This is a genomic window from Streptomyces lavendofoliae (assembly GCF_014649735.1).
Lineage (GTDB): Bacteria > Actinomycetota > Actinomycetes > Streptomycetales > Streptomycetaceae > Streptomyces > Streptomyces lavendofoliae.
This window is the reverse complement of record NZ_BMTP01000001.1, coordinates 340,952-397,626: the sequence shown is the minus strand read 5'-3', so window position 1 is coordinate 397,626 and position 56,675 is coordinate 340,952. Positions and strand designations below refer to the sequence as shown.

51 protein-coding genes and 1 pseudogene (2 of these 52 running past the window's edge) are annotated in these 56,675 nt (G+C 74.3%); 16 read left to right on the top strand and 36 right to left on the bottom strand.

The annotated features are described in order from the left end of the window. Positions 1-952, top strand: the 3' portion of a protein-coding gene (locus IE109_RS01815; RefSeq protein WP_189548610.1) for a beta-galactosidase. It extends 800 nt beyond the left edge of the window; the window shows 952 of its 1,752 coding nt (coding positions 801-1,752); the start codon falls outside the window, past its left edge; its stop codon occupies positions 950-952. Positions 953-1,046: 94 nt separating this feature from the next. On the opposite strand, the gene IE109_RS01810 is transcribed toward IE109_RS01815, so the two are convergent. After that, complete coding sequence (locus tag IE109_RS01810) at positions 1,047-1,820, bottom strand: S1 family peptidase (protein WP_189548609.1); 774 nt, start codon at positions 1,818-1,820, stop codon at positions 1,047-1,049. Between the two features lie 229 nt (positions 1,821-2,049). Here IE109_RS01810 and IE109_RS01805 point away from each other — a divergent pair, with 229 nt between their 5' ends. Then, on the top strand, positions 2,050-2,940 hold the full coding sequence (locus IE109_RS01805; RefSeq protein WP_189548608.1) for a hypothetical protein: 891 nt from the start codon (positions 2,050-2,052) through the stop codon (positions 2,938-2,940). A gap of 57 nt (positions 2,941-2,997) precedes the next feature. Further along, entirely contained in the window at positions 2,998-4,482 is a 1,485-nt protein-coding gene (locus IE109_RS01800) for an ankyrin repeat domain-containing protein (protein ID WP_189548607.1), read from the top strand. 148 nt (positions 4,483-4,630) lie between these two features. Here IE109_RS01800 and IE109_RS01795 read toward each other — a convergent pair whose 3' ends face one another. The 9 genes from IE109_RS01795 to IE109_RS33655 all read right to left on the bottom strand — a co-directional run bounded on the left by IE109_RS01795 (position 4,631) and on the right by IE109_RS33655 (position 16,193). Then, positions 4,631-4,912, bottom strand: coding sequence for a barstar family protein (locus IE109_RS01795; RefSeq protein ID WP_189548606.1), 282 nt, complete (start codon positions 4,910-4,912; stop codon positions 4,631-4,633). Between the two features lie 13 nt (positions 4,913-4,925). Next, the gene (locus tag IE109_RS01790) at positions 4,926-5,312 is read right to left on the bottom strand and encodes a ribonuclease domain-containing protein (protein ID WP_189548605.1); all 387 of its coding nucleotides are present in this window, start codon (positions 5,310-5,312) and stop codon (positions 4,926-4,928) included. 80 nt (positions 5,313-5,392) lie between these two features. Further along, positions 5,393-6,154, bottom strand: coding sequence for an MBL fold metallo-hydrolase (locus tag IE109_RS01785; RefSeq protein WP_189548604.1), 762 nt, complete (start codon positions 6,152-6,154; stop codon positions 5,393-5,395). 171 nt (positions 6,155-6,325) lie between these two features. After that, positions 6,326-7,957, bottom strand: coding sequence for a DEAD/DEAH box helicase (locus IE109_RS01780; RefSeq protein ID WP_189548603.1), 1,632 nt, complete (start codon positions 7,955-7,957; stop codon positions 6,326-6,328). A 104-nt stretch (positions 7,958-8,061) separates the two neighbouring features. Continuing rightward, complete coding sequence (locus IE109_RS01775; RefSeq protein ID WP_005318814.1) at positions 8,062-8,265, bottom strand: cold-shock protein; 204 nt, start codon at positions 8,263-8,265, stop codon at positions 8,062-8,064. A gap of 284 nt (positions 8,266-8,549) precedes the next feature. Next, positions 8,550-8,984: a hypothetical protein gene (locus IE109_RS01770; RefSeq protein ID WP_189548602.1), complete on the bottom strand. Its 435-nt coding sequence runs from the start codon at positions 8,982-8,984 to the stop codon at positions 8,550-8,552. Positions 8,985-9,079: 95 nt separating this feature from the next. Further along, a complete protein-coding gene (locus tag IE109_RS01765) occupies positions 9,080-9,637 on the bottom strand; it encodes a HutD/Ves family protein (RefSeq protein WP_229890441.1) in 558 nt (185 codons plus the stop codon). After that, a complete protein-coding gene (locus tag IE109_RS01760; RefSeq protein WP_189548601.1) occupies positions 9,634-10,350 on the bottom strand; it encodes a VWA domain-containing protein in 717 nt (238 codons plus the stop codon). The genes IE109_RS01765 and IE109_RS01760 overlap by 4 nt, the downstream gene beginning before the upstream one ends. Before the next feature lie 17 nt (positions 10,351-10,367). Beyond that, complete coding sequence (locus IE109_RS33655; RefSeq protein ID WP_189548600.1) at positions 10,368-16,193, bottom strand: WD40 domain-containing protein; 5,826 nt, start codon at positions 16,191-16,193, stop codon at positions 10,368-10,370. 59 nt (positions 16,194-16,252) lie between these two features. Here IE109_RS33655 and IE109_RS01750 point away from each other — a divergent pair, with 59 nt between their 5' ends. Beyond that, positions 16,253-17,443: an SLC13 family permease gene (locus IE109_RS01750; protein ID WP_229890439.1), complete on the top strand. Its 1,191-nt coding sequence runs from the start codon at positions 16,253-16,255 to the stop codon at positions 17,441-17,443. 27 nt (positions 17,444-17,470) lie between these two features. Here the strand turns inward: IE109_RS01750 and IE109_RS01745 are convergent, their stop codons facing one another. The 6 genes from IE109_RS01745 to IE109_RS01720 form a co-directional block, all read right to left on the bottom strand. Further along, positions 17,471-18,322, bottom strand: coding sequence for an inositol monophosphatase family protein (locus tag IE109_RS01745; protein WP_189548598.1), 852 nt, complete (start codon positions 18,320-18,322; stop codon positions 17,471-17,473). Beyond that, complete coding sequence (locus IE109_RS01740) at positions 18,303-18,935, bottom strand: hypothetical protein (RefSeq protein WP_189548597.1); 633 nt, start codon at positions 18,933-18,935, stop codon at positions 18,303-18,305. The genes IE109_RS01745 and IE109_RS01740 overlap by 20 nt, the downstream gene beginning before the upstream one ends. 10 nt (positions 18,936-18,945) lie before the next feature. Further along, positions 18,946-19,902, bottom strand: a complete 957-nt coding sequence (locus IE109_RS01735) for a hypothetical protein (protein WP_189548596.1) — start codon at positions 19,900-19,902, stop codon at positions 18,946-18,948. Positions 19,903-20,430: 528 nt separating this feature from the next. After that, positions 20,431-21,891 carry a glutamate synthase subunit beta gene (locus IE109_RS01730; protein WP_189548595.1) on the bottom strand — a complete coding sequence of 487 codons (1,461 nt, stop codon included), beginning with the start codon at positions 21,889-21,891 and terminating at the stop codon, positions 20,431-20,433. Then, positions 21,884-26,446 (bottom strand): glutamate synthase large subunit, encoded by a 4,563-nt coding sequence (gene gltB / locus IE109_RS01725; protein ID WP_189548594.1) that lies wholly within the window; start codon positions 26,444-26,446, stop codon positions 21,884-21,886. Before gltB ends, IE109_RS01730 begins: the two co-directional genes overlap by 8 nt. Before the next feature lie 553 nt (positions 26,447-26,999). Beyond that, on the bottom strand, positions 27,000-27,728 hold the full coding sequence (locus IE109_RS01720; RefSeq protein ID WP_189548593.1) for a VIT1/CCC1 transporter family protein: 729 nt from the start codon (positions 27,726-27,728) through the stop codon (positions 27,000-27,002). A gap of 259 nt (positions 27,729-27,987) precedes the next feature. Between IE109_RS01720 and IE109_RS01715 the strand changes: the two genes are divergently transcribed. Genes IE109_RS01715 through IE109_RS01685 form a run of 7 tightly spaced genes read left to right on the top strand, consistent with a single transcriptional unit; the run spans position 27,988 to position 36,023 of the window. Continuing rightward, positions 27,988-29,016 carry an ADP-ribosylglycohydrolase family protein gene (locus tag IE109_RS01715; protein WP_189548833.1) on the top strand — a complete coding sequence of 343 codons (1,029 nt, stop codon included), beginning with the start codon at positions 27,988-27,990 and terminating at the stop codon, positions 29,014-29,016. After that, the gene (locus IE109_RS01710; protein WP_373297602.1) at positions 29,016-30,389 is read left to right on the top strand and encodes an ADP-ribosylglycohydrolase family protein; all 1,374 of its coding nucleotides are present in this window, start codon (positions 29,016-29,018) and stop codon (positions 30,387-30,389) included. Before IE109_RS01715 ends, IE109_RS01710 begins: the two co-directional genes overlap by 1 nt. Beyond that, positions 30,367-31,533 (top strand): ADP-ribosylglycohydrolase family protein, encoded by a 1,167-nt coding sequence (locus tag IE109_RS01705; RefSeq protein ID WP_189548591.1) that lies wholly within the window; start codon positions 30,367-30,369, stop codon positions 31,531-31,533. Before IE109_RS01710 ends, IE109_RS01705 begins: the two co-directional genes overlap by 23 nt. Beyond that, entirely contained in the window at positions 31,530-33,110 is a 1,581-nt protein-coding gene (locus IE109_RS01700; protein WP_189548590.1) for an ADP-ribosylglycohydrolase family protein, read from the top strand. Before IE109_RS01705 ends, IE109_RS01700 begins: the two co-directional genes overlap by 4 nt. Continuing rightward, a complete protein-coding gene (rbsK, locus tag IE109_RS01695) occupies positions 33,107-33,991 on the top strand; it encodes a ribokinase (protein WP_189548589.1) in 885 nt (294 codons plus the stop codon). Before IE109_RS01700 ends, rbsK begins: the two co-directional genes overlap by 4 nt. Next, positions 33,988-35,193: a CaiB/BaiF CoA transferase family protein gene (locus tag IE109_RS01690; protein WP_189548588.1), complete on the top strand. Its 1,206-nt coding sequence runs from the start codon at positions 33,988-33,990 to the stop codon at positions 35,191-35,193. Before rbsK ends, IE109_RS01690 begins: the two co-directional genes overlap by 4 nt. Then, positions 35,193-36,023, top strand: a complete 831-nt coding sequence (locus IE109_RS01685) for an HpcH/HpaI aldolase/citrate lyase family protein (RefSeq protein WP_189548832.1) — start codon at positions 35,193-35,195, stop codon at positions 36,021-36,023. The genes IE109_RS01690 and IE109_RS01685 overlap by 1 nt, the downstream gene beginning before the upstream one ends. A 63-nt stretch (positions 36,024-36,086) precedes the next feature. On the opposite strand, the gene lgt is transcribed toward IE109_RS01685, so the two are convergent. The 11 genes and pseudogenes from lgt to hisI all read right to left on the bottom strand — a co-directional run bounded on the left by lgt (position 36,087) and on the right by hisI (position 45,450). After that, entirely contained in the window at positions 36,087-37,142 is a 1,056-nt protein-coding gene (gene lgt, locus IE109_RS01680; RefSeq protein WP_229890435.1) for a prolipoprotein diacylglyceryl transferase, read from the bottom strand. An 85-nt stretch (positions 37,143-37,227) separates the two neighbouring features. Next, complete coding sequence (locus IE109_RS01675) at positions 37,228-38,088, bottom strand: DsbA family protein (protein ID WP_189548587.1); 861 nt, start codon at positions 38,086-38,088, stop codon at positions 37,228-37,230. Positions 38,089-38,151: 63 nt separating this feature from the next. Then, entirely contained in the window at positions 38,152-38,967 is an 816-nt protein-coding gene (gene trpA / locus IE109_RS01670; protein WP_189548586.1) for a tryptophan synthase subunit alpha, read from the bottom strand. Positions 38,968-39,056: 89 nt separating this feature from the next. Next, positions 39,057-40,349: pseudogene (trpB, locus tag IE109_RS01665) on the bottom strand (tryptophan synthase subunit beta); the annotation flags it as partial. Positions 40,350-40,508: 159 nt separating this feature from the next. Then, entirely contained in the window at positions 40,509-40,925 is a 417-nt protein-coding gene (gene trpM / locus IE109_RS01660) for a tryptophan biosynthesis modulator TrpM (RefSeq protein ID WP_189548855.1), read from the bottom strand. Between the two features lie 8 nt (positions 40,926-40,933). Beyond that, positions 40,934-41,743, bottom strand: a complete 810-nt coding sequence (gene trpC, locus IE109_RS01655) for an indole-3-glycerol phosphate synthase TrpC (protein ID WP_189548585.1) — start codon at positions 41,741-41,743, stop codon at positions 40,934-40,936. A gap of 115 nt (positions 41,744-41,858) precedes the next feature. Continuing rightward, positions 41,859-42,452 carry a DUF2752 domain-containing protein gene (locus IE109_RS01650; RefSeq protein WP_189548584.1) on the bottom strand — a complete coding sequence of 198 codons (594 nt, stop codon included), beginning with the start codon at positions 42,450-42,452 and terminating at the stop codon, positions 41,859-41,861. A gap of 83 nt (positions 42,453-42,535) precedes the next feature. Then, a complete protein-coding gene (locus tag IE109_RS01645) occupies positions 42,536-42,808 on the bottom strand; it encodes an HGxxPAAW family protein (RefSeq protein WP_189548583.1) in 273 nt (90 codons plus the stop codon). A 98-nt stretch (positions 42,809-42,906) separates the two neighbouring features. Further along, entirely contained in the window at positions 42,907-43,569 is a 663-nt protein-coding gene (locus IE109_RS01640) for a TIGR02234 family membrane protein (RefSeq protein ID WP_189548582.1), read from the bottom strand. Positions 43,570-43,591: 22 nt separating this feature from the next. Next, positions 43,592-45,079, bottom strand: coding sequence for an anthranilate synthase component I (locus IE109_RS01635; RefSeq protein WP_189548581.1), 1,488 nt, complete (start codon positions 45,077-45,079; stop codon positions 43,592-43,594). A gap of 11 nt (positions 45,080-45,090) precedes the next feature. After that, the gene (gene hisI, locus IE109_RS01630) at positions 45,091-45,450 is read right to left on the bottom strand and encodes a phosphoribosyl-AMP cyclohydrolase (protein WP_189548580.1); all 360 of its coding nucleotides are present in this window, start codon (positions 45,448-45,450) and stop codon (positions 45,091-45,093) included. Between the two features lie 84 nt (positions 45,451-45,534). Between hisI and IE109_RS01625 the strand changes: the two genes are divergently transcribed. Continuing rightward, a complete protein-coding gene (locus IE109_RS01625) occupies positions 45,535-46,170 on the top strand; it encodes a TIGR03085 family metal-binding protein (protein WP_189548579.1) in 636 nt (211 codons plus the stop codon). Positions 46,171-46,352: 182 nt separating this feature from the next. Here IE109_RS01625 and hisF read toward each other — a convergent pair whose 3' ends face one another. From hisF to hisD, 8 genes are all read right to left on the bottom strand, one after another. After that, on the bottom strand, positions 46,353-47,108 hold the full coding sequence (gene hisF / locus IE109_RS01620) for an imidazole glycerol phosphate synthase subunit HisF (protein WP_189548578.1): 756 nt from the start codon (positions 47,106-47,108) through the stop codon (positions 46,353-46,355). Further along, complete coding sequence (locus IE109_RS01615) at positions 47,105-47,521, bottom strand: RidA family protein (RefSeq protein WP_189548577.1); 417 nt, start codon at positions 47,519-47,521, stop codon at positions 47,105-47,107. Before IE109_RS01615 ends, hisF begins: the two co-directional genes overlap by 4 nt. Continuing rightward, positions 47,518-48,243, bottom strand: a complete 726-nt coding sequence (priA, locus tag IE109_RS01610; RefSeq protein ID WP_189548576.1) for a bifunctional 1-(5-phosphoribosyl)-5-((5-phosphoribosylamino)methylideneamino)imidazole-4-carboxamide isomerase/phosphoribosylanthranilate isomerase PriA — start codon at positions 48,241-48,243, stop codon at positions 47,518-47,520. The genes IE109_RS01615 and priA overlap by 4 nt, the downstream gene beginning before the upstream one ends. Positions 48,244-48,316: 73 nt before the next feature. Further along, entirely contained in the window at positions 48,317-48,964 is a 648-nt protein-coding gene (hisH, locus tag IE109_RS01605; RefSeq protein WP_189548575.1) for an imidazole glycerol phosphate synthase subunit HisH, read from the bottom strand. Beyond that, positions 48,961-49,128: a CG2302 family histidine operon protein gene (locus IE109_RS01600; protein ID WP_189548574.1), complete on the bottom strand. Its 168-nt coding sequence runs from the start codon at positions 49,126-49,128 to the stop codon at positions 48,961-48,963. The genes hisH and IE109_RS01600 overlap by 4 nt, the downstream gene beginning before the upstream one ends. Next, entirely contained in the window at positions 49,125-49,718 is a 594-nt protein-coding gene (gene hisB, locus IE109_RS01595) for an imidazoleglycerol-phosphate dehydratase HisB (RefSeq protein WP_189548573.1), read from the bottom strand. The genes IE109_RS01600 and hisB overlap by 4 nt, the downstream gene beginning before the upstream one ends. After that, on the bottom strand, positions 49,715-50,830 hold the full coding sequence (locus IE109_RS01590; RefSeq protein WP_189548831.1) for a histidinol-phosphate transaminase: 1,116 nt from the start codon (positions 50,828-50,830) through the stop codon (positions 49,715-49,717). The genes hisB and IE109_RS01590 overlap by 4 nt, the downstream gene beginning before the upstream one ends. A 2-nt stretch (positions 50,831-50,832) precedes the next feature. After that, entirely contained in the window at positions 50,833-52,155 is a 1,323-nt protein-coding gene (hisD, locus tag IE109_RS01585) for a histidinol dehydrogenase (protein ID WP_189548572.1), read from the bottom strand. Positions 52,156-52,315: 160 nt separating this feature from the next. Between hisD and IE109_RS01580 the strand changes: the two genes are divergently transcribed. The 4 genes from IE109_RS01580 (at position 52,316) to ybaK (ending at position 56,327) form a co-directional block, all read left to right on the top strand. After that, positions 52,316-53,926, top strand: a complete 1,611-nt coding sequence (locus IE109_RS01580; protein ID WP_189548571.1) for an oxidoreductase — start codon at positions 52,316-52,318, stop codon at positions 53,924-53,926. A 114-nt stretch (positions 53,927-54,040) separates the two neighbouring features. Further along, positions 54,041-55,069: a hypothetical protein gene (locus IE109_RS01575; RefSeq protein ID WP_189548570.1), complete on the top strand. Its 1,029-nt coding sequence runs from the start codon at positions 54,041-54,043 to the stop codon at positions 55,067-55,069. A gap of 5 nt (positions 55,070-55,074) precedes the next feature. Then, positions 55,075-55,815: an LON peptidase substrate-binding domain-containing protein gene (locus IE109_RS01570; protein WP_189548569.1), complete on the top strand. Its 741-nt coding sequence runs from the start codon at positions 55,075-55,077 to the stop codon at positions 55,813-55,815. A gap of 14 nt (positions 55,816-55,829) precedes the next feature. Further along, the gene (ybaK, locus tag IE109_RS01565) at positions 55,830-56,327 is read left to right on the top strand and encodes a Cys-tRNA(Pro) deacylase (RefSeq protein ID WP_189548568.1); all 498 of its coding nucleotides are present in this window, start codon (positions 55,830-55,832) and stop codon (positions 56,325-56,327) included. Between the two features lie 72 nt (positions 56,328-56,399). Here the strand turns inward: ybaK and IE109_RS01560 are convergent, their stop codons facing one another. Continuing rightward, positions 56,400-56,675 carry the end of a DUF2567 domain-containing protein gene (locus tag IE109_RS01560; RefSeq protein ID WP_189548567.1) on the bottom strand. Its footprint extends 387 nt past the window's final position, so only the last 276 of its 663 coding nucleotides appear in the window; its start codon lies off the right edge, out of view; it ends in the stop codon at positions 56,400-56,402.

Here is a 56,675-nt window from a genome sequence, read left to right as displayed (position 1 = left end):
CAACGTCTACATGGCGCACGGCGGGACGAACTTCGGCGGCTGGGCGGGGGCGAACCGGTCCGGCGCGCTGCACGACGGGACGCTGGAGGCGACGGTGACGTCGTACGACTACGACGCGCCGGTCGACGAGGCGGGGCTGCCGACGGCGAAGTTCTGGGCGTTCCGGGAGGTGCTGGCGAGGTACGCGCGGGGTCCGCTGCCGCCGGTCCCGGCCCCGCCGGCGCGGCTGGAGCGCCGGGTGGGGGCGGCGCTGCGCGAGTGGGTGCCGCTGGAGGGCGTGCTGGAGGAGCTGGGCGACCGGGAGTGGGAGGGGCCGGTTCCGCCGTCCTTCGAGGAGCTGGGGGTGGACCGGGGGCTGGTGCGCTACCGGCTGGAGGTACCGGGGCCGCGGCAGCCGTATCCGCTGGGGGTGGCGGGGCTGCGGGACCGGGCGGTGGTGTACGTGGACGGGGTGTGGGCGGGGGTGCTGGAGGGGGAGGACGCGGTGCTGGCGGATCCGGTGGCGGGTCCGGCGGTGGTGGACCTGTGGGTGGAGTCGCTGGGGCGGGTCAACTACGGGCCGCGGCTCGGGGAGAGCAAGGGGGTCACGGGCGGGGTGCTGCACGAGCGCCAGTACGTGCACGGGGTGCGGGCGCGGGGGCTGCGGGTGGACGCGGTCACGGCGGACGGGGTGGCGAAGGTGCCGTTCGGGCCGGTGGCGGACGGGGAGGGGCCGGGTCGTCCGGGGCTCTACCGGGGGGTCGTGGAGGTGGCGGGCGCGGGGGACGCGGCGCTGGAGCTGCCCGGCTGGACGCGGGGGTTCGTGTGGGTGAACGGCTTCTGCCTGGGGCGGTTCTGGGGGGTGGGGCCGCAGGGGTCGCTGTTCGTGCCGGGGCCGGTGCTGCGGGAGGGGGCGAACGAGGTGTGGGTGCTGGAGCTGGAGGGTGCCGGGGCGTGCGTACGCCTGGCGTAGCGGAAGCGGGAGGTGCCGGGGTGTGCGTACGCCCGGCCCAGCGGAAGCGGGGGGCAGGCCCCGCCGGGCCTGCCCCCGCGCTCGGCGGGTGGTGCTAGAGGGTGGCCGCCGCGGACTTGATGGCGGAGGCGAAGGTGGAGACCTCGGTGTACACGCCGGGGTAGTCCGGGCGTGCGCAGCCCTGGCCCCAGCTGACGATGCCGACCTGTATCCAGGCGCCGGCGTTGTCGCGGCGGAAGATGGGGCCGCCGGAGTCGCCCTGGCAGGTGTCGACGCCGCCCTGGGGGTAGCCGGCGCAGATCTCCTCGCCGGGGACCAGGCCGGAGCCGTACGACTGCTGGCAGGAGGCGTCCGAGACGAACGGCACGGTGGCCTTGCGCAGGTAGCGCTGCTGGGAGCCGCCCTCGCGGGTGGCGCCCCAGCCGGCGATGGTGAAGGTGCCGCTGTTGTACGCGGTGGTGGTGGCGATGTTCAGGGTGGGCAGGTTGATCGGCTGGGCGAGCTTGATCAGGGCCCAGTCCTTGCCCTTGCCGTTGTAGCCGGGCGCCTGGAGGACCTTGGTGGAGCGGACCTTGATGGCGCTGGAGCTCTGGAGGTCCACGACGCCGGCGGTGGCGGTGATGGAGGTGTTGTTTCCGGAGCCGCTGACGCAGTGGGCGGCGGTCAGCACGATCTGCTGGGTGAGCAGGGAGCCGCCGCAGCCCATGGAGAGCCGGACCATCCAGGGGAACTCGCCCTGTGCGGCCTGCGTACCGCCGACGACGGGCGTCGGGGCGGCGAAGGCGCTGCCGGGCTGGAGGCTGACGGCGGCGAGGACGACCGCGCCGGCCGCCGCGCATCTCTTGAGGGTGCGAAGAAGCTTGTTCAACTGTCTGCCTTTCGTGGGGGGTTGCTGCCGTGCGCACACGACGGGCCGTTGCCGGAAGGCAGCTCACTGACATGAGCCCGTCAAGGCGTGCCCCGGATTATCCGGAGGCGGCCACAAGGGCCACAAGGTGGCGTTTTCAGCCATCGCCCCGCCCCCGGCGAACCCCTCGCCCGGTGGGCGCGGGCCCGTACAGTGGAGGAGGGTCGACGTCGCACTTGGGGGCAGGGACGTGGCGAACGGCAGTGGGGTCGTGCACGGCTACCCGCACCTCGACACCGTGCGGGCGGCGATCACGGCCCTGTACCGGCGGCTGACCCCCGAGGGGCTGTACGCGTACGACGTCAGCGTCGCCCCCGCCGACGTGTCCTTCGCCGACGACGACGACCTCCACCTGGGCGCCCAGCGGGTGGCGCACGCGCTGGTCCGGCAACTGCGGCTGCCGGACGCCCGGATGATCGTCGGCTTCCGGGGCATGACGCACGCGGCCAGCGTCGAACTGGCGGCCGGACCGGAGTACTTCGTCGAGCTGAACGACCGGTTCCGTACCCATCGCCGGGACATCGGGGCGGCTCTCGCGCACGAGATCACCCATGTGCTGCTGCACCGGCTCGGGCTGGGCTTCCCCGGGACGCGGGACAACGAGATCCTGACGGACACGGTGACGACGTACCTCGGGGCCGGCTGGCTGCTGCTGGACGCCTACCGCGAGGACGGGGTGACGAGCCAGAAGCTGGGCTACCTCACTCCGGAGGAGTTCGGGTACGTCCTGGCCAAGCGGGCGCTGGCGTTCGGGGAGGACCCGTCGCCCTGGTTCACCAGCCCGCGGGCGTACACCGCCTACACCGACGGCCGCGACGTGGCGCTGCACGACGGGCGGCAGCCCCCGCTGACCGCGGCGGGGTGGGCGGGCCGGCACCGGTACGCCAAGGACCGCCGCCAGGCCCGGGAGCACCCCGGGGCCGCGACCGGACTGCCGTACGCCTTCGAGGGCGGCGGTCCGGACGGGCTGCGGGTCTCCTTCCCCTGCCCCACCTGCCACCAGCGCATCCGGGTTCCGGTACGGGGACGGGTACGGGCGCGGTGCGGGCTGTGCCGCACGGTGCTCGAATGCGACACGTGAGGCGCCGGGGGCGTAAACGGTTTGGCGGGCGCGGCGCCGGCGGGTGAAGGTCGGACCATGACCAAGGACATGGAGGACCTCCTCGAAGCCGTCCACGGCGACGACGAGGACGCGGTGGTCCGGCTGCTGCGGGCGGGGGTCCCGGCCGGGACGGCCGACGCCGAGGGGGTGACCGCCCTGTACACGGCGGCGGTGAACGGCCGGGCGGGGATCGTCCGGCTGCTGCTGGCCGCCGGGGCGGACCCCGGGCGGGCGAGCGGGGAGGGCGCCGGGGAGCTGCCGCTGTGCGGCGCCGCGTGCCACGGGCACACCGCGGTGGTGCGGGCCCTGCTCGCCGCGGGGGCGGAGGTGGACCGGCGCGAGGAGTTCGGGTTCACCGCCCTGGGGTGGGCGGTGCGCCAGGGGTTCGCCGACACCGCGGAGGCCCTGTTGGAGTACGGGGCCGACCCGGGCCTGCCGGGACCGGGGCCGGGCCCCGGCCAGGAGCCGCCGCTGGTCACCGCCGCCCGGCGCGGTTCTCCCTCGGTGGTGCGGGCGCTGCTGGAGCACGGCGCGCCGGGCCGCCGGGACGCCCTGCGCGAGGCGGCGCGGTGGATCGGCACGGACGTGGCGGGGGCGCTGCGGCGGGACCTGGCCGAGGCGTACGGGCAGGACGGGTACGAGGTCGTGACGCACCGGGTGCCGGAGGACGGCGGGACGACCGTGGTGGTGGAGCTGCTGCGGGACGGCGTGCCCGGCGCGGGCGCCGAACAGCAGACCGGCCACGCGGCGATCGCCACGCTCCTGGAGGCCGCGCTGGGCATCCGGGCCGACCCGCAGGACCTGGCGGAGCGGGCCCTGCGCTGGGGGGACCCCGCGCGGGACGACTGGACGGAGGCGGTGCGGGCCCTGTGCGGGCGCGGCGACGACGAGACGCTCGGGGCGGCGCTCGGCTGGGCGGCGAGCGAGGACCCGCTGCGCCGGGCGCTCGCGGCGGACGTCCTCGGCGGGCTCGGCGCCTGCGCGGGGCGGACCCTGCCGGTCCTGCGGGAGCTGGCGCGGACGGCGCGGGACGCCGGACCGGTGACGGCTGCGGTCGGCGCGCTCGGCCGGCTCGGCGACCCGGCCGGGCTGCCGGAGGTCCTGCGGCACACCGCGCACCCGGACCCCGGCGTACGGCGGGGGGTGGCCGTGGCGCTCACCGGACTGGTGCCCGCCGGTCACCGGCAGGGCGTGGAGGCGCTGATCGGGCTGAGCCGCGACACGGACGCGGAGGTGCGCGGCTGGGCGACCCTGGCGCTCTCGGAGGTGCCGGACGACTCCCCCGCCCTCCGCGAGGCGCTGGCCGCCCGGCTCGACGACCCCGACGCCGACACGGCGGCCGAGGCCGCCCGGGGCCTGGCCAAGCGCGGGGACGACCGGGCGGCGCAGGCGCTGGCGCGCGTCCTGGCCGGTGAGGCCCCGGGCAGCCGGGCCCGGGACATCGCGGAGGCGGCCCTGGTCCACATCCAGGACCCCCGGGACAGGCGGCGCCTGGAACACACTCTCCCCCGCCGCCGCTGACCGCCCGCCGGCCGCCCCGCCCGGACCCCGCGCCCGGGAGGCCGGGCCGGCGGTCGTCGCCCGGCACGGGGCCGGCGGGGCGCCCCGCCGGCCCCGACCGACCGCCCGCCGCCCGGCGTGCCGCCCGACGAGGCCGGCCGGCGCCGGGTCAGCGCAGGCGCAGGGCGCCCGGGGCCCGTTCGTCGATGATGTCCACGAGTTCGTCGAAGAAGGCCGGGCCGAGGGCGCGGCGCGAGACGTCGTGGTCGCGCCATTCGAGGACGAAGTCACCGTCCTCCGGTGTGCCGAAGCCGCCGCTCAGGCAGTCCGCGAACGCGTCGCGGTTCTCGCCGAAGTAGCCCCCGGGGCCGTTCACCGCTTCGCCGACGGCCCGCCAGAAGCCGCCGGGTCCGGTGACCCGGCGGCCCTCGATGACATACACGGTCGTCATGCCGGCGGCCGGATCAGCAGCCGTGGTCGACGAGGTCGAAGGACGCGTAGTGGTCGGCGGTGTAGTAGTCCTCCCGGACGGCGTCGCCGGTGACGACGCGGCGGGCGCCCCGGGTCTCGGAGCCGGGGGTGACGACCGTGAACTCGTGGTAGTAGCCGGTCGTCCGGCTCGGCAGGATGCCCTCGCGGTTCCGGAACACCGTGCCGTCCTGCGGGAAGGGGTAGGGGCCGCCCGCCTCGATGAGGTCGAGGGTCTCGTGGGCCTGGGCGGGCAGTCCGGAGTAGCAGATGTGCCCGACCGCCGTGACGGCGGCCGGGGCGGCGGTGGCCGGTCCGGCGAGGAGGGCGGACAGCAGCGCGACGGCGCCGCCGAGCAGGGAGAAGCGTGGGGGGATGCGCATACGCCGATGATGACGCGTGTAGACGTGGGCACGTCAACGCCAAGTGGCGGACGTTCGCCGGATGTTGACGTCTCCGCCACTCAGGGGGCGAGACGGTGAACGTCTCCCTCGTACGCCGTGTCCGTCCGGCCCCCGTAGACCGCCGCCGCCCGTTGCGTCGCGCTTTCGCGGGTGAGGCCCGGTCCGACGTGGGTGACCAGCAGACGCCCGGCACCCGCGTCCCGGGCGAGCCGGCCGGCGTCCTCGGGCGTCAGGTGGACCGGCGTACCGTCCTCGCCGTGCCGGTCGGCGTCGGCCTCGCACAGCAACAGCCCGGCCCCCGCGGCGAGTTCGGCCAGCGCCGGGCAGGGCCCGCTGTCGCCGGAGTACGCGAGGACCGCGCCGCCGGCCTCGGCGCGCAGCCCGTACGCCTCGGTGTCGTGCGCCACGGCCCGGGCGGTCAGGCGCAGGCCCCCGTGATGGGCGACATGACCGTCGTACAGGTCGCGGAAGTCGAACACGGCCGCCGGCGGCTCCGGGTCCGGGCGTCCGAGGAAGCCGGCGATCCGCCGCGCGCACCCGGCGGGCGCGTACACCGGGACGGGCACGGGCGGGGTCAGGCCGCCGTAGGTGAAGGCGTACAGCGCGGCGAGCAGGTCGGCGCTGTGGTCGGCGTGGAGGTGGGAGATCCAGATGGCGTCGAGCCGCGCGGGGTCGGTGTGTCGCTGGACCTCGCCGAACGTCCCGGGGCCGGCGTCCACCCATACCCGGGCGCCGCCCCCGGACAGGAGGTACCCGGAACAGGGGCGTCCGGGAGCGGGGTGCGGGGAGGCGGTGCCGAGCACCGTGAGCGTCATGGTCATGACGACGAGGGTACGGAGCGGTTCCGGCGCCGGTGGCCGGGGTGGTGGGCCGCCGGGACGGGTCGGCGGGTGGCGGGGCGGCAGGGCGGCGGGCCCGGGATGCCGTGAGGGCCCGGAACGCCGCATCTCGCGGTGTCCCGGGCCCTGTTCGCCGTACGAGCGGCGGTGTTCCTACGCGGCGGTGCGGCGGCCGCCGCGGCCCGAGCCGCCGGGGCGGCCGGTGCCGGAGGCGCGGCCCGTGCCGCCCGAGCGGCCCGCGCCGCCGGACGTGCGGGTGGCGCCGGCGGCGGGCGTGCGGCGGCGGGGAGTGCCCGCCTGGGCGCCGTTACCGGCTCCCGAGGCGGCCGGCGTGCCGGCGGAGCCGCCCTGGCCGCTGCGGCGGGGGCGCCGGCGCCGGCCGGGCTTGCCGTCGCCCTGCGCGGCGGGCTGGGCCTGCTGCGGGACCTCGATGGTGACCGGTATGCCGGACGGCTCGCGGGCACCGGTGAGCCGCGCCAGCTCCTCGTCGGAGGACTTCACGCGGGCGCTGCGCGGCGTGATGCCCGCGTGGGACATCAGCCGGCTCATGTCGCGCTTCTGGTCGGGCAGGACGAGCGTGACGACGCTGCCGGACTCCCCCGCGCGGGCCGTGCGGCCACCGCGGTGCAGGTAGTCCTTGTGGTCGGTGGGCGGGTCGACGTTGACGACGAGGTCGAGGTCGTCGACGTGGATGCCGCGAGCCGCCACGTTGGTCGCCACCAGCGCGGTGACCTGGCCGGTCTTGAACTGGTCCAGGGTCCGGTTGCGCTGCGGCTGCGAACGGCCGCCGTGCAGGCCGGCGGCGCGCACCCCGCTGGCGAGGAGCCGCTTGACCAGCCGGTCCACCGCGCGCTTGGTGTCCAGGAAGAGGATCACCCGGCCGTCGCGGGCCGCGATGCGGGCGGTGACGGCCTTCTTGTCGGTCTCGTCCGCGACGTACAGCAGGTGGTGCTCCATGGTGGAGACGGCACCCGCCGACGGGTCGACGGAGTGGACGACCGGGTCCGTGAGGAACATCCGGACCAGCCGGTCGATGTTCTTGTCGAGCGTGGCGGAGAACAGCATGCGCTGGCCGTCCGGCTCGACCTGCTTCAGCAGCGCGGTGACCTGCGGCAGGAAGCCCATGTCGGCCATCTGGTCGGCCTCGTCCAGGACGGTGACCGACACCTGGTCCAGCCGGCAGTCGCCGCGCTCGATCAGGTCCTTGAGGCGGCCGGGGGTGGCGACGAGGATCTCGGCGCCGCGGCGCAGGGCGCCCGCCTGGCGGCTGATCGACATGCCGCCGACGACGGTGGCGATCCGCAGCTGCACGGAGGTCGCGTACGGGGTGAGGGCGTCGGTCACCTGCTGCGCCAGCTCGCGCGTGGGGACCAGGACCATTCCGAGCGGGGCCCTGGGCTCGGCGCGGCGGCCGGCCGTACGGGCGAGCAGCGCGAGGCCGAAGGCGAGGGTCTTGCCCGAACCGGTGCGCCCGCGGCCGAGGATGTCGCGCCCGGCGAGGGAGTTCGGCAGGGTCGCGGCCTGGATCGGGAACGGCTCCGTGACGCCCTGGGCGGTCAGCGTCTTCAGGAGGGCGGCCGGCATGTCGAGGTCGTCGAAGGCCGCGACCGGGGGCAGCGCGGGCGTGGCGGTCTCCGGCAGGGCGAAGTCGCGCGGGGGCGCGAGGGGGGCGCGGCTGCTCGCGCCACGGGCGGGGGCGTTGCCGTTCCCGGAGCGCGCGGCGCTCGCGCTGCCGGTCCTCGCGGGGCGCTTACGGGCGGGGCGTTCGGGTCGAGTCGTCGTCATACATTGCCTTCCTTGGGCCTGAGCACAGCGCAAGCCGGGACCCGCACCTGCGACTGCATGGTGCGGATCCCGGCTGCGGGATACCGGTACTGCGTGACCGGTGATCAGGCGGGGAGGATGTTCTCCGCCTGCGGGCCCTTCTGGCCCTGCGTGACGTCGAACGTCACCTTCTGGCCTTCCTGGAGCTCACGGAAGCCCGAGGTGGCGATGTTGGAGTAGTGGGCGAAGACGTCGGCGCCGCCGCCGTCCTGCTCGATGAAGCCGAAGCCCTTTTCCGAGTTGAACCACTTCACGGTACCGGTGGCCATAATTATCTCCTGATGGTGTCGGGGCCCCATCCGGAGAAAGCCGGTAAAACAATAATGCGCCTGAGGAACATTCCCGTCAGGCGCACATAAAGTTCATGGGTACCAAAACTGCAACGTGAACAACCGTAGCACACCATTCGCGCGGCCCGTGCGCAACAGGACACGCCCATGCCGTGGCGGCCCGCCGGCCGCGAGGCGCGGGGCTCCCCACGGTGCGGGTACGCCCCGAAGCGCTGCCCCGCGGTCGCGGCGGAGTCCGGTCGCCGGTCCCCGCGCCGGCGGGCTCAGAACGCGAAGGAGGGGTTGTACGGGTTGAAGGCGGTGTACCGGGTCTCGCACTGGTCGGGCGCCCCGGCCGTACGCCGGCACAGCGTCATCGTGACGCTCTTGATGCCTCCGGGGTCGGTGGCCCGGATGCCGCGGAAGTCGGTCGTCGTGCCGCAGCCGCGGGTGTTGTGCTTGTCGTCCGACGCGAGCGTGGTGCCGGAGCCCGTCCTGACGGTGAGCGTGGCGTAGACGGTCCGCTCGTCGCAGGTCCGGTCGGCGACGGCGAGGGTGCCGTCGCGGAAGGAGTCGCGGTCGACCCAGGTCACCTCGATCCGGGTGCGGTCGCCCCAGCTGGTGGTGATGTCGCCGCTGGTCGTGGTCGCCCAGCCCTGTCCGGCGGCGGCGAGCGTGAACGCGGTCGTGGCGGCGAGGGTGAAACCTGTACGGCGCATATGTGTGTCTCCTGTCCGGTGGCCGCCCCCGGGGTGCAGCCCTACCCGCCGGACCCGCCGGCTCACGACGGGGCCGGGACAATCACACGGGCGGCTCAGCCCGTCCGGCGGAGCGTGACGACCGCCACGCACCCGTCACTGCGCACCGCCGCCCGTGGAGCCGGGCACAGCACCGCGTCGTACCGCGCCAGTCGTACGCCCGCCGCCTCGGCCGGCCCGTCCAGGGCGACGACCAGCACCGTCGCGTCCGGCGCGGCGGTGACGGCCGGCCCGCCGCGCACCACCGTGACGGTCGCCGCGACCGCCCCGCGCCGGTGCATCACGTTGAGGTTGACGACCGGCCCGCCGAGGAGCCGTCCGCCGGTCGGGACGTCGCCGGGGAAGGGGCACGGCGCGTACCGCTCGGCGCGCAGGTGCCGCCCGCCGGCGTCGAGGTCCATGCCGGCGCCGTCGACGACGGTGAGGAGCCGCTCCGTCCCGGGGAACGCGGAGAACGGCCCGTCCTCGTGGACGTCCGCGAGGCTGACCCGCCAGTCGAAGTCCTGCGTCCCGGCGCCCTCGGGGCCGGCGGCGATCTGCCGGGTGACGCCCCCGCCGTTCTTCCACGGCGCCGCCGCCCGCCCGGCCGCCCGCAGCACCCGCACCGCCGTCACCGCACGATGCCCTGGGCGCGGGCGGCGGCGAGCCAGACGGGGAACTCGGCCACCAGGCGGTCGTACAGCTCGGCGTCGGGGACGCGGCGCGGGTCGGCGCCCGCGTGGAAGAAGCCGGCGTTGTCGACGCGGCGCCGGGCGGGCACGGCCAGCTCGTCGAGCTTGCGGAGGAACTCGAACTGGCGGCTGTCCGGGTCGCCGAAGCCGATGAACTGCCAGAACAGCGGCAGTTCGGCGGCCTTGCACAGGTAGCGCTCGGCGGCGAGCTTGTTGCTGGGGCCGCCGTCCGTCTGGAAGACCACCAGCGCCGGAGCGGTGGCGCCGCTGTCCAGGTAGTGGTCGATGACCGCGTCCATGGCCAGGTGGTAGCTGGTCCTGCCCATGTGACCGAGGCCCGCCACGATGCGGTCGATCCGGCCCCGGTGGTCGGCGAGCGCGATCTCGGTCTCGGCGTCGATGTCGGTGGAGAAGAAGACCACCGGGACGCGTCCGTCGTCGTCGAGGTTCGCCGACAGGCCCAGCACCCGGTCGGCGAGCGCCTGGACGCTGCCGTCGTCGAAGTACCGCCGCATCGATCCCGAGTGGTCGACGACCAGGTAGACGGCGGCGCGCTCGCCCTCCAGTCCGTGTTCGCGCAGCGAGGCGCCCGCGCTCTTGTACAGGCCGACCAGGGCGGGGGCGGTCTCTTCCATCTTTCGCAGGCTGATCGGCATAGGGGGAGCCTAGGGCCTCACAGTTCCTCGCCGAGCGGCAGTCTGCGCACGCCCGGCAGGATGCCGTCCAACTCCCCCGGCTGGAACCGGTACATGCCCACGACGTGCCAGAACTCGCCCGCGAGGTCGCCCTCGCACTTGTAGCCGCCGGACGGTGTCAGGGCCGCCCAGCCGTCCGGTACGCCGATGAGGGTGGCGCGCGGCGAGGGTGCGCCGCCGTCGGGCGGCAGGTCCCACAGGCGTACGGTGCCGTCCTCGGCGCCGCTGGCCAGCACCGTGCCGTCCGGGTCGAACGCCACGGACAGGATCCGGCCGGTGTGCCCGGCGAGTTCGGCGAGCCGGGCGCCGGTGTCGGCGTTCCACAGCACGATCACGCGGTTGTCGCCCGCGGTGGCGAGGACCGGCCGGGAGGGGTGTGCGGCGACCGCCCACAGTTTCCCGCCGTCCCCGCGCAGCCGGAGCCGCGGACGGGGGTCGTCACCGTGCCGGACGATGGCCGTGCCGTCCCAGGAGACGCTGGCGAGCCAGGCGTCCCCGGGCCCGAAGGCGACGCCGTACACCCGGTCCTCGTGTCCCGGCAGTTCGGCGAGCAGCCGTCCCTCGCGCGCCTGCCAGAGCCGGACGAAGCTGTCGTCGCAGCCGGTGGCCAGGAGGTCGCCGTCGGCGCGGAAGGCGATGGACCGCACCCGGCCCCGGTGCCGGTCGAGGGTGGCGATGCGGGCCCCGGTGGAGCGGAACCAGACCCGGACGGTGTCGTCGTCGTTGGCGGTGGCCAGCAGGTCGCCGGCGCGGTTGAAGGCCTGGGCCCAGATGTGCTCGGTCTCGGCGTCCAGCTCGCGCAGGAACTCGCCGTCCTGGCTCCACAGGTGGACCCCGCCGTCGTTGCTCGCGGTGCCGATGACGGGCCGGGCGGGGCTGAACGCGGCGGAGACCAGGCGGTCGCCCCGCCCGGTGAGTTCCCCGGTGCGCGAGCCGGTGCGGGTGTCCCACAGGCGTACCGTCCCGTCGTTGCCGCAGGAGGCGAGGCGGGTGCCGTCGGCGCTGAACGCGACGCCGGTGACGCGCCGGCCGTGGCCGCGCAGGATGCGCTTGCCCTGGCCGGTGGCGGCCTCCCAGATCTGGGCGCCGCCGTCGTTGCCGACGGTGAGCAGCTGGGACTCGTACGGGTGGAAGGCGCAGGCCCAGGCGGAGCCGCGGTGGGAGGTGGGCCGGCGGGCGTGGAGGGTGACGACGTGGCCCTGGCGGGGGGTGCTGGTCACGGTCCACAGCCGGACCGTGCCGTCGCTGTCGCAGCCGGCGAGCAGCTTCCCGTCGGCGCTGAACAGGACCTGGTACATCGCGCCGGGGCAGCGCTCCAGGCTGCCGAGCGGGGTGCCGACCGCCGGGTCCCAGAGCCGTACCTGCCCGTCCGTGCAGCCGCTGGCCAGCAGCCGGCCCCCGGGGTGGAAGTCGAGGGTGTACACCCGCCCGGTGTGCCCGGTGAACTCCTGGCGCAGCCGGCCGTCGTGGGCGTCCCAGACGCGTACGGTGCCGTCCTTGTCGCCGGTGGCGAGCAGCGTGCCGTCGGGGCTGTACCGCGCCCGGTAGACGGCCCCGCCGTGGCCGGGCAGTTCGCGCTCGCGGCACCCTCCGTCCAGGGACCACACGCGTACGCGGGCTGCGGCGTCGCCGGTGACCAGGGTGCGGCCGTCGGGGCTGAAGACGGCGGTGTAGACGGGCGCGCGGTGGCCGGGCAGCCGGCACAGGGGTTCTGCGGTGGCCACGTCCCAGACGGTCACCAGGCCGTCGGCGTCACCGGTGGCGAGCCGGGTGCCGTCGGGGCGGAGCGTCACCGGCCACACCCCGTCGGGGTGGATGTCCAGCCGGTGGCGGCACGCCCCGGAGACGGGGTCCCAGAGGCGGACCACGCCGTCGGAGCCGCCGCTGGCGATGACGCCGGGGCCGTGCTTGACGGCGTAGACCCGGCCCTCGTGCCCCTGGAGGGTGCGCAGGGCGCGGCCGTCGTGGGTGTCGCACACGAGGATGCCGCCGTCCTCGCTGCCGACGAGCAGGAGTTCGCCGTCGGGGCTGTACGCGATCGGTTCGGGCAGCCGGCCGGTGCGCATGCCGTAGCCGTAGGGGACGCCGACGGACGAGGGGCGGAAGCCCGCCTCGACGGGCATGCCGGGGGCGATGGCGGCGGTGCGCAGTTCGGGGGCGGCGCGGGTGGTGTCGTCGAGGACCGGGTCGATGAGGGCGGCGCGGTGCCAGCGACCGCCGGTGAGGCGGGCCTCGCGCAGGTCGGTGCGGGTGAGGCGGGCGCGGCGGAGGTCGGCGTCGGTGAGGTTCGCGCCGCGCAGGTCGGCGCTGTCCAGGCGGGTGCCCACGAGCCGGGCGCCGGTGAGGTCGGCCCGCTGGAGGTTGGCGCCGACGAGACGGGCGTCGGTGAGGTCGGCGCCGGTGAGGTCGACGCCGGTGAAGTCCCGGTGGGAGAGGTCCTCGCCGGCGAGCCGGGCGCCGCGCAGGTCGGCGTGGGCGGGGACGCGCAGCCGGTCGCCGACGCGGACGGCGTTGGCGCGGGCGGTCTCGCCCGCCTCCGCGCGGCCCTCCAGGGTGTCGCGTACCCAGCGGACGCACCGCTCGTGGTCGGCGAGGTCGCAGAGGAACTCGACGGCGAGGCGGCTGAGGGGCCGGGCGTGGAGCAGTCCGTACTGGCCCCGGTCGAGGTGGCGGGCCGCCTCGCGGGCGATCAGCCATTCCCCGACGGAGCCGTGGATGAACTGGAACAACCCGTCGTCGGTGCGCACGAGGAGGCTGCCGGCGCCGACGGCGTGGCCGAGTTCCGAGGTGGACCGGGGCGTTTCGGTGAGGCGGCTGAGGGTGTCGGCGACGGTGTCGGTGAGTTCGTCCAGGCGCAGCGCGGTGCGGCCCGACTCCCACAGGCGCCGGGCGAGTGCGGTGACGGCGGCCCACAGTTCGGGCAGCGCGAGGCCGGGCGGGGAGCCGGGTCCCTTGCGGCCGCGGTCGGCCTCGTACTGGAGCCAGGAGGTGAAGACGTCCTCGTAGAGCCGGGCGGGGCTGAGCGCGCGGCCGGCCCCGGCGACGGCGTGCAGCCGGTCGGTGCCGAGCTGGGCGACGAAGGACAGCAGGCGGGGGTTGCGGCACAGTCCGAGCAGGTCGGGGATGTTGCGCAGGAGGCGGTAGCGGCGCTCGGCGGCCTCCTCGTCGCCGTATGTCTTGGCGAGGTAGGAACGGATCTGGTCGGTGGTGAAGCCCTGCACGGACAGGATGCGGCGCTGCGGCAGCAGGCCGACGCGTTCGCCGAGGGCGGTGAGGACCTGTGCGTGGGACTTGAAGTGCTGGGTGCGGCTGGAGACGACGATCTTGGCGTTGTCGACGGCGGCGTCGAGGAGGACCTGGAGGTGGTCGGCGGCGCGGTCGTAGCTGACGCGGTTGACGAGTTCGTCGAAGCCGTCGAAGAGGAGGACGACGCGGCCCTGGGCGAGCATGTATCGCAGGGCGCGCAGGTCGATGGTGTCGACGCCGTTGCCGGCGAGGTGGGCGGCGACGAGCCCTTCGAGGCTGTGGGCGCGGTCCAGGGTGTTGAGCGGGATGAGGATCGGGGTGAGGTGCGGGAGTTCCTCGGGGATGCGGCGGGCCAGTTCCCGCAGGGCGAAGGTCTTGCCGTGGCCGAAGTCGCCGAGGAGGAGGACGAAGCGGCCGTGGTCGGCCTCCAGGAGTTCCAGCAGGTCCTCGACGAGGTTGTCGTGTTCGGTTCCGCCGGCGTCGGGGTGGTCGGCGTCGCGGTAGCGCTGGGGGAGGTAGCGGACGGGGGCGTAGCTGTCGCTGGCGAGGAGGTGGGCGGTCTGGGCGGTGACGTAGCCGCGCAGGTCGAGCAGGCCCTGGAATTCGAGGAAGCTGCGGACGCGGATGCCGTGGCGGAGGGCGCGGTCGCGTAACGCCTGGCCGGGGGCGGGGCCGTCGTGGACGAGTTCCGCCTCGACGCCGGGCCCGGAGGCGTGCAGCTGGGCGGCGAACCGGTCGAGCTGGTCGTCGGTGGGGGTGCCGGGGTGGACGGCGATCCGCGCCTGGCGGACGACGCCCTCCTCGCGCCAGGTGGCCATGATCTGGGCCATGTCGCCGGGGGTGCGGCGGGGCACGTCGCGGAGCCGTACGCCGTCGCGGCGGGCCAGGCACACCTCCTTGACGCGTTCGGTGAGGGAGTCCGGCGGGTCGGACGGGACGGGCGGGTGGGCGGGTCCGAGGTCGGCGGGGGCCGCGGGGAGGTCGGCGGCGGGGAAGATCCGGCCGGCGCGGGGCCAGCGGCCGGGGAACGTCTCGGGTCCGGTGCGGCCCCGGTCGTACCAGCGGGTGATGCCGTCGGCGGCGACGCGCAGCAGCTGGAAGCGGGCGGGGGCGGCGGCGCCGAGGAGGGGCAGTCCGGCGGTGGGGTCGGCGCCGGTGCCGGGCAGGCGCGTGTGGCTGGGGACGGTGCCGGTGGTGCGGGGGCCGCCGGTGGGGCCGTGCAGGAGCAGGTGGAGGCGGGGTGCGGCGAGGTCGGTGAGGGTGGCGGTGTCGTCGAGGGCGCCGGGGCCGCCCTCGGCGTCGCCGGGGCGCGTTCCGCGGGTGAGGGGGTGGCGCAGCGCGCCGATCCGCAGCCAGCCCTCCTCCTCGTACGCGCGCAGCGCCTCGGCGAACCAGGCGGCCTGGTCGCGGCCGATGTGGCCGTACTGGTCCTCCAGGCGGTGGCTGTAGGTGATCGACGAGTTGAACCCGGCCACGACGGTGTGCAGTTCGGGCACCGGGAAGAGAGTCCAGGGCTGGTCGCTGTCGAAGACGGTGTCCAGGCCGTGGTAGAAGCTGCGGAACAGCCGGGTGTAGTGGCGCCATTTGGGCCAGTACGGGGGCTGGGGGGCGACCTCGTCGGCCTCGCAGCTGTGGAAGTAGGCGCGGCACGCGGCCTGGTTGACGTCCTGGGCGCCGGGGACGATGACGACGCGCTGCGGCGGCAGGTCGAGCAGGGAGCGTACGGAGGTGAGGAAGGCGAGGGCCTGGTCGCACTCGCGGGGGCTGCCGGACGCGGTGAGGTCGCCGGTGACCACGAGCAGGTCGGGGGCGGGGGCGCCGCCGTCGCGCAGCACGATGAGGTCGCCGCGCAGCTCGCGGCGCAGTGCCTCCGGTTCGCGGCCGCGTCCGAAGTCGGGTCCGGCGAGGTGCAGGACGGTCACGGCGTCCTGGGTGGCGGGGCCGTGCGGGCCGTGCGGGTAGCGGGGCGCCTTCCGGGGGCGCCGGCGGCCGGCCCAGCCGGGGCCGCCGATCCACCGCTGGGCGGGCAGTCGGGCCTCGGGGGTGAGGGGGCGGCCGGTGGCGCGGGCGGTGGCGGCGTCACCGGGGTAGCCGGGGCGGCGGGCGGGGCGGGCGTGGCCGTCGAGGGCCTGTTCGACGCGGGCGAGGAGGAGGGAGCGGGCGGCGGCTCCGTCCTGGACGCCGACGAGGTCGACGTAGGTGATGGTGGCGAGCAGTCCCTCGACGGGGATGTCGTCGACGCGGACGGTGAGCAGGCGCCGTTCGGGCGCCTCGGGTTCGGCGCGCAGGGCGGCGGTCCACTCCATGCGGCCGTAGGTGGAGCGTTCGTAGTGGCGGGAGAGGACCGCGATGACGGCGGCGGACTCGCTGACGCCGCGGTCCATGAAGTCGATGAAGTTGCTGCCCGGTACGAAGTCCCAGGCCTGGACGACGGTGCGGTATCCGGCCTCTTCGAGGGTCCAGGCGATCCAGGCCGCCCATGCCTCGTCGGCCGGTGAGTAGCTGATGAAGAAGTCCAACTCGGTCGCGCGCTGCCCCGCTTCGTCACCCGTCGGCATGTGTCCACATTAGGCCGCGGGCGGGTGTGCTGTCCGGGGGAAAACCTATGCTGCTGGGCGTGACCTTCCTCAGACGTCTGCACCCGCTGGACTGGCTGGCCGCGGCGCTCCTCTGCCTGGGGCTGCTCGCGGTCGCGACGGGTCTGCTGCCGGCCGGTCCGGCCGCGGACGTGCTGGCCCGGGTGGGTCCGTTGCTGGTGTTCCTGGCGACGGTGATCGTCCTGGCGGAGCTGACGGGGCGGGCCGAGGTCTTCGACGTGGTCGCCACGTGGGTGGCGCGGGCCGGGAAGGGCAGTTACGCCCTGCTGTTCGGGTTGTGCGTGCTGTTCGCGTCGGTCACCACGATCACCCTGAACCTGGACACCACGGCGGTGCTGCTGACGCCGGTGATGCTGGCGCTGGCGAGCCGGGTGGGCATCGCGGCGGTGCCGCTGGCGATGACCACGGTGTGGCTGGCGAACACGGCCAGCCTGCTGCTGCCGGTGTCGAACCTGACGAACCTGCTGGCCGCCGACCGGGTGGCGCTGTCGCCGTCGGGGATGGCGGCCGTGATGTGGCCACCGCAGGTGGCGGCGATCGCGGCGACGATGGTGTGCCTGTGGGTGTTCTACTGGCGGCGCGGTGCCCGGGGCGAGGACCGGTATCCGCCGCCGGAGCCGCCGCGTCCGGCCGACCCGGTGCTGCTGCGGGTGTGCGCGGTGGCGTGCGGGGGGTTCCTGCTGGTGCTGCTGGCGGACCTGGTCCCGTTGTGGGCGGCGTCGGCCGCGGCGGCGCTGGTGGTGGTCGTGGTGTTCGCCCGGCGGCGCCGCGAGGAGCTGCGGTGGTCGCTGGTGCCGTGGCGCCTGCTGGTGCTGGTGCCGGGGATGTTCCTGGTGGTGGAGACGGCCGGGGCGCTGGGCATGCACGAGTTGCTGGCGTCGGCGATCGGGACGCGGGACGGCCCGCTGGGGGTGCTGCGTACGGCGGCGGTGGGGGCGGGGTTCTCCAACGCGCTCAACAACCTCCCGGCGTACGTGGCCGGTGAGGCCGTGGTGCCGCCGGGCAACCACGAGCAGCTGCTGGGGCTGCTGATCGGTGTGAACGTGGGTCCGCTGGTCACGCCGTGGGCGTCGCTGGCGACGCTGCTGTGGTTCGAGCGGTGCCGGTGGCACGGCACCCGGATCGCGCTGAGCCGTTTCATGGGCACGAGCCTGGTGCTGGCGGCGACGGGCACGGTGGCGGCGACGGTGGCGCTGGTCGCGACGGCGTGACGCCGGGCGGTGACGCGCGCGGGCGGGTCAGGCCCCGCGGAGTGCGGCGGCGACCTCCTCCAGGACGTAGGTGAGGGTCTCCGCCCGCGCGGCCACGAAGCTGCGCCCGGAGTCGGGGCCGCTGAAGCCGGGCCGGAAGGGAGCCCCGCGCAGGGTGCGCAGCTCGGCGCCCGCCTCTGCGGCGAGCAGCGCCCCCGGCGGCAGGTCGACCCCTTCGGCGCGGTAGCCGACGAACCCGTCGATGGTGCCCCGCGCGAGGAGGCTCCAGCCCAGCAGCGGCGCCCACAGCTGAAGGACGCGCCGGCAGCGCCGCTCCAGGGCCCCGCGCAGGGCGGTGGCCGTACGGTCCTCCCGGTCCACGGCGTGGCCCTGCGTCCAGGCGAGCACGGGCCCCGGTCCGGGGAGGCCGGTGCGCGGGCCGCGCAGCCGGACGCCCTCGTCGTCGTGGGCGCCCTGGCCGGTGACGGCGTGCCAGGTGCGGCCGGTGACGGGTTCGTGGACGACGCCGACGACCGGGGTGTCCCCCACGCACAGCCCGATGCCGACGACGTACGCGGGGAGCCCGATCGCCACGTTGTTGCTGCCGTCCAGCGGGTCGACCAGCCAGGTGCGGGCGTTGCCGGTGTCCAGCAGCCCGGCCTCCTCGGAGAGGATCCGGTCGCGCGGGAAGTGGCGCCGCAGCCGGGCGAGGATCAGCTCCTCGGCGGCCAGGTCCAGGTCGGTGACGACGTCGCCGTGCGCCCCCTTGGTGCGTACGGCCCGGGCGTCGGCGAAGTGGCCCCTCAGCAGCCGCCCGGTCGCCTCGGCGGCGGCCACGGCCACCCGGCGCTCGGCGGCGAACGGGGGCCGGCGGACGATGTCAGGCGCGGCGTTGTGCATGGATCCTCCCCAGGGCCGTGCGCACGGCCCGGATGGTCGCCTCGGTCCCGTACCGCCGGCGGACCGTGCGGCGGGGCGGTCCGTCGAGCGGGCCGAGCGACAGGTCACGCCCGCCGGGCAGGGACCGCCCCAGGACGAGAGTGGCGGCGGAACGGCCCGGTGTCACCACGGTGGTGTGGAACTCGCCCGCCCCGAGCGCGTACGTGTCGCCCGCCGGGCTGCGGTGGACGGGGCCCTCCTCGCCCCGCACCAGCCGGGCGGTCGGCCGTATCTCGTCCACGCCGTCGGGGCCGCTGTGCACCTCGAAGACGCGGTGGGTCGGGGCGTCGGCGTCGTCCCGCACCCGCACCCGCACGTTGCCGACCTCGCCGTACAGGACGTGGCTGCGCAGTTCCCAGCTGTGGGCGTGCAGCGGCGGGACCTCGGCGGTGGGCCGGCCGGCGCCGAACAGGTGGAGGCAGACCCCGTCTGGCCCCTCCCTCAGCAGCGGCAGGCACAGGAAGCCGAGCGGGTGCCGGACGGCGGGCAGGTCCCGCTTCCCCGAGGCGATCTCCTCCAGTACGGGGACGAAGGTGTCGACGTGGGCGCGCATGGCTTCGTCCGGGGCGTCCATGGCCGGCGGTTCACCTCCCGTAGGGGTCCTCTGGGTGCAGGGCCTTGGCGATGACCTCGCCGACGTCGGCGTCGGTGAAGGCCCGGGGCAGCGGCAGCGCCAACGCGTCGAACAGGGCGCGCACCTCGTCGACGGTCGGCGACAGGCTCAGCAGGGTGGCGTCGCGCAGGTCGACCGCGGTGGCCTGCTCCCGGCTCTGGTGGAGCTCCGTCAGGTAGTAGTCGTAGAGCGGTTGTCCGCGTCTGACCTGGAGGTTGACCCGGGCCGGGTCGTCCTGGGTGATGATCAGCCCGGAGTCCGACAGGTCGAAGCGGAGCGTCGGCACGGTCGAGGACAGGTGGACGCTGATGTCGAGGGTGCTCAGCTGCATGCGGAACCAGCAGGCGGCCAGGACGGTCGCGTACGACTCCTTGCGGGTGCGGTCGGCGGTCCACAGGTCGGCGTTGTTCGGGCGGCTGCCGGAGAACATGCGGCGGAACTGGGCGTAGGCGTTGCAGGCCCGTTCGTCCGCCGGGTTCAGTATCTCGATCTTGACGTTGAGCTGGGAGCGGTTCTCCTTGGCGGCGCGTACGCACTGCGGGAGCGTGACGGCGCGCAGGTAGGTGCCGGTGCCGCCTTTGAAGTACCAGAGGTTGGTGCCCTGGCGGGCCTCGCGGAGGGCCTCCCTGACCTCGTTGCCGGCCAGGGAGCGGACCATGGTGAGGTCCTCGATGGCGCGGCGGGTGCCCTCCATGGCCTCCTGGATGGCGTGCGGGCGGCGGGTGCGTTCGGACAGCGAGCCGACAGCGAGGGCGCCGAGCACCACGAGGGTGGCGCCGGAGGCGAAGTCCGACTCGATGAGCTTGTCGCCGAAGATGTCCAGGATGCCCACGGTGAGGCCGATGCCGGCCGCGAAGACCACTTCGAAGTTGCGCAGGCAGAAGGCGACCGCGCGCTCCACCCGGTTCGTCCGCGCCGGCGACGACATGGGCGCTCCCCTCCCCCGATCGGGTGTCGATCGTAGGAGAAGCGGGGCACGTCGCGACAGGGCGCACTCGGCGCGCACACGGGCACCACGCGCGCCGGACAAGGCGCAGCGCCTGCCGATGGTCCGGTCGGGGACACGGCAGGCGCTGCTGTGTTCCGCACGCCGTTGTACGGGACGTCTGAGGGGGCCGCGCCGGAGCGGGCGGGCCGGCTCGGCCGGCTGCCCCCGACTGTACCTCCCGCGGCACCCCCCGGGACGCCACGCCCTCCGGATCGGCGCCCCGGGCGGTGGCGCGGTGCGGTCGGCCGATCGGCCGGCGCGCGGGCCGGCGGGCGCGGGCGGGGCGGTCGGGCGGCCCGGAGCGACGGGCGCGGGCGGGGCGGTCGGGCGGCCCGGAGCGACGGGCGCGGGCGGGGCGGTCGGGCGGCCCGGAGCGACGGGCGCGGGCGGGGCGGTCGGGCGGCCCGGAGCGACGGCCTCGGCCGGGGGCGTCCCGTACGGCGGTGTGCGGGACGCCCGGCCGGGGTGTCAGACCGTGAGCGCGCGGTCGGTCGGGCGGATGGGGGCCGGCAGTTCGCTGGCGCCCGTCAGGTAGCGGTCCACGCCGCGCGCCGCCGAGCGGCCCTCGGCGATGGCCCAGACGATCAGCGACTGGCCGCGGCCGGCGTCACCGGCGACGAACACGCCGTCGACGTTGGTCGCGTAGTCGGCGTCGCGGGCGATGTTGCCCCGCTCGTCGAGCTCCAGGCCGAACTGCCGCACCAGGCCGTTGGACTGGTCGGTGCCGGTGAAGCCCATGGCGAGGGTGACCAGCTGGGCCGGGATCTTCCGCTCGGTGCCGGGCTTCTGCTCCAGCTTGCCGTCCTTGAACTCCACCTCCACGAGGTGGAGGAACTGGACGTTGCCGTCCTCGTCACCCTCGAAGTGGGTGGTGGAGACGGAGTAGATCCGCTCGCCGCCCTCCTCGTGGGCCGAGGTGACCTTGTAGAGCATCGGGAAGGTCGGCCACGGCTGGTTCGCGTTCCGCTCCTCGCCCGGGCGGGGCATGATCTCCAGCTGGGTGACGGAGGCCGCGCCCTGGCGGTGGGCGGTGCCCACGCAGTCCGCGCCGGTGTCGCCGCCGCCGATGACCACCACGTGCTTGCCCTCGGCGGTGATGGGGGGCGCCACGAAGTCGCCCTCCTGCACCTTGTTGGCGAGCGGCAGGTACTCCATCGCGAAGTGGATGCCCTTGAGCTCCCGGCCGGGGACCGGCAGGTCGCGCGAGACGGTGGCACCGGCGGCGATGACGACCGCGTCGTACCGGCGCCGCAGCTTCGCGGCGTCGATGTCGCGGCCGATCTCGACCTCCGTACGGAACTTGGTGCCCTCCGCGCGCATCTGCTCGATGCGCCGGTTGATGTGCACCTTCTCCATCTTGAACTCGGGGATGCCGTACCGCAGCAGGCCGCCGATGCGGTCGGCCCGCTCGTACACGGCGACCGTGTGGCCGGCCCGGGTCAGCTGCTGCGCGGCGGCGAGGCCCGCCGGGCCGGAGCCGATGACGGCGACGGTCTTGCCGGACAGCCGCTCCGGCGGCTGCGGCGTGACGTCACCGGAGTCCCACGCCTTGTCGATGATCGAGACCTCGACGTTCTTGATGGTCACCGGCGGCTGGTTGATGCCCAGCACGCACGCCGACTCGCAGGGCGCCGGGCACAGCCGCCCGGTGAACTCCGGAAAGTTGTTCGTGGCGTGCAGCCGCTCGGACGCGGCGGACCAGTCCTCGCGGTAGGCGTAGTCGTTCCACTCGGGGATCAGGTTCCCGAGCGGACAGCCGTTGTGGCAGAACGGGATGCCGCAGTCCATGCACCGGCCGGCCTGCTTGCTGATGATCGGCAGCAGGGAGCCGGGGACGTAGACCTCGTTCCAGTCCTTGACGCGCTCGGCCACGGGGCGGGTCTCGGCGACCTCGCGCCCGGTGGTCAGGAAGCCCTTGGGGTCAGCCATTGGTCGCCGCCTCCATCATCTTCTCGGTGGTCTCCTGCTCGGAGAGACCGGCGAGCTCAGCGGCGTCCTTGGCGGCGAGCACTGCCTTGTACGTGGTCGGGATGATCTTGCTGAATCGGTCCGCGGCGGTGGTCCAGTCGGCAAGGAGCTTCTCGGCCACGGTCGAGCCCGTCTCCTCGTGGTGGCGGCGCACGACGTCGTACAGCCACGCCCTGTCGGTCTCGTCCAGGGCCTCGACCGCGCCGAGGTTGCCGGAGTTGACGTTGTCCCGGTCGAGGTCGATGACGTACGCGATGCCACCCGACATACCGGCCGCGAAGTTGCGGCCCGTCTCGCCGAGGACCACCGCGTGACCGCCGGTCATGTACTCGCAGCCGTGGTCGCCCACGCCCTCGGAGACGACCAGCGCGCCGGAGTTGCGGACGCAGAACCGCTCGCCGGTGCGACCGCGCAGGAAGATCTCGCCGCCGGTCGCGCCGTACGCGATGGTGTTGCCCGCGATCGTGGAGTACTCGGCCAGGTGGTCGGCGCCCCGGTCGGGGCGGACGATCACCCGGCCGCCGGACAGGCCCTTGCCGACGTAGTCGTTGGCGTCGCCCTCCAGGCGGAGCGTGATGCCGCGCGGCACGAAGGCGCCGAAGGACTGGCCGGCCGAGCCGGTGAAGGTGATGTCGATGGTGTCGTCGGGCAGGCCCGCGCCACCGAACTTCTTCGTGACCTCGTGGCCGAGCATGGTGCCGACGGTGCGGTTGATGTTGCGGATCGCGACCTGGGCGCGGACCGGGCGGGCCTCCTCGGCGGAGGCGGCGCCGAGCGCCTCGGCGGCCAGCTCGATGAGCTGGTTGTCGAGCGCCTTCTCCAGGCCGTGGTCCTGCTCGTGCCGCTGGTGGCGCACCGCGCCCTCGGGCAGCTCCGGCACGTGGAACAGCGGGTCCAGGTCCAGGCCCTGCGCCTTCCAGTGCGTGACGGCCCGCTCGGTGTCGAGCAGCTCGGCGTGGCCGACGGCCTCCTCCAGCGTGCGGAAGCCCAGCTCCGCGAGGAGCTCGCGGACCTCCTCCGCGATGAACCGGAAGAAGTTGACGACGTACTCGGCCTTGCCGGAGAAGCGGTCGCGCAGCACCGGGTTCTGGGTGGCGATGCCGACCGGGCAGGTGTCCAGGTGGCAGACGCGCATCATGACGCAGCCGGAGACGACCAGCGGAGCGGTCGCGAAACCGAACTCCTCGGCGCCGAGCAGCGCGGCGATGACGACGTCGCGGCCGGTCTTGAGCTGGCCGTCGGTCTGGACGACGATCCGGTCGCGCAGGCCGTTGAGCAGCAGGGTCTGCTGGGTCTCGGCGAGGCCGAGCTCCCAGGGGCCGCCCGCGTGCTTGAGCGACGTGAGCGGCGAGGCGCCCGTACCGCCGTCGTGGCCGGAGATGAGCACCACGTCCGCGTGGGCCTTGGAGACACCGGCGGCGACGGTGCCGACGCCGACCTCGGAGACCAGCTTCACGTGGATGCGGGCGGCCGGGTTGGCGTTCTTGAGGTCGTGGATCAGCTGAGCCAGGTCCTCGATGGAGTAGATGTCGTGGTGCGGCGGCGGGGAGATCAGACCGACGCCCGGAGTGGAGTGCCGGGTCTTGGCGACCCACGGGTACACCTTGTGGCCGGGCAGCTGGCCGCCCTCGCCGGGCTTGGCGCCCTGGGCCATCTTGATCTGGATGTCGTCCGCGTTGACCAGGTACTCGCTGGTCACGCCGAAGCGGCCGGAGGCGACCTGCTTGATGCTCGACCGGCGCGCCGGGTCGTACAGGCGCTCCGGGTCCTCGCCGCCCTCACCGGTGTTGGACTTGGCGCCCAGCTGGTTCATGGCGATCGCGAGGGTCTCGTGCGCCTCCTGGGAGATGGAGCCGTACGACATGGCGCCGGTGGAGAACCGCTTGACGATCTCGGACGCCGGCTCGACCTCCTCGACGGGGATCGAGGGGCGGCCGGACTTGAAGCCGAACAGGCCGCGGAGCGTCATCAGGCGCTCGGACTGCTCGTTCACCCGGTCCGTGTACTTCTTGAAGATGTCGTAGCGGCCGGAGCGCGTGGCGTGCTGGAGGCGGAAGACCGTCTCCGGGTCGAACAGGTGCGGCTCGCCCTCGCGGCGCCACTGGTACTCGCCGCCGATGTCCAGCGCGCGGTGCGCGGAGGGGACGCCGGAGGCGGGGTACGCCTTGGCGTGGCGGGCGGCGACCTCCTTGGCGACGACGTCCAGGCCGGCGCCGCCGATCTTGGTGGCGGTGCCGTTGAAGTACTTCTCGACGAAGGCCTCGTCGAGGCCGACGGCCTCGAAGACCTGCGCGCCGCGGTAGGAGGCGACGGTCGAGATGCCCATCTTGGACATGACCTTCAGGACGCCCTTGCCGAGGGCGTGAATCAGGTTGCGGATGGCCTGCTCGGGCTCCAGGTCCTCGACGAAGGTGCCGGCGCGGACCAGGTCCTCGACCGACTCCATGGCGAGGTACGGGTTGACGGCGGCGGCGCCGTAGCCGATCAGCAGCGCGACGTGGTGGACCTCGCGCACGTCACCGGCCTCGACCAGCAGACCCACCTGGGTGCGCTGCTTGGTGCGGATCAGGTGGTGGTGGACGGCGGAGGTGAGCAGCAGCGACGGGATCGGCGCGTGCTCGGCGTCGGAGTGCCGGTCGGACAGCACGATCAGGCGGGCGCCGCCCTCGATGGCGGCGTCGGCCTCGGCGCAGATCTCCTCGATGCGGGCGGCGAGGGCCTCGCCGCCGCCGGAGACCCGGTAGAGGCCGGAGAGCGTGGCGGCCGTCATGCCGGGCATGTCGCCGTCGGCGTTGATGTGGATGAGCTTGGCCAGCTCGTCGTTGTCGATCACCGGGAACGGCAGGGTGACGCTGCGGCAGGACGCGGCGGTCGGCTCCAGCAGGTTGCCCTGGGGGCCGAGCGAGGAGTGCAGCGAGGTGACGAGCTCCTCGCGGATGGCGTCCAGCGGCGGGTTGGTGACCTGGGCGAACAGCTGGGTGAAGTAGTCGAACAGCAGGCGCGGGCGCTCGGAGAGCGCGGCGATCGGCGAGTCCGTGCCCATCGAGCCGAGGGGCTCGCCGCCGGTGCGGGCCATCGGCGCGAGGATGACGCGCAGCTCTTCCTCGGTGTAGCCGAAGGTCTGCTGGCGGCGGGTGACCGAGGCGTGGGTGTGGACGATGTGCTCGCGCTCGGGGAGGTCCTCGAGCTCGATGGTCCCGCTCTCCAGCCACTCCTGGTACGGGTGTTCGGCGGCGAGGGCGGCCTTGATCTCGTCGTCCTCGATGATGCGGTGCTCGGCGGTGTCGACGAGGAACATCCTGCCGGGCTGGAGGCGGCCCTTGCGGACGACCTTGGCGGGGTCGATGTCGAGGACGCCGACCTCGGAGGACAGCACCACGAGGCCCTCGTCGGTGACCCAGTAGCGGCCGGGGCGCAGGCCGTTGCGGTCGAGAACGGCGCCGACCTGGACGCCGTCGGTGAAGGTGACACAGGCCGGGCCGTCCCAGGGCTCCATCATCGTGGAGTGGTACTGGTAGAAGGCGCGCCGGGCCGGGTCCATGGAGTCGTGGTTCTCCCACGCCTCGGGGACCATCATCAGGACGCTGTGCGGCAGCGAACGGCCGCCGAGGTGGAGCAGTTCCAGCACCTCGTCGAAGGAGGCGGAGTCGGAGGCGTCCGGCGTGCACACCGGGAAGATCCGGTCCAGCTTCTCGGGCCCGAAGAGGTCGGAGACGAGCTGCGACTCGCGGGCCCGCATCCAGTTGCGGTTGCCCTTGACCGTGTTGATCTCGCCGTTGTGGGCGACGAAGCGGTACGGGTGGGCCAGCGGCCAGCTCGGGAAGGTGTTCGTGGAGAACCGGGAGTGCACGAGCGCGACCGCGGTGGCGCAGCGGCGGTCCGACAGGTCCGGGAAGAAGGGCTCCAGCTGCCCGGTGGTGAGCATGCCCTTGTAGACGATGGTGCGGGCGGAGAGCGAGGGGAAGTAGACCCCGGCCTCGCGCTCGGCGCGCTTGCGCAGCAGGAACGCCTTGCGGTCCAGCGCGATGCCCGTGCTCGTACCGCCGTCGCTCACGAACAGCTGGCGGAAGGCCGGCATGGTCGAGCGGGCGGTGGCGCCGAGCAGCTCGGGGGCGACGGGGACGTCGCGCCAGCCGAGGACGGTGAGGTTCTCCTCGGCGGCGATCGTCTCGATCCGCGAGACGGCCTGTGCGGAGCCGTCGGCGGGGAGGAAGGCGATGCCGACGGCGTACTCACCGGCTGCCGGGAGCGCGAAGTCGGTGACCTCGCGGAGGAACGCGTCCGGCACCTGGAGCAGGATGCCCGCGCCGTCGCCGGAGTCGGGCTCGGAGCCGGTGGCGCCCCGGTGCTCCAGGTTGCGCAGAACGGTCAGCGCCTGTTCCACCAGCGCGTGGCTGGCGACACCGGTGAGGGTGGCAACGAAGCCGACACCACAGGCGTCGTGCTCGTTGCGGGGGTCGTACATACCCTGCGGGGCGGGGCGACCGTCCATGGGCGACCAGGCGTCGGAACGCATCGGCTCTCCCGTCGTCGTCGTGGCTGGGGGCACCTCCCGGACGGCAGTCCGGGGGAGCGAGTACCAGAGGGACGACGTTGGCCCTCCGCAAAATTTCGTGCAGGTTACATGATGGAGTGCTTCTCGGAAAGCGGAAAGCTCGTTCCAACATGCGGACACCGGTGGCGGCGGCGACGTTTCATGAGCCGGGTTTCACCAGCCTGCCAGGCGGACGGACCGTCATGGAAAGACAGCCGGCGGCCTGTGGGGTGAGCGGGCTTCATTGCCCGCAGCGCTCACGGCTCATGCCCCGTGTGGAGGGATGCGAAACCGCCGTGTTACGGCTACTTATGTGCCGCGTTGCATAGTGTCTCATCGCGGGAGCGGATAGGGCTATTGGACGTTCGTCACAACGGGCGGGCGGTCGGTGGTGAGGGACACGGTGGGGGCACCGCGTTCCCACCGGGTAACGCCACGGTGTTCTCTCCGGGTACCGCCACGGCGTCCCACCGGTACCGCCACGGTACGGCGAAGCCCCCCCGACCGCTCGTCGAGGGGGCCGGCCTGCGAAGACTCAGATCGCCGCACCGAACAGGGCGCCGAGCCCGTAGGTGACGGCCGCCGCCGCGCCACCGAGGGCGAGCTGACGCAGGCCGCTGTACCACCAGCTGCGCGCCGTCACCCGGGCCACCAGGGCGCCGCACGCGAACAGCCCCAGCAGGGCCAGCAGCACCGCCGGCCACAGCACGGTGGCGCCCAGCAGGTAGGGCAGCACGGGCAGCAGCGCGCCCAGTGCGAACGAACCGAAGGAGGACACGGCGGCGACGGCGGGCGAGGGCAGGTCGTCCGGGTCGATGCCCAGTTCCTCGCGGGCGTGGATCTCCAGCGCCTGCTCCGGGTCCTTCGACAGCTGCATGGCGACCTCACGGGCGAGCGCGGGCTCGACGCCCCGCGCCACGTACAGCGCGGCGAGCTCCTCCATCTCGTCCACCGGGTGCTTGCGCAACTGGTGACGCTCCACGTCCAGTTCGGCCTGGACGAGCTCGCGCTGCGAGGCCACGGAGGTGTACTCGCCGGCGGCCATGGAGAACGCGCCGGCCGCGAGCCCGGCCAGGCCCGTGATGACGATGGTCTGCTGGGACACCGCACCGCCCGCGACACCGGTCATCAGGGCGAGGTTGGAGACCAGGCCGTCCATCGCGCCGAAGACGGCGGGGCGGAGCCAGCCGCCGTTCACATCCCGGTGGGTGTGGTTGTCCCGGTGGGCCTCGTGAAGCGTCGCCTCGGTCTCGATGATGGACACAGCTCTCCCCTTACGCCTTGCGTGCAGCGGCGGGTCCGGACGACTCCCCCGACACCATCGAAAATACGCGCTATGTAAGGGGCTCGCCAGCAAGGCAGGCTTTACTTACCTGCGGGCTGACCAGGTACTTCGCGGCGTGTGCGGGACGGCTGCGGCAGGCGGGTGACAGCGCCGCCCACGCCGACAGCGCCCGCGCCGCGCGTGGCACACATCCAGGAATCGGATCGGTGCGCACGGAAGGGCCACGCCGATGGAGCCGATGGAGCCGGTCACCCGCGATCCCGCTTTCCCCGCCGACGCGGCGTCGCTGCTCGACCGCGCGCGGGGCGCGCTGCTGGGACTGGCCGTCGGCGACGCGCTCGGAGCCCCGGCCGAGAACATGCGGCCCTCGGAGATCCGCCGCCGCTGGGGCAGGATCGAGGGGTTCGTCAGCGACGACCCGGCCGGCACGGACGACACCGAGTACGCGATCTTCTCCGGGCTGCTGCTGGCCCGGCACGGCTCGGCGCTGACCGTCTCCCATGTCGAGCAGGCGTGGCACCGCTGGATCGCCGACCTCGACGAGGGCCCGTTCCGCGGTGCGGGCTTCAGCGAGCGCGGCACCCTGGAGAACCTCCGGCGCGGCCTGGCCGCCCCCATCTCGGCCCAGCACCGGCACGCCTGGAGCGACGGGCTGGCCATGCGGGCGGCCCCGTTCGGCGTGTTCGCGGCGGGGCGCCCGGCGGAGGCGGCGCGGCTGGTCGCCATCGACGGCACGGTCAGCCACGAGGGCGAGGGCATCTACGGGGGCCAGGCGGTCGCGGCGGGCGTCGCGGCGGCGATGTCGGGCGCCGGTCCCGCTTCGGTGATCGCGGCCGCGCTGTCGGTGGTGCCGATGGACTCCTGGACGGCCCGGTCGATGCGGCGCGCGGTCGTCGCGGCCCAGCGCGTCCAGCCCGATGCGCTGGCCCGGGAGCGGGCCGTCCGCTCGGCGGTGGTCGTCGGCGGCTACCCCTGGACGGACCTGGCCCCGGAGGCGGTGGGGCTCGCCTTCGGGGCGTTCGCGGCTGCTCGCGGCGACTTCCCCACGTCGGTGCTCACCGCCGTCAACATGGGGCGGGACGCCGACACGACCGCCGCGGTGGCGGGTGCCCTGGCCGGGGCGATGTCCGGCGCGGCGGCGATCCCCCCGGACTGGGCGGCCGCGATCGGCCCCGTACGCGGCAGCTGCCTGCCCTCGATGCGCGGCTACCACGTGCTGGACGTCGCGGAGCTGCTCACCCCGTACGACGACACGGAGGCCCCCTGATGCCGCCCACGCCACCGCACGCCCCGCCGGGCCGCCGGGCCGGTCTCTCGGAGCCGGGCACCGCGGCCGCGACCCCTGTGGCACCTGGGGCACCAGCGGGTCCGGCGGGTCCGGTGGGTCCGGTGGCACCAGCGGGTCCGGCGGGGCGAGGGGCGCCGGCGGACGCCGGGAGGGAGGCGGGCCGCGCCGGGGCCTTCGAAAGGGGCGCGGCGCACACCGCCCCGCCGGGCGACCCCCGCCGCGTCGAGGGCCTCCTGCTCGGCCTGGCCGCAGGTGACGCCGCCGGCTGGCCCGCCGCCCGGCACCGCGCCGCCAGGATGCCCGAGTGGACCCGGCGCCTCACCCGCGAGCTCGACACCTTCGCCGAGCAGAACGCCACCACCACCCTCCCCGTCCCCATCGCCCTCAACCAGCCCCCCGAACCGCTCCGCCTCGGCCCGTCCGACGACGCCGAGTGGGCGGTGTTCACCGCCGAGACCCTGCTCGCCGCGGCCGGCGACCTCTTCCGCTCGCTGCCGCGCACCCGTCGCCTGTGCGCGGCGGTCGACCTGGCCTGGAACTCCCTGGCCGCCGAGATCGCCGCGGCCGCCGACCGCGCCCCCGAGGTCGAGTCCGCGGTCCTGCCCCTGCGGGCCCGTATCTCCGTACGCGCGGGCCTCGGCAACCTCGCCACCGGCCTGCGCCCGCCCGCCACCGGCCACGACAACCCGCACTACTTCGACGACGCCGCCTGCGTCCGCGCCGCCGTCCTCGCCGTCGCCCACCCGGGCGATCCCCGGGCCGCCGCCGAACTCGCCGAGTTCGACGCCCGGTACACCCAGGACGGCGACGGCGTGCACGGCGCCCGCGCCATGGCCGCCGCCGTGGCCGCCGCCCTCGGCGGGGCGACCGCCGACGAGGCGGTGGACGCCGCGCTCGCCCAGCTGCCGCCCGCCACCGAGATCGGCCGCAACGCCCGGCACGCCACCGGGCTCGCCCGTACCGCCGACAGCGCCTTCGGCCTGGTCCCGCTCCTGGAGCACCAGATCGTCGACCACGTCTACAGCTACGGGATCGCCGCCGCCGAGACCGTCCCGGTCGCCCTCGCGCTGACCACGGCGGCGCACGGGAGGGTCACCGAGGCGGTACCGGCCGCGGCCTGCCTGTCCCGGGTCGCCGACTCCGCGCCGGCGCTGGCGGGCGCGCTGACCGGGGCGCTCAGCGGCGGCGCCGGGGTGCCCGCCACCTGGCGCGACGCCTGCCGCACCCTCGCCGGCTGCGCGCTGCCCCGGCTCAGGGGCACGGATCTGGTGGAACTCGCCGGGCAGCTCGCACACACGGAACTCGCCACCCCGGGTGGACAATTCCGACATGACGCCGAAACCCACACTTGAGGACCGGATCGCCGGCAGCCTCGTCGGAGCAGCCGTAGGTGACGCGCTCGGCGGTGCGGTCGAGGGCTACGCCCCCGAACGGATCGCCGAACGCCACGGAGGCCGCGTCACCGGCATCGTCGGACCCTGGAACGGCGACGAGTGGCGCACCGCCCGCCCCATCGCCCCGTACCACAAGGGCGACGGGCACGTCACCGACGACACCCTCATGACACACGCGCTGGTACGGGTGTACGACGTGGTCCGCGACCACCTCGACGCCTACGCCGTGGCCGACCACCTGGTGCCCGACCTGATGTCCACGCCCCGCTGGATCCCGGAACTGGAGGCCGAGGCACTGCCCCTCCAGCGGATCTTCCTCGCCGAGAAGTGGCTGGTGGCCCGCCTCCACTACGGCCACGTCGACCCGCGCGAGGCGGGTGCCGGGAACATCGTCAACTGCGGCGCCGCGATGTACATGGCGCCCGTCGGCCTGGTCAACGCCGCGAACCCGGCCGGCGCGTACGCCGAGGCCCTCGACATCGCCGGCGCCCACCAGTCCTCGTACGGCCGCGAGGCCGCCGGGGTGTTCGCGGCGGCGGTCGCCGCGGCCTGCGCACCGGGCGCGACGCCCGCCTCCGTCGTCGACACCGTGCTCGACCTGGCCAAGGACGGCACCCGATCGGCGATCGAGGCGGTGGCGGAGGTCGCCGCCGGGTACACCGACTTCGAACCGGCCCTGCGCCCCCTGCGCGAGGCGGTCGCCCCCTTCGACACGGTGGGCCCCGACTACCGCTCCCCCTCCCTCGGCGCCCGCCGCCCGTCCCGGCTGCACACCATCGAGGAACTCCCCATCGCCCTCGGCATGCTGCTGGTCGGCGAGGGCGACTACCGCCGTACGGTGCTGGGCGCCGTCAACTACGGCCGCGACTGCGACTCGATCGCCACCATGGCGGGCGCCGTCGCGGGCGCGCTGCACGGGGAGGCGGCCGTCCCCGCCGCGTGGGCGAAGCGGGTCGCCGAGGCCAGCCGCCTCGACCTGCACGCCCCGGCCGCGGTGCTGGCCGACGTGGCCCACGAGGTCTTCGTGCGCGACACGGCCCGCCGCCGCGCCCACGAGCGGGCGTTCGTCGCCCTCTCCCCCGTCCCCGGGGCGCTCCGGTGAGCGTGCGCCTCACCTGGGTCCAGCCCGAGGACCTGATCGGCCACGAGCTGCGCCAGGCGGTGGAGGACGGCCGGGACGCCTCGGCCGTAGAGGCCCGATGGCACGCCGCCGGGGGCACCCCCGCCCCCGTGGCGGCCGGCGCCTCCCGGACGCCCGCTCCCCCGCACCTGCGGGCCCTGGCGGAACGCCTCCTCGACGAACTGGCCGCTCTGCCCGTCCCGCTGTCCGCCGCCGAACCCACCTCCCTCACCCACATCCGGCGGATCTGCCCCCACTGGCCCCGCCCCGCCGGCCCGGACACCCCGCTGCCCGGCCCGGTCCTCGCGCGCACGCCCGCGCCGCCACCCCGCGCCGGCACGGCGGCGACCGCCCCGCCCGGACCCCCCGCACCCCCGGAAGCCGCCCACCCGCCCGCGCGGGACACGCCGCACGCGCCGGCCGGAGGCGCGGTCGGGCCGGAAGCGGTCGCGCCGGCCGGAGGCGCGGTCGGGCCGGAAGCGGTCGCGCCCGGGCTGGGCGCGCGGCTGCACGCCGCGTGGCTGGGGCGGGCCGCCGGGTGCCTGCTCGGCAAGCCGGTCGAGAAGCTGCCGCTCTCCGCGATCCGGGCGCTCGCCGCCGCCACCGGGAACTGGCCGCTCACCTCCTGGTTCACCGCCAGGGGCCTGCCCCCGGAACTCGCCGCCGCCCACCCCTGGAACCGCCGTTCCGCCGCCACGTCCCTCGCCGAGAACATCGACGGCATGCCGGAGGACGACGACCTCAACTACCCACTGCTCAACCTGCTCCTCCTCCAGCGGTACGGCCCCGGCTTCCGCACCGCCGACGTCGCCCGCCTGTGGCTGGACGAGCTCCCGGCCGGCCGCACCTTCACCGCCGAACGCGTCGCGTACCGCAACCTGCTCTCCGGTCTCGAACCGCCGCTCACCGCCTCCCACCGCAACCCGTTCCGCGAGTGGATCGGCGCCCAGATCCGCGCGGACGTCCACGGCTGGACCCACCCCGGCGACCCGGCCGGCGCCGCCGAACAGGCCCACCGGGACGCCACCCTCACGCACACCGCCAACGGTGTGTACGGGGCCATGTTCACCGCGGCCGTCATCGCCACCGCCGCCTCCGGCACGGCCGACGTCCACCGGTCGCTCGCCACCGGGCTGGCCGTCGTCCCGCCCGACTCACGCCTGGCCCGCGCGGTCCGCTTCGGTATCGCGACCGCCCACGCCCACACCGATTTCGACGCCGTCGTGGACCGGCTCCACGCCGCCTACGGCTCCTACCACTGGGTACACGTCGTGCCGAACACCGCCCTCCTCGCCGCCGCGCTCACCCACGCCGACGGCGACTTCACCCTCTCCGTCTGCCGTGCCGTCTCCGGCGGCTGGGACACCGACTCCAACGGTGCCACCGCCGGCTCCGTCGCCGGTCTCCTGGCCGGCCGGCCCGAAAGGATCCCCGACCGCTGGACCTCGCCCCTCAAGAACCGCCTCGCCACCTCCGTCCCCACGTTCGACGGCGCCGGGTTCGACACCCTCGCCGCCCTCACCCACCGGCTCGCACACCAGGAGGCACCCCGCCCATGACCCACATCGTGGTGCTCGGCAGCACCAACATGGACCTCGTCGCCTATGTGAGCCGCGCCCCGAAACCCGGCGAGACCGTCACGGGCCGCGAGTTCCGCACGTTCCCCGGCGGCAAGGGCGCGAACCAGGCCGTCGCCGCCGCGCGCGCCGGGGCCGAGGTGTCGATGATCGGCGCCGTCGGCTCCGACGAGTTCGGCACTCGGCTCCGGGCCGGACTCACCGGCGCCGGAGTCGACACCGACCTCCTCCGCACCGTCGACGGCCCCTCGGGCACCGCGCACATCGTCGTCGACGACGAGGGCGGCAACGCGATCGTCGTCATCCCGGGCGCCAACGGCACCGTCACCTCCCTGGCCCCCGGCGACGAGACGCTCATCGCCACCGGATCGGCCCTGCTGCTCCAGCTGGAACTCCCCCTCTCCGCCGTCACCGCCGGCGCCGAAGCCGCCCGCCGCCACGGCGTGCGCACGATCCTCACCCCGGCGCCCGCCCAGCCGCTGCCCCCGGAACTGCTCGCCGCCACCGACCTGCTGGTGCCCAACGAACACGAGGCGGCGGCCCTCACCGGCCACGCCGACCCGCGCGCGGCCGCCGGGGCACTGCTCCGCCACGTGCCGGAGGTCGTCATCACCCTCGGCTCGGCCGGGAGTCTGTACGCGGCCCGTGGCGCCGACCCGGTCACCGTCCCCGCCCCGCGGGTCCGGGCCGTCGACACCACCGGCGCGGGCGACACCTTCGCCGGCACCCTGGCCGTCGCCCTCGGCGAGGGCACCCCCGTCCCGGACGCCCTCGCCTGGGCGTCGTCCGCCGCCGCCCTGTCCGTCCAGCGCCCCGGCGCGACGTCCTCGATGCCGTACCGCCCGGAGATCGACGCCGTATGACCACCGCCTCCCCGGCCGCGCCCCCGCTCCAGGGCCTGCGCGTCCTCGACCTGGCCACCCTCTTCGCCGGCCCGCTGGCCGCGACCATGCTCGGCGACTTCGGCGCCGACGTCATCAAGGTCGAACACCCCCGCAGACCCGACCCGTCCCGGGGCCACGGACCCGCCAAGAACGGCGTCGGGCTCTGGTGGAAGCTGCTCGGCCGCAACAAGCGCGCCATCACCCTGGACCTGTCCACCCCCGGCGGCCGCGCCACCCTGCTCCGCCTCGCCGCGACCGCCGACGTGGTCGTCGAGAACTTCCGCCCCGGCACCCTGGAGAAGTGGGGCCTGGGCTGGCCCGAGCTCTCCGCCGCCAACGACCGTCTGGTGCTGGCCCGCGTCACCGGCTTCGGACAGTACGGACCGTACGCCCGCCGGCCCGGCTTCGGCACGCTCGCCGAGGCCATGAGCGGCTTCGCGGCCATCACCGGCGAACCCGACGGCCCGCCCACGCTCCCTCCCTTCGGCCTCGCCGACTCCATCGCCGCCCTGGCCACCGCCTACGCCGTGATGACCGCCCTCCACGCCCGCGCCGCCACCGGCCGCGGCCAGGTCGTCGACATGGCGATCATCGAGCCGATCCTCATGGTCCTCGGCCCGCAACCGCTCTGGTACGACCAGCTCGGCTACGTCCAGCCCCGCACCGGCAACCGCTCCCGCAACAACGCCCCGCGCAACACCTACCGCACCGCCGACGGCTCGTGGCTGGCCGTGTCCACCTCCGCCCAGTCCGTCGCGGAACGCGTGATGCGGCTGGTGGGCCGACCCGAGCTGATCGCCGAACCCTGGTTCGCCGAAGGCACCACCCGTGCCCGGCACGCGGACGTCCTCGACGAAGCGGTCGGCGGCTGGATCGCCCGGCACACCCGCGACGAGGCCATGGCGGCGTTCGAGAAGGCGGAGGCGGCCATCGCCCCCGTCTACGACATCCGCGACGTCCTGGCCGACCCCCAGTACCAGGCCCTGGACACGGTCACCGAAGTGCCCGATCCCGAACTCGGCCCCGTCCGTATGCAGAACGTCCTCTTCCGGCTCTCCGAGACACCCGGCGCCATCCGCTGGACCGGCCGCCCCCACGGCGCCGACACCCGGGACGTCCTCACCGAACTCGGCCTGACGGAAGACGAGATCGCCGGCCTCCGCTCGGAGGGCGCACTGTGATCTCCCCGCCCGCTACCCCCGGGGCGTGGCCCCTGACGTGGTTGTACGCCCCGGGCGACCGGCCCGACGTCGTCGCCAAGGCCCTCGCCTCCGGCGCCGACGTCGTGATCGTCGACCTGGAGGACGCGGTGCCCCCGGACCGCAGGGCGTACGCCCTCGCCGCCACGACCGACCTGCTCTCCTCGCCCCACCCCGTACCGGTCCATGTCCGCCTCCCCAGCGCCCACGACACCACGGCCATCGCGGCACTGGCCCCCCTGCCCGGCCTCGCCGCACTGCGTGTTCCCAAGGTGACACACGGCACTGACATCGGACGGATCGCGGACCTCGCCCCCGGCGTCCCGCTCCACGCGCTGCTGGAATCCGCCCTGGCCGTCGAGCACGCCCACGCCATCGCCACCGCCCACCCGGCCGTCCGGGGCATCGCCCTCGGCGAGGCGGACCTCCGCGCCGACCTCGGCGTACCCGACGACAGGGGTCTGGACTGGCCGCGCAGCCGCGTCGTGGTGGCCGCCCGCGCGGCCGGCCTGCCCCCGCCCGCCCAGTCCGTCCACCCGGACATCCGCGACCTCGACGGGCTCGCCGCTTCGTGCGCCCACGGCCGTGCGCTGGGCTTCCTGGGCCGTGCCGCGATCCACCCCCGGCAGCTCCCGGTCATCGAGCGGGCCTACCTCCCGGCGCCCGGGGAGATCGCGGCGGCGGAGGAGATCGTCAAGGCGGCCGCAGCCGACGCCGGCGCGCAGGCCCTTCCCGACGGCCGCTTCGTCGACGCGGCGGTCGTCGCGGCCGCCCACCGGACCCTGGCCCTGGCCAGGAACAGGCGCACATGACGACGGGGCGGTCGCCGGAACCTCCCGGTTCCGGCGACCGCCCCGTAGCGCGGTTCGGAGAGGTCAGCTCTTCTCGGCCGACTCCGGCTTCACACCGGTCTCCCCGCTCCCTGCCTTCGCACGCGTCGCGGCCGTGTCCCGGTCCGCGTGGGCGGGCACCGCCCGGTCGGCGGCCCCCGCCGGGTCCGCGCCCGGCTTCCCCGCGCCCGGCTCGTCCGCTTCCGCCGCGTCCCGGTCGGCCTTGGCCGCCTTCTCCGCGTCGGCCTTGCCCGCCTTCTCCGCGTCCGCCTTGGCCACGTCGGCGAGCGCCGCCGGTTCCACGACCTCCTCGCGGCCCGGCCGCGTCCGCGACGAGACGACGATGTACGTCACGGCCAGCAGGAAGACCACGATCGCGGTCCACACGTTCAGCCGGAGACCCAGAATGTGGTGCGCCTCGTCGACACGCATGTACTCGATCCAGGCGCGACCGGCGCAGTACGCCGCGACGTACAGCGCGAACGCCCGGCCGTGCCCCAGCCGGAAGCGGCGGTCCGCCCAGACGACCAGCAGCGCGACGCCGACGCACCACAGCGACTCGTACAGGAAGGTCGGGTGGTACAGCCCGGCCTCGCGGTTGGGGCCCTCGCTGATCTCCAGCGCCCACGGCAGGTCGGTGCGCCGGCCGTACAGCTCCTGGTTGAACCAGTTGCCCCAGCGTCCGATCGCCTGGGCGAGCGCGATGCCGGGCGCGATGGCGTCCGCGTACGCCGGCAGCGGGATGCCCCGGCGGCGGCAGCCGATCCAGGCTCCGACGGCGCCGAGCGCGATGGCGCCCCAGATGCCGAGGCCACCCTCCCAGATCTTGAAGGCGTCGACCCAGTTCTCACCCTCGCTGAAGTACAGCTGGTAGTCGGTGATGACGTGGTAGAGCCGGCCGCCGACGAGGCCGAAGGGCACGGCCCACACGGCGATGTCGGCCACGGTGCCGGCTTTGCCGCCCCGGGCGAGCCAGCGCTTGTTGCCGAACCAGACGGCGACGAAGACACCGATGATGATGCAGAAGGCATAGCCGCGCAGCGGGACCGGTCCGAGATGGATCACACCGGTCGACGGGCTGGGAATGTAGGCAAGGTCCATGGCAGGTCCGACGCTACCCTGCCGGGCGGGAGACAGGGCAACCCGCCCGGCAAAGACTGGATAACGCCCGGGACGGCCGCCGCCCTCAGCCGGAGGGGGAGGACGCGGGGGCCGGGGGCGAGGCGGAGGCGGCGGGGGACGGGAAGGCCGTGCCCGGCTTCTTGCCCTTGTTCGCCTCGGCGACCCACTTCTTCAGGTTCTCGATGGAGATCTGTTCCTTGCCCTTGGTCGGGAAGATCGACTCGCCGTTGAGGAGCACCGTCGGGGTGCCCCGGAAGTCGCCGCCGCGGAACGCCTCGTTGGACTTGTTCACCCACTCGTCGTGCGTGCCCTTCGACACGCAGGAGCGGAAGGCGGGGGTGTCCAGGCCGGGCACCCCGGCGGCCAGTTCGAAGAGCCTGGTGTCCCGGGCGAACGCGTCGTCCTGCTCCGGGGGCTGACTCCGGTAGAGCGCGTCGTGGAACGGGACGAACGCGCCGGCGTCCTGGGCGCACGCCGCGGCGTTCGCCGCGTTGAGCGAGCCGCTGCCGCCCATGTTGCCGTCGATGATCGTGGCCAGGTGGTACTCGACCTTGATCTGTCCCGAGTCGGTCAGCTGGTGGATCGTGTCCCGGGCGGCGTTCTCGAACTGGGCGCAGGCCGGGCAGCGGAAGTCCTCCCAGATCGTGAGCGTGGAGGGGGCGTCGGTGGCGCCGACCGGGATGGCCAGCCGGTCCTTCCCCACCGCGCCGGTGGGGGCGGCCACGGGACCGGAGCCGGCGCTGTCGCCCTTGTCGCCGGTGTTGGCGGCGATGAGCCCGGCGACCGCGGCCAGCCCGAGCACGCCGACGACGGCCGCCGCGACGATCAGGGTGCGCCTGCGCTTGTCGCGGGCCTTCTGGCGCTCGCGTTCCTCCTGGAGGCGCGTCCGCGCGCTCCGCTTGCCTGCACTGTTCTTCTCGCTCACGCCCACAGCAACGAACCGGGGAGGCGCCCGCGCGCCTCCCCGGTCCACTTCCACCCGTACGAGTTACGACACCCGACGCACTCCGCGGGCCAGTTCGCCCGCCAGTTCCCGTACGGCGGCGAGGGCGGCCGCGTGGTCGTCGGCGTCGAGCATCCGCTTGACGAAGGCGGAGCCGACGATGACCCCGTCGGCGAAGCCGGCGACCTCGGCGGCCTGTTGGGCGTTGGAGACGCCGAGGCCCACGCAGACCGGCAGGTCGGAGGTGGCGCGGGTGCGGCGCACCAGGTCGGCCGCCTGCTCGCCGACGGACTCGCGGGTGCCGGTGACGCCCATCAGGGACGCGGCGTAGACGAAGCCGGAACCGGCCTCCGTGATGGTGGCCAGCCGCTCGTCCCTGCTGCTGGGCGCGACGACGAAGACGGTCGCCAGGCCGTGCTTGTCGGCGTGCTCGCGCCACCCGGCGGACTCCTGGACGGGCAGGTCGGGCAGGATGCAGCCGGCACCGCCCGCCTCGGCGAGTTCGGCGGTGAAGCGCTCGACGCCGTACCGGTCGACGGGGTTCCAGTACGTCATGACGAGGACCGGCTTGCCGGTGGCCTCGTGCGCCTCGCGGACCGTGCGCATGACGTCGGCGATCCGGACGCCGCCGCGCAGCGCGATGTCGTCGGCGGTCTGGATGACCGGGCCGTCCAGGACCGGGTCGCTGTGCGGCAGGCCGACCTCGACGATGTCGGCGCCGCCCTCGAAGACCGCCTTGACCGCTTCGATCCCGCCGTCGACGGTGGGGAAGCCGGCCGGGAGGTACGCGATGAGCGCGGCCCGGTTCTCGCTCCGGGCCCGCCGCAGGGTGTCGCTCAGCAGCTCGATGTTCCCGCTCACTTGGTGCCCCCCTGGTTCGTGGTGCCCGCCTGGTCCGTGGTGCCGGCCCGGGTCACGGGGCCGGTCCGGGTCTCGGGGTCCGTCCCGATCTCGGTGTCCGTCTGGATCTCGGCCGCGCCGTCGTCGGCGGAGGCGTCGGCCTCGACCGGGGCGGCGTCGGTGCCGTACAGGCCGAAGTAGCGCGCGGCGGTGTCCATGTCCTTGTCGCCGCGGCCGGAGAGGTTGACGACGATGAGGCCGTCCTCGCCGAGTTCCCGGCCCAGCTCCAGGGCGCCGGCGAGGGCGTGGGCGGACTCGATGGCCGGGATGATGCCCTCGGTGCGGGACAGCAGACGCAGGGCCTGCATGGCCGCGTCGTCCGTCACCGCGCGGTACTCGGCGCGACCGCTGTCCTTGAGGTACGAGTGCTCCGGGCCGATGCCGGGGTAGTCCAGGCCGGCGGAGATCGAGTAGGGCTCGGTGATCTGGCCCTCGTCGTCCTGGAGGACGTATGACCGGGAGCCGTGCAGGATGCCGGGCTCGCCGGCGGTGAGGGTGGCCGCGTGCTCGCCCGTCTCCACGCCGTGTCCGGCGGGCTCGCAGCCCACCAGGCGCACGTCGGTGTCACCGATGAACGCGTGGAACAGGCCGATCGCGTTGGAGCCGCCGCCGACGCACGCGACGGCCGCGTCGGGCAGCCGGCCGGCCCTCTCCATGATCTGGCGGCGCGCCTCGGCGCCGATGACGCGGTGGAAGTCGCGCACCATGGCGGGGAACGGGTGCGGTCCGGCGACGGTGCCGAAGAGGTAGTGCGTGCGGTCGACGTTGGCGACCCAGTCGCGGAACGCCTCGTTGATGGCGTCCTTGAGGGTGCGGCTGCCGGACTTGACGGGGATGACCTCGGCGCCCAGCATCCGCATCCGGGCGACGTTCAGCGCCTGGCGCTGGGTGTCGATCTCGCCCATGTAGATGGTGCATTCGAGGCCGAACAGGGCGCAGGCGGTGGCGGTGGCGACGCCGTGCTGACCGGCGCCGGTCTCGGCGATGACCCGGGTCTTGCCCATGCGCTTGGTGAGCAGGGCCTGGCCCAGCACGTTGTTGATCTTGTGCGAGCCGGTGTGGTTCAGGTCCTCCCGCTTGAGGAAGACCCGCGCCCCGCCCGCGTGCCGGGCGAACCGGGGCACCTCGGTGAGGGCGCTCGGCCGGCCGGTGTAGTTGACCAGCAGGTCGTCGAGTTCGGCGGCGAACGCGGGGTCGCTCTTGGCCTTGTCGTACTCGACGGCCACCTCGTCGACGGCGGCGACGAGGGCCTCGGGGATGAACTTGCCGCCATAGGCTCCGAAGTAGCCCTCGGCGCTGGGGACCCGGCCCTCGGGGTCGGGAAGGAAGAACTCGCTGGGCATGCGACATGCTCCTCTGCGGGGGCGGCTGTGCCCCCGGATGTCTCGGCTTGACGGTGTCACGGCAGGCGCCGGCGCCACCGCCGACCGCTGCCCGCCCGTCCGCCCATCGACACGTCCGGGACGCACGGGTCGACCGGGACGGAGGGTGAGGGGGGTGGCTCAGCGGTGGAGGGGGCGCGCGGTGCGCGCGCGCCATCGCATGCCGTTGACCTGGCCGGGCTCGTCGCCGATGACGTAGCGGACGCGGCGCCCGTGCACGCGGCGCGCCGGGGCGCGGCAGCCGCGCGGACGGCAGCCCCTGGCCAGCCGGGCGTAGGGGTCGCGCGAGGCCGCGGTGTCGGCCGCCGGGACGGTGAGGTAGGCGGGTGTGCCGCCCGTGCCCGGCCGGTGGAGGTCCCGCGCGCCGAGGGCCGCGGAGGCGGGGCACGCGTGCGTGGAGCCGTCCGCACCGGGGGTCCGGTAGGCACGGGTGGGTCGTCCGTCCGCCGGGCACGCGCGCGTGGCCGCGGACGGCGCCTGCGCCGGGCGCGGCCGGTGCGGCGTCGCGGCGGCGACGGGGCGGGCGGCGGCGGTCATCGGAGGGGTCAGCCCCGTCCGTGCCGGAGGGCCGGGTGGGCGCCGGCGGCGACCAGGTCGGCCACCGCGGACCTGGGGTCGCGACCGGTGACCAGGGACTCGCCGACGAGCACGGCGTCCGCGCCCGCGTTGGCGTAGGCGATCAGGTCGTGCGGGCCGCGGATGCCGGACTCGGCGACCTTGACGATGCCGGAGGGGATCTCGGGGCCGACCCGCTCGAAGGTGGAGCGGTCCACCTTCAGGGTCTTCAGGTTGCGCGCGTTGACGCCGATGACGCGGGCGCCCGCGTCGACGGCCCGCTCGACCTCGTCCTCGTCGTGCACCTCGACCAGCGGGGTGAGGCCGATGGACTCGGCCCGCTCGATCAGCGACTCCAGGGCGGGCTGCTCCAGGGCGGCGACGATCAGCAGGGCGAGGTCGGCGCCGTAGGCCCTGGCCTCCCAGAGCTGGTAGGCCGTGACGATGAAGTCCTTGCGCAGGACCGGGATGTCGACCTTGGCCCGTACGGCTTCGAGGTCGGCGAGGGAGCCGCCGAAGCGCCGCTGCTCGGTCAGTACGGAGATGACGGCGGCGCCGCCCGCTTCGTAGTCCGCGGCGAGCCCCGCGGGATCGGCGATCGCGGCGAGCGCGCCCTTGGAGGGGCTGGAGCGCTTCACCTCGCAGATGACCTTGACGCCGTCACCGCGCAGCGCGGCGGCACCGTCCTTGGCCTGCGGAGCCTTGGCCGCCCGCTCCTTGAGCTCGTCGAGGGAGACCCGCGCCTGTCGCTCTGCGAGGTCGGCGCGAACGCCGTCGATGATCTCGTCGAGCACACTCACGCGAGAGGCCCCCTTCCAGGACGGTGATGTTGGAGCAGGATCAGTCACCTCGATGGTATCCGTACCGGGGCCCGGAGTCCTCATCCGGCCGACCGCACCGCTGTGAGCTGCGGTTTCACGGGGCGAGTGCCGAACCGAACGGCAGGTTCCGGACGATGGAGAAGAGCGCCAGCACCACACCGGCCGACCACCACCACACGGGCCGGAGGGTGATCCGTGCGGGCCGCCCGCGCACCGCCCCGACCAGCCAGAACACCATCGCGACGGCGAAGACCGCGTACCCGGCGACGGCGACCGCGTTCGCGCCCAGGGCGGTGGGCAGGTCCCCGTGGATGAACGCGTGGGCGCTGCGCAGGCCGCCGCAGCCGGGGCAGAGGAGCCCGGTGAGGCGGAACAGCGGGCAGACGGGGTAGTGACCGGGCTCGTTGGGGTCGATCGTCCCCACGTACGCGAAGGCCGCCGCGACCCCGGCGAGGATGCCGAGCGGCGGCGCGAGCCGCCGCGGGAGGGAGCGCGGCACCGACTTGTACGCCCAGGGCGGCGTCCCGTACGGCAGCGGGAGGGCGGCCGGGGCGGGCGCCGGATCCGGGGGCACCGGAGCCGCGGCGCCGGCGGACGGCGCGGCTGGCGGGCTCGGCCGGGCGGGGCCGGACGGGGTGGCCGGGACGGTCGGCTGGGTGGGGGCGGGCGGCGACGGGTTGGGGTCCACCGGGTGATTGTCCCCGGTGACGCGAGAAGGCGCAGCCCGGCTGGTGCCGGACCGCGCCTCGTGCCGGGATGCGCCCGGACGGCTCAGGCGTGGACGTCCGCGCGGCCGGTCTCGGGGGTGTGGTCCTTGCGGGCGGCCTCTTCACGGGCCCGGTCGAGCTCCGGCGACGGCTTCTGTCCGAGGCCGGCGAGCTTCATCGCGCCTCCGACGACACCGCCGAGCAGGATGACGGCGATGCCGGCCCAGAAGCCGAACGGGTTGTTCGCCACCATGAAGGCACCGGCGACGCAGAAGCCGATGAAGGAGATGATGACACCGGTCCAGGCGGCCGGGGTGTGTCCATGGTCGCTGGCCATGAATTGCTCCTCGTTGATGTTGCTCTCTTAGGGCCCCGCCGGGTGCGGACGCTCAGGCGACATTGTCCCGCACGCGCGCGTACGAAGTGATCTGGGGGTCACCCTCGCGGGTCGGTCGGGTCCTCACCGCGGTCCAGGGCCTTCCACAGGTCCTCGGGCCGGTCGGGGTCGGCGGGGGCGGCCGTGCGACGGCTCCGGGCCGGGCGGGGGCCCGCGTCGCGCTCGTACCGCCCGGACATGGCGGGCCAGGAGGGGCCGTAGCGCAGGGCCAGCAGCCCGGCGGCGAGGATCAGCAGCGCGGCGGCGGCCGTCGCGTACGGCCAGACGGTGTGCGTGAGGGCGCCTATCCGGGCGGCGGCGTCCCCGGTGGTGGAGGCGGCCTTCTCGTCCAGCGCGGAGCGGTCGGAGGCTCCCAGGTACGCGGCGACGGCCGCGCCCGCGCCGCTCAGGGTGAGCAGCAGCGACACGACGAACCGGCCCGCGCGGCGTACGGCGAAGACGGCGACGAGGGCCGCCAGGCCCACGATGGCGAGGGCGGTCGGCACGCCGGTGACGTCCCCGCCCGCCGCGTCGAGCGGTACGGTGCCGCCGCCGACGGCGACGGTGCCCTCCGCCCAGGTCTGGCCGGAGGCGAGCAGTACGACGGCCGCGCCCACGGCGCCGAGGAGCAGGGCGGCGGCGAGGCTGCGGCGGCCGCCCGAAGCGGCCGCCGACTGGTCCGCGCCGGTGGCACGGGGCTGGGGTACGGATGCGGCAGTCACGCCTCCACTATCCCTTATGCCGTCATGCGCCCTTCATCCGGTTGGCGGTGTGCACGGCGCGCAGGACGGCGGCCGCCTTGTTGCGGCACTCGGTGTCCTCGGCGACCGGGTCGGAGTCGGCGACGACGCCGGCGCCCGCCTGGACGTACGCCGTGCCGTCGCGCAGGAGCGCGGTGCGGATGGCGATGGCGGTGTCGGAGTCGCCCGCGAAGTCCAGGTAGCCGACGCAGCCGCCGTACAGGCCGCGCCTGGTGGGCTCCAGGTCCTCGATGATCTGCATGGCGCGCGGCTTGGGCGCGCCGGACAGCGTCCCGGCGGGGAAGCACGCGGTGAGGACGTCGAAGGCGGTACGGCCCTCGGCGACGCGGCCGGTGACGGTCGAGACGATGTGCATGACGTGCGAGTACCGCTCGATCGACATGAAGTCGACGACCTCGACGGAACCGGGTTCGCAGACCCGGCCGAGGTCGTTGCGGCCGAGGTCGACGAGCATCAGGTGCTCGGCCCGCTCCTTGGGGTCGGCGATGAGCTCGTCGGCGAGGGCCTGGTCCTCCTGCGGCGTGGCCCCGCGCGGGCGGGTGCCCGCGATCGGGTGCACCATCGCGTGCCCGTCCTCGACCTTGACGAGGGCTTCGGGGCTGGAGCCCACGACGTCGAAGCCGTCGAAGCGGAAGAGGTACATGTACGGCGACGGGTTGGTCGCCCGCAGGACGCGGTAGACGTCCAGGGCGCTCGCCGTGCAGGGGGTCTCGAACCGCTGGGAGGGCACCACCTGGAATGCCTCGCCGGCCCGGATGCGCTCCTTGATGTCGTCCACGGCCTCCTGGTAGGCCGCGCCGCCCCACAGGGCGGTGTACGGCGGCAGCTCGGAGGGCGGGAGGGCGGCGGGTCCGGTGCGCAGCGGCTCGGCGAGGTCGGCGGCCATGGCGTCGAGGCGGGCGACGGCGTCCGCGTACGCCTCGTCGACGCCCGTGTCGAGGTCGTTGTGGTTGATCGCGTTGGCGATGAGCATCACCGTGCCGTCCCAGTGGTCGAGGACGGCGAGGTCGGAGGTGAGCAGCATCGTCAGCTCGGGCAGCTCCAGGTCGTCGGCGCCGTGGTCGGCGATGCGCTCCAGGCGGCGGACGATGTCGTAGCCGAGGTAGCCGACCATCCCGCCGGTGAAGGGGGGCATCCCCGCGGCGAGGTCGCGCGGGGTGTGCAGGGCCTCCACCGTGGCGCGCAGCGCCTTCAGCGGGTCGCCGTCGACGGGGACCCCGACGGGCGGGGCGCCGAGCCAGTGGGCCCGGCCGTCGCGGGCGGTCAGCGTCGCGGAGCTGCGTACGCCGATGAAGGAGTACCGGGACCAGGAGCGGCCGTTCTCGGCGGACTCCAGGAGGAAGGTGCCGGGGCGCTCGGCCGCGAGCTTGCGGTAGAGGCCGACCGGGGTGTCGCCGTCCGCGAGGAGGCGGCGGCTGACGGGGATGACGCGGCGGTCGACCGCCAGCTTGCGGAAGGTCTCGAGGTCCATGGCGTCCGACCCTACTTTCCGGGCGTTCCGAGCGGCAGGACGTCGGCGTCGAAGCAGGTCCGGGCGCCGGTGTGGCAGGCGGCCCCGACCTGGTCGACCTTGACCAGGACGGTGTCGGCGTCGCAGTCGAGGGCGACGGACCTGACGTGCTGCACATGACCGGAGGTGTCGCCCTTGACCCAGTACTCCTGGCGGCTGCGGGACCAGTAGGTGCAGCGGCCGGTGGTGAGGGTGCGGTGCAGGGCCTCGTCGTCCATCCAGCCCAGCATGAGCACCTCGCCGGTGTCGTACTGCTGGGCGATGGCCGGGACCAGCCCGTCGGGGCTGCGCTTGAGACGGGCGGCGATGGCCGGGTCAAGGTTGCTGGTCATGTGGCCATTGTGCCGTGACGGCGGAGTCCTTCCGGTGGTGCGTCCACTGGGCGGACCGCGCCCCGCGGCCGTACCCTGGCCCCCATGTCGACCCATGCCAAGCGTGAACGGCTCCTGCTCGCCGACCTTTTGGAGGCGGCGGGCCCCGATGCCCTGACCCTGTGCGAGGGGTGGAAGACCCGCGATCTGGCGGCCCACGTGGTGGTGCGCGAGCGCCGCCCGGACGCGGCCGCCGGGATACTGCTGGGGGCCCTGCGGGGGCGCCTGGAGCAGGTGCAGGCGGAGTACGCGTCGAAGCCGTACGACGAGCTGATCCAACTGATCCGGACGGGCCCGCCGCGGATGTCCCCGTACGCCATCAAGCAGGTGGACGAGGGCGCCAACACCGTCGAGTTCTACGTGCACGCCGAGGACGTCCGCCGGGCCCAGCGGGAGTGGACGGCCCGCGAGCTGGACCCGGTCTTCGCGGAGGCCCTGTGGGTGCGCCTGGAGAAGGCGGCGCGCATGCTGTGCCGCAAGGTGCCGGTGGGTCTGGTGCTGCGCCGCCCCAACGGCCAGACGACGGTCGCGCACCGGGGTACGCCGGTGGTGACGGTGACGGGCGAGCCGGGCGAGCTGACGATGTTCGTCTTCGGCCGGCAGGACGCGGCGGACGTCGAGGTGGAGGGCGACAAGGACGCCGTGGAGCGGCTGCACGGGACGAAGCAGCTGGGGATCTGACCGGCGAGCGGATCCGGTCCGCGGTCCGGGCCGGCTGATCCGGTCAGGTGGTCCGGGCGGGCCCGGTGCGCGGTTCGCCCGGCCGCCCACCGGGCACGGGCCGGTGGGCGGCGGCGGTGCCGGACGACGCCGTGGGCGGCCTCGTCCGGCTCGCCCGGCCGCTCGGCGGAGACCCCGGAGCGCTAGCGGACCGGGTGGCCCGCCTCGCGCAGGGTGGCCTTCACCTCGGAGATCCGCAGGTCCCCGAAGTGGAAGACGGACGCGGCCAGCACCGCGTCGGCGCCCGCGTCGATCGCGGGCGGGAAGTGGGCGAGCGTGCCGGCGCCACCGGAGGCGATCACCGGCACCGTCACGTGCGCGCGGACGGCGGCGATCATCTCGGTGTCGTAGCCGTCCTTGGTGCCGTCCGCGTCCATCGAGTTGAGCAGGATCTCGCCCGCGCCCAGCTCGGCGGCGCGGTGGGCCCACTCGACGGCGTCGATGCCCGTGCCGCGGCGCCCGCCGTGCGTGGTGACCTCGAAGGCGCCCTCCGGTGTCCGCCGCGCGTCCACCGACAGCACCAGCACCTGGCGGCCGAACCGCTCGGCGATCTCCTGGATCAGCTCGGGCCGGGCGATGGCCGCCGTGTTGACGCCCACCTTGTCCGCGCCGGCGCGCAGCAGCTTGTCGACGTCGTCGGCGCTGCGTACGCCGCCGCCGACGGTCAGCGGGATGAAGACCTGCTCGGCGGTGCGGCGCACCACGTCGTAGGTGGTCTCCCGGTTGCCGGACGAGGCGGTGATGTCGAGGAAGGTCAGCTCGTCGGCGCCCTCGGCGTCGTACAGCTTGGCCATCTCGACGGGGTCGCCGGCGTCACGGAGGTTCTGGAAGTTGACGCCCTTGACGACCCGGCCGGCGTCCACGTCCAGGCAGGGGATGACGCGTACCGCGAGGGTCATGAGGCGGTACCTCCTCGGGTGGTGTCGGCCCGGTACGCCTCGACCTCGACCTCGACGACCAGGCTGGGGTCGACGAAGCCGGAGACGATGAGCATCGAAGCGGCGGGGCGGACGGTGTCGAACAGCTCCTTGTGGGCGCGGCCGACCTCCTCCACATCCCGGGCGTGGGTGAGGTACATGCGGGTGCGCACGACGTCGGCCGGGCCGAGACCGAGCCGCGCCAGCGCGGCGAAGGCCACCTTGAAGGAGTTGACCGTCTGGTCGTACGGCCCGCCGCCGGCGATCTCGCCGTCAACGATCGACGTGCAGCCGGAGACCAGCACCAGGCCGTTGGGGAGTTCGACGGCGCGGGAGTAACCGAACTCGTCCTCCCACGGCGCGCCGGTCGCCACGCGGCGTACGGAGTCGGTCATCCGGCCACCGCCGCGAGCGCTTCCTCCAGGGTGAACGCCTTGGCGTACAGCGCCTTGCCGACGATGGCGCCCTCGACGCCCAGCGGGACGAGCTCCGACAGGGCGCGCAGGTCGTCCAGGGACGAGACGCCCCCGGAGGCGACGACCGGCTTGTCGGTGGCCGCGCAGACGGTGCGCAGCAGCTCCAGGTTGGGGCCCTGGAGGGTGCCGTCCTTGGCGATGTCGGTGACCACGTACCGGGCGCAGCCCTCGGAGTCGAGGCGGGCCAGCGTCTCGTAGAGGTCGCCGCCGTCGCGGGTCCAGCCGCGGCCCCGCAGCGTCGTGCCGCGTACGTCCAGGCCGACCGCGATCCTGTCGCCCTGCTCGGCGATGACCTTGGCGACCCACTCGGGGGTCTCCAGGGCCGCGGTGCCCAGGTTCACGCGGGTGCAGCCGGTGGCGAGCGCGGCGGCGAGCGACGCGTCGTCGCGGATGCCGCCGGACAGCTCCACCTTGATGTCCATGGCCTTCGCGACCTCGGCGATCAGCTCCCGGTTGTCGCCGGTGCCGAAGGCGGCGTCGAGGTCCACCAGATGCAGCCACTCGGCGCCCGCGCGCTGCCACGCGAGGGCGGCCTCCAGCGGAGATCCGTAGGAGGTCTCCGTGCCGGACTCGCCATGGACGAGCCGGACGGCCTGGCCGTCCCGGACGTCGACGGCGGGAAGGAGTTCGAGCTTGCTCATCTCAGCGGGTCCTAGATCCTTTTGGCGGGTCGGGGGGGCGGGTCGGGAGCTGGGGCGGTCGGGCGGAGGCGGTTCAGAAGGTGCTGAGCCAGTTGGTCAGCAGCTGGGCGCCGGTGTCCCCGGACTTCTCGGGGTGGAACTGGGTCGCCCACAGCGCGCCGTTCTCGACGGCCGCCACGAACCGCTCGCCGTGCGTGGACCAGCTGACCCGGGGCGCGCGCATGGCGGGGTTGGCGATCTCCAGGGTCCAGTCGTGCACGGCGTAGGAGTGCACGAAGTAGAACCGGGCGTCGGCGTCCAGGCCGGCGAACAGTTCGCTGTCCTGGGGGGCCTCGACGGTGTTCCAGCCCATGTGGGGGACGACGGGGGCCTTCAGGGGGCCGACCGTGCCGGGCCACTCGTCCAGGCCCTCGGTCTCCACGCCGTGCTCGATGCCGCGTCCGAAGAGGATCTGCATGCCGACGCAGATGCCCATGACGGGCCGTCCTCCGGCGAGGCGGCGCTCGACGATCCAGTCGCCGCGGGCTTCCTTGAGCCCGGTCATGCAGGCGGAGAAGGCGCCGACACCGGGGACGAGGAGCCCGTCGGCGTTCATGGCCCTGTCGTAGTCGCGGGTGATCTCGACGTCGGCTCCGACGTGGGCGAGGGCCCGCTCGGCGGAGCGGACGTTGCCGAACCCGTAGTCGAGGACGACGACCTTCTTGGAGTTCATTGCGCTCATTCCCAGATCCCCTGGATCCGCAGAACGCCCGCCACCAGGCACATCAGGGAGGCGATGGCCAGGAGGACGACGACGCCCCGGGGCATCCGCTGCTTGCTGAAGGAGTACACGCCTCCCGCGAGGAAGAGGCCGACGACGATCAGGATGGTCGAGAGACCGGTCACAGCGCGCCCTTCGTGGAGGGCAGGATCCCGGCCGCGCGCGGGTCGCGCTCCGAGGCGTAGCGCAGGGCGCGGGCGAGGGCCTTGAACTGGCACTCCACGATGTGGTGGGCGTTGCGCCCGTACGGCACGTGGACGTGCAGCGCGATCTGCGCCTGGGCGACGAAGGACTCCAGGATGTGCCGGGTCATCGTCGTGTCGTAGGAGCCGATCATCGGCGCCATGTTCTCGGGCTCGCTGTGCACCAGGTAGGGGCGGCCGGAGAGGTCGACGGTGACCTGGGCGAGGGACTCGTCCAGCGGCACGGTGCAGTTGCCGAACCGGTAGATGCCGACCTTGTCGCCGAGCGCCTGCTTGAAGGCGGCGCCGAGGGCGAGGGCGGTGTCCTCGATGGTGTGGTGCGAGTCGATGTGCAGGTCGCCGTCGGTCTTGACGGTGAGGTCGAACAGTCCGTGGCGGCCGAGCTGGTCCAGCATGTGGTCGTAGAAGCCGACGCCGGTCGACACGTCGACCTTTCCGGTGCCGTCCAGGTCTATCTCGACGACGACGGACGTCTCCTTGGTGGTGCGCTCGACCCGTCCTACGCGGCTCATGTCTGCTCCTTCTTCAGTGCGCGAACCGCATCCAGGAACGCGTCGTTCTCTCGCGGTGTGCCGGCGGTGACCCTCAGCCAGCCCGGTACTCCGTTGTCACGGACCAGGACGCCCCGGTCGAGGATCTTCCGCCACACCGCGTGCGCGGCTCCCTCACCGGTGAACCGTCCGAATTGTACGAAGTTGGCGTCGGATTCGGTGACCTCGTAGCCGAGGGCGCGCAGCTCGGTGACCAGCCGGTCCCGCTCGGTCTTCAGCTGTTCGACGTACCCCAGCAGCGTATCGGTGTGCTCCAGGGCCGCGAGCGCGGTGGCCTGGGTGACGGCCGACAGGTGGTAGGGCAGCCGCACCAGCTGGACGGCGTCGACCACGGCCGGGTGGGCCGCCAGGTAACCCAGACGCAGGCCGGCCGCGCCGAACGCCTTGGACATGGTGCGGGAGACCACCAGGTGGGGGCGTCCCTCGATGAGGGACAACAGCGAGGGGCGGTGGCTGAATTCCACGTACGCCTCGTCGACCACCACCAGGGACGGCTTGGCCGCCTGCGCGGCCTCGTACAGCGCCAGCACGGTCTCCGCCTCGACGGCGGTGCCCGTGGGGTTGTTGGGCGAGGTGATGAAGACGACGTCGGGGCGGTGCGCGGCGATGGCGGCCGTCGCGGCGGCGACGTCGATGGTGAAGTCGTCGTTGCGCGGCCCGGAGATCCAGCCCGTCCCGGTCCCGCGCGCGATCAGGCCGTGCATCGAGTACGAGGGCTCGAAGCCGATCGCGAGGCGGCCCGGTCCGGCGAAGGTCTGGAGCAGTTGCTGGATGACCTCGTTGGAGCCGTTGGCGGCCCAGACGTTGGCGGTGCCGACCTGGTGGCCGGTGGTGCGGGTGAGGTAGGCGGCCAGTTCCGTACGGAGCTCGACGGCGTCCCGGTCGGGGTAGCGGTTGAGCGTGCGGGCCGCCTCCCGGACGCGCTCGGCGATCCGCTCGACGAGCGGCTCGGGCAGCGGGTACGGGTTCTCGTTGGTGTTGAGGCGTACGGGGACGTCGAGCTGCGGGGCGCCGTACGGGGACTTGCCGCGCAGCTCGTCGCGGATGGGCAGGTCGTCGATGCCGATGTTCACGCTCACTGGCCGGGCACCTTCCAGCCGAACCTCGCCTTGATCGCCGCGCCGTGCGCCGGCAGGTCCTCCGCCTCCGCGAGGGTCACCACGTGGTGGGCCACCTCGGCGAGCGCGTCGCGCGTGTAGTCCACGATGTGGATGCCGCGCAGGAACGACTGCACGGACAGGCCCGAGGAGTGGCAGGCGCAGCCGCCGGTGGGCAGGACGTGGTTGGACCCGGCGCAGTAGTCGCCGAGCGAGACCGGCGCCCACGGTCCGACGAAGATCGCGCCGGCGTTGCGGACGCGCCGGGCGACGGCCGCCGCGTCGGCGGTCTGGATCTCCAGGTGCTCGGCGCCGTAGGCGTCGACGACGCGCAGGCCCTCCTCCAGACCGTCGACCAGCACGATCGCCGACTGCCTGCCGCGCAGGGCGGGCACGATCCGGTCGTCGACGTGCCGGGTGGCGGCGACCTGCGGCTCCAGTTCCTTCTCCACGGCCTCGGCGAGGTCGGTGGAGTGGGTGACCAGGACGGCGGCGGCGAGCGGGTCGTGCTCGGCCTGGCTGATCAGGTCGGCGGCGACGTGCGCCGGGTCGGCGGTGTCGTCGGCGAGGACGGCGATCTCGGTCGGGCCGGCCTCGGTGTCGATGCCGATCCGGCCGGTGAAGTACCGCTTGGCTGCGGCGACCCAGATGTTGCCGGGGCCGGTGACCATGTCGGCGGGCGCGCAGGACTCGGTGCCGTACGCGAACATCGCGACGGCCTGGGCGCCTCCGGCCGCGTACACCTCGTCGACGCCCAGCAGGGCGCAGGCGGCGAGGATGGTGGGGTGCGGGAGGCCGCCGTGCTCCTTCTGCGGCGGGGAGGCGAGGGCGATCGACTCGACGCCCGCCTCCTGCGCCGGTACCGCGTTCATGATCACGGATGAGGGGTAGACGGAGCGGCCGCCGGGCGCGTACAGACCGACGCGCTGGACGGGGACCCACTTCTCGGTGACCGTGCCGCCGGGCACCACCTGGGTGGTGTGCTCCGCGCGGCGCTGCGCGCGGTGGACGATCCGGGCGCGCCGGATCGACTCCTCCAGGGCGGCGCGGACGGCCGGGTCGAGTTCCTCCAGCGCGCGCGTGAGCGCGGCGGCCGGAACCCGCACCCGGTCCAGGACGACCCCGTCGAACTTCTCCGCGTAGTCGATCAGCGCCGCGTCTCCCCGATGATGCACGGCCTCGCAGATCGGCCGCACCTTCTCCAGGGCGGCTTCCACGTCGAACTCGGCACGGGGCAGCAGGTCGCGCAGAGCGCCACCCTCCGGGAGGGCGTCGCCGCGCAGATCGATTCGTGAGATCACAGGTCAATTCTCGCAGACGGCGTCGCGCGACCGAGCGCCCGTATCACTGGCTGATACACGCCGCAGTGGCGTCTTGTTGTCACACCTGACCGTTAGCGTTCGGTCCGTCACACAGAGGGAAGAACAACCGTACGAATCAGGGGAAGCGGAGGGGGCGGCAGTGACCGAGCCGCACGACGACGATGTGCCCGCCGACCTCACCCCGTCCGAGGTGGGGATGTGGCAGGCGTTCCGGATCGGCGCCACGTACGACCTCAGCACCGGCAACGCGGTGCTGGACGACCCGTTCTCGCCGCGCGTGTGGCCGCCCGAGCGGAGCGTGCGGGCCGACAAGGTGGCGCTGCTGCTGCTGGACGGGCCGCCCGCGCTAACCGGGCGGGTGTCGGCGCTGAAGCTGCGCGGGGTGCACATCACCGGGACGCTCGACCTGGCGGGCGGCACGATCGGCCCGTACGTGGAACTGCACGGCTGCCGGTTCGAGAACGAGGTGGTGCTGCCGGAGTCGCGGTTCACCACGCTGCGCATGGTCAAGTGCGCGATACCGCGGCTGGAGGCGGCGCGGCTGCACACCGAGGGCGATCTGCACCTCCCGCGCTGCCGGGTGGACCGCGGCATGCGGCTGACCGATGCCCAGATCGGCACGGACCTGCTGATCAGCCAGATCAACGTGGGACCCGACCGGCGGGGCCGGGCGATCGTGGCCGACGGGATGTCGGTGGCCCAGGACCTCACGGCGGAGCTGATCGAGACGCACGGGGAGCTGTCGCTGCGCGGCGCGAAGGTCGGTGTCTCGCTGAGCCTGCGCGGCAGCCGGCTGCGCGGCGCGGAGGGCCGGCGGGCGCTGAACGCGCCGCAGCTGACCGTGGAGCGGACCCTGTACATGACCTACGCCTGGGTCAGCGACCGGACGGGGAACGCGACGGGTGCCACGCCGCCCGGCGGCCTCGCCAACTTCAACACGCCCATGCGCGGCACCCGCGTCCAGCCCTTCGAGTGCCGGGGCGGGGTGCGGCTGGACGACGGCCGGTTCGGGGACGCGGTGGACTTCCACCACGCGCGTTTCCTGCTGTCCTCGGAGCGGCGCGAGGAGCTGTCGCTGCGCCGGATCGTCACCCCTGAGCTGCGGTTCAACGGCGAGCGCCCGGAGGAGGGGCGGGTGGTGCTCAACGGCGCCAAGGTGGTGACGCTGATCGACCTGTCGACCAGCTGGCCGGGCCCCGGCGGACTGGCGATGGGCGGTTTCGTCTACGAGAACCTCGTGCCGTACGGCCACTTCCCGCTGGCCCGCCGGCTGGAGTGGGTGGCCGCGGCGACCCCGGAGTTCGCCCCCGAGCCGTACGAGCGGCTGGCGACGGTGCTGCGCAACAGCGGCGAGGACGCCGACGCGCGGGAGGTGCTGCTGGCCAAGCAGCGCCGCAGGCGCGAGACGCTCCCGCTGGCGGCGAAGATGTGGGGCTACCTCCAGGACTGGACGGTGGCGTACGGGTACCGGCCGGGCCGGGCGGCGCTGTGGATGGCGGTGCTGTGGGCGGCCGGGACGTTCGCCTTCTCCCGGTGCGATCCGCCGGCGATCAAACCGGGTGAGCACCCGAACTGGAACGCGGCCCTCTACGCGCTGGACCTGTTGCTGCCGGTGATCAATCTCGGCCAGGACGGCTATTGGCGGCTGGGAGGGACCTGGCAGTGGGCGTCGACCGTCCTCATCCTGCTCGGGTGGATCCTCGCCACTACCGTCGCAGCCGGTGCCTCACGTCTCCTGCGGCGCAGCTGACACATCCGTACACCGCTTTCTTTACGTTCTCTTGGCATTCGTCCGTGCAACCATTCCGCCCCTACCAAAGCTTCACAGCAGGGCCCCTGGCGCGGCTCCGACCTGCGGTTTTCAATGGTCCGCACCATGTCTTTGCTCCGCGCCCTGCTCAGCACCGCCCGCGGGGTCCGGCACGCGCCGCACCTCGCGGACGGGTTGCCGCCGGACCACGCGGTGCTGCTCGACGCGCCGGACGAGCGGCTCGCCCCGGCGCTGGTCGCCGCCGCCCTCGGGGACCACGAACCGGCCGCCAAGCTGCTCGCCGCCACACGCGGCGCCGCCGAGTGGGAGAGCCGCGACCGGTACGTCACACGGCTGGCCGCCTTCGCGCGCGGCCGGGACGAGTGGCTGACGGACTGGCTGGCGGCCACGCCCCAGGACCCGGACGCCCTGCTGGTCGGGGCGGAGGTGGCGGTCCGCAGGGCGTGGGAGTCCCCGGCGCGGGCCGAGCGGCTCCTGGAACTCGGGCCGCTGATCGACGCGGCGGCCGGGGCGGCGCCGCGCGACCCGGTGCCATGGCGCCTGGCGCTGGACCACGCGCGCGGTACGGACGCCACGCACAGCGCCTTCGAGACGCTGTGGGAACAGGCCGTGCGCCGCTCCGCGCACCACTACGGGTGCCATGTGGCCGCGCTCAAGTACCTGTCGGCGCAGCGGCGCGGAGCGCACCGCGAGTGCTTCGACTTCGCCGAGCAGGCCGCCGCCGACGCGCTGCCCGGGTCGCTGATCAGGGCACTGCCGGTGCGGGCCGCGTTCACCCGGCTGACGGCGGGTGACACCGCCTCCGTACGGGAGGAGCGGATCGACGCGGCGGCGGACCTCGCGATCGAGCTGTCCGGGCGGTACCCGGTCGCCGATCCATGGCCGGCCGAGGTGCGCAACGTCCTGGCGTACGTGCTGACGGGCCGGGAGCGGTGGGCGGCGGCACTGGACCAGTTCCGGCTGATCGGCCCGTACGCGACGTCCTTCCCGTGGTCGTCGGTGAGCGAGGACCCGCTGGGCCGGTTCCTCGACGCGCGCGACGGCGTGCGCCTCGCGGCGGCCTCCGTCGTCCCGGTGCGCGGACGGGCCGGACGCGGCCGTCCGGGCGGCCATTACGCTTGACCGCTGTGACCACCGCTCGCCTGCCACTCTTTCCGCTGAACGCGGTGCTGTTCCCGGGCCTCGTGCTGCCCCTGAACGTCTTCGAGGAGCGTTATCGCGCCATGATGCGCGAGCTCCTCAAGACCGACGAGTCGGAGCCGCGCCGCTTCGCCGTCGTGGCGATCCGCGACGGGCGCGAGGTCGCGCCCACCGCGCCCGGGCTGCCCGACCCGACGGCGCTGCCAGAGAAGGGACCCGCAGCGGGCTTCGGACCGGACCCCATCCAGGCGTTCCACCGGGTCGGCTGCGTCGCCGACGCGGCGACGATCCGCGAGCGGGAGGACGGCAGCTTCGAGGTGCTGGCCACCGGCACCACCCGGGTGAAGCTGCTGTCGGTCGACGCGACCGGTCCGTTCCTGACGGCGGAGCTGGAGGAGCTGGAGGAGGAGCGCGGCGACGGGGCGGGGGCGCTCGCCGAAGGAGTCCTGCGGGCGTTCCGCTCCTACCAGAAGCGGCTGGCCGGGGCCCGGGAGCGGTCCTTGGCGACGAGTCAGGAACTGCCCGACGAGCCCTCCGTCGTCTCGTACCTGGTGGCCGCGGCGGCGGTGCTCGACACCCCGGCCAAGCAGCGGCTCCTCCAGGCGCCCGACACGGCGACGCGGCTGCGCGAGGAACTGCACCTGCTGCGGGCGGAGACCGCCGTGCTGCGGCACCTGCCGTCGCTGCCGGCGGTGGACCTGACCCGGGCGCCGACGAGCCCCAACTGACGCGAGGGACCGACGTGGCCAAGAAGTCCAGGAAGCAAGCGGGCGGCACCCCGGCGACGGTGGCCCTCACTGCCGCCGGCACGCCCTTCACCCTGCACGCCTACGAGCACGACCCCGCCTCCCCCTCGTACGGCGAGGAGGCGGCGGAGGCGCTCGGTGTCTCCCCCGGCCGGGTCTTCAAGACCCTGGTCGCGGACGTCGACGGCGACCTGACCGTCGCGGTCGTCCCCGTCGCCGGCCAGCTGGACCTGAAGGCGCTCGCGGCGGCGGTGGGCGGCAAGCGGGCGGCGATGGCCGACCCGGCGGCGGCGGAGCGCACGACGGGGTACGTCCGGGGCGGCATCTCCCCGCTGGGGCAGCGCAAGCGGCTGCGTACGGTGCTGGACGCCTCCGCCTCGGAGCACGCCACCATCTGCGTCTCGGCGGGGCGCCGGGGCCTGGAGGTCGAGCTGGCCCCGGCCGACCTGGCGGCCCTCACCGACGCGGTGCTGGCGCCGATCGGCCGCGTCTGAGCCCCCGGGGCGAGCCTGCCCGCCGGCCCGGGCCCGGTCCCGCGCGCGTGGTACCCGCGGGGCGCCCCGCCGTCAGGGGCGGGCGTCGTGCGGGGGCGGCGGGGACAACAGGGTGTCGTCCCAGTCGGGTTCCGGGTCGCGGGGGCCGAACAGGGCGGTGAGCGCCAGATGGGCGAGCATCGCGGCCACCGGCCACGCCAGGACCGCCCCGTGCGCCTTCAGCTCCAGCGGAGCGTGGAACGTGACGCCCGCACCGACCGCCCGGGCGTGCTCCGCCACGTCGTGCGCCGGGCCGAGCAGGGTGCCCAGGCCCCAGCCGAGGAGCGAGCCGAGGAGTCCGCCCGCGGC

Excerpts from the sequence above, each read along its gene's own strand:
- IE109_RS01800 (WP_189548607.1), top strand. The coding sequence starts at position 2,998 with ATGACCAAGGACATGGAGGACCTCCTCGAAGCCGTCCACGGCGACGAC.
- IE109_RS01795 (WP_189548606.1), bottom strand. The coding sequence starts at position 4,912 with ATGACGACCGTGTATGTCATCGAGGGCCGCCGGGTCACCGGACCCGGC.
- IE109_RS01790 (WP_189548605.1), bottom strand. The coding sequence starts at position 5,312 with ATGCGCATCCCCCCACGCTTCTCCCTGCTCGGCGGCGCCGTCGCGCTG.
- IE109_RS01785 (WP_189548604.1), bottom strand. The coding sequence starts at position 6,154 with ATGACCATGACGCTCACGGTGCTCGGCACCGCCTCCCCGCACCCCGCT.
- IE109_RS01780 (WP_189548603.1), bottom strand. The coding sequence starts at position 7,957 with ATGACGACGACTCGACCCGAACGCCCCGCCCGTAAGCGCCCCGCGAGG.
- IE109_RS01775 (WP_005318814.1), bottom strand. The coding sequence starts at position 8,265 with ATGGCCACCGGTACCGTGAAGTGGTTCAACTCGGAAAAGGGCTTCGGC.
- IE109_RS01770 (WP_189548602.1), bottom strand. The coding sequence starts at position 8,984 with ATGCGCCGTACAGGTTTCACCCTCGCCGCCACGACCGCGTTCACGCTC.
- IE109_RS01760 (WP_189548601.1), bottom strand. The coding sequence starts at position 10,350 with ATGCCGATCAGCCTGCGAAAGATGGAAGAGACCGCCCCCGCCCTGGTC.
- IE109_RS33655 (WP_189548600.1), bottom strand. The coding sequence starts at position 16,193 with ATGCCGACGGGTGACGAAGCGGGGCAGCGCGCGACCGAGTTGGACTTC.
- IE109_RS01745 (WP_189548598.1), bottom strand. The coding sequence starts at position 18,322 with ATGCACAACGCCGCGCCTGACATCGTCCGCCGGCCCCCGTTCGCCGCC.
- IE109_RS01740 (WP_189548597.1), bottom strand. The coding sequence starts at position 18,935 with ATGGACGCCCCGGACGAAGCCATGCGCGCCCACGTCGACACCTTCGTC.
- IE109_RS01735 (WP_189548596.1), bottom strand. The coding sequence starts at position 19,902 with ATGTCGTCGCCGGCGCGGACGAACCGGGTGGAGCGCGCGGTCGCCTTC.
- IE109_RS01730 (WP_189548595.1), bottom strand. The coding sequence starts at position 21,891 with ATGGCTGACCCCAAGGGCTTCCTGACCACCGGGCGCGAGGTCGCCGAG.
- gltB (WP_189548594.1), bottom strand. The coding sequence starts at position 26,446 with ATGCGTTCCGACGCCTGGTCGCCCATGGACGGTCGCCCCGCCCCGCAG.
- IE109_RS01715 (WP_189548833.1), top strand. The coding sequence starts at position 27,988 with ATGGAGCCGGTCACCCGCGATCCCGCTTTCCCCGCCGACGCGGCGTCG.
- IE109_RS01710 (WP_373297602.1), top strand. The coding sequence starts at position 29,016 with ATGCCGCCCACGCCACCGCACGCCCCGCCGGGCCGCCGGGCCGGTCTC.
- IE109_RS01705 (WP_189548591.1), top strand. The coding sequence starts at position 30,367 with ATGACGCCGAAACCCACACTTGAGGACCGGATCGCCGGCAGCCTCGTC.
- rbsK (WP_189548589.1), top strand. The coding sequence starts at position 33,107 with ATGACCCACATCGTGGTGCTCGGCAGCACCAACATGGACCTCGTCGCC.
- IE109_RS01690 (WP_189548588.1), top strand. The coding sequence starts at position 33,988 with ATGACCACCGCCTCCCCGGCCGCGCCCCCGCTCCAGGGCCTGCGCGTC.
- lgt (WP_229890435.1), bottom strand. The coding sequence starts at position 37,142 with ATGGACCTTGCCTACATTCCCAGCCCGTCGACCGGTGTGATCCATCTC.
- trpM (WP_189548855.1), bottom strand. The coding sequence starts at position 40,925 with ATGACCGCCGCCGCCCGCCCCGTCGCCGCCGCGACGCCGCACCGGCCG.
- IE109_RS01645 (WP_189548583.1), bottom strand. The coding sequence starts at position 42,808 with ATGGCCAGCGACCATGGACACACCCCGGCCGCCTGGACCGGTGTCATC.
- IE109_RS01635 (WP_189548581.1), bottom strand. The coding sequence starts at position 45,079 with ATGGACCTCGAGACCTTCCGCAAGCTGGCGGTCGACCGCCGCGTCATC.
- hisI (WP_189548580.1), bottom strand. The coding sequence starts at position 45,450 with ATGACCAGCAACCTTGACCCGGCCATCGCCGCCCGTCTCAAGCGCAGC.
- IE109_RS01625 (WP_189548579.1), top strand. The coding sequence starts at position 45,535 with ATGTCGACCCATGCCAAGCGTGAACGGCTCCTGCTCGCCGACCTTTTG.
- hisF (WP_189548578.1), bottom strand. The coding sequence starts at position 47,108 with ATGACCCTCGCGGTACGCGTCATCCCCTGCCTGGACGTGGACGCCGGC.
- IE109_RS01615 (WP_189548577.1), bottom strand. The coding sequence starts at position 47,521 with ATGACCGACTCCGTACGCCGCGTGGCGACCGGCGCGCCGTGGGAGGAC.
- priA (WP_189548576.1), bottom strand. The coding sequence starts at position 48,243 with ATGAGCAAGCTCGAACTCCTTCCCGCCGTCGACGTCCGGGACGGCCAG.
- hisH (WP_189548575.1), bottom strand. The coding sequence starts at position 48,964 with ATGAGCGCAATGAACTCCAAGAAGGTCGTCGTCCTCGACTACGGGTTC.
- hisB (WP_189548573.1), bottom strand. The coding sequence starts at position 49,718 with ATGAGCCGCGTAGGACGGGTCGAGCGCACCACCAAGGAGACGTCCGTC.
- IE109_RS01575 (WP_189548570.1), top strand. The coding sequence starts at position 54,041 with ATGGTCCGCACCATGTCTTTGCTCCGCGCCCTGCTCAGCACCGCCCGC.